The sequence below is a fragment of the Rhizobium sp. M10 genome, from assembly GCF_002531955.1.
Lineage (GTDB): Bacteria > Pseudomonadota > Alphaproteobacteria > Rhizobiales > Rhizobiaceae > Rhizobium > Rhizobium etli_C.
This window is the reverse complement of sequence record NZ_NWTA01000017.1, coordinates 57672-114541: the sequence shown is the minus strand read 5'-3', so window position 1 is coordinate 114541 and position 56870 is coordinate 57672. Positions and strand designations below refer to the sequence as shown.

General features: G+C 60.7%; 57 protein-coding genes (2 of these 57 cut by a window edge). 25 read left to right on the top strand and 32 right to left on the bottom strand.

The genetic code is table 11. From position 1 onward, the window contains the following. The 3 genes from repC to repA form a co-directional block, all read right to left on the bottom strand. Nucleotides 1–442 carry the 5' portion of a plasmid replication protein RepC gene (gene repC / locus CO671_RS23060; RefSeq protein ID WP_097607865.1) on the bottom strand. Its footprint begins 803 nt before the window's first position, so the window shows 442 of its 1245 coding nt (coding positions 1–442); its start codon is at nt 440–442; the stop codon falls past the left edge of the window. A 156-nt stretch (nt 443–598) separates the two neighbouring features. Further along, nucleotides 599–1594 carry a plasmid partitioning protein RepB gene (gene repB, locus CO671_RS23055; RefSeq protein WP_097607864.1) on the bottom strand — a complete coding sequence of 332 codons (996 nt, stop codon included), beginning with the start codon at nt 1592–1594 and terminating at the stop codon, nt 599–601. Nucleotides 1595–1678: 84 nt separating this feature from the next. Beyond that, nucleotides 1679–2869, bottom strand: coding sequence for a plasmid partitioning protein RepA (gene repA / locus CO671_RS23050; protein WP_097607863.1), 1191 nt, complete (start codon nt 2867–2869; stop codon nt 1679–1681). Between the two features lie 389 nt (nt 2870–3258). On the opposite strand from repA, the gene traI reads away from it, so the two are divergent. The 13 genes from traI (at nt 3259) to CO671_RS22985 (ending at nt 14426) form a co-directional block, all read left to right on the top strand. Beyond that, nucleotides 3259–3885 (top strand): acyl-homoserine-lactone synthase TraI, encoded by a 627-nt coding sequence (gene traI, locus CO671_RS23045; RefSeq protein WP_097607862.1) that lies wholly within the window; start codon nt 3259–3261, stop codon nt 3883–3885. Between the two features lie 10 nt (nt 3886–3895). Then, nucleotides 3896–4873: a P-type conjugative transfer ATPase TrbB gene (gene trbB / locus CO671_RS23040; protein ID WP_097607903.1), complete on the top strand. Its 978-nt coding sequence runs from the start codon at nt 3896–3898 to the stop codon at nt 4871–4873. After that, entirely contained in the window at nt 4863–5246 is a 384-nt protein-coding gene (locus CO671_RS23035) for a TrbC/VirB2 family protein (RefSeq protein WP_097607861.1), read from the top strand. The genes trbB and CO671_RS23035 overlap by 11 nt, the downstream gene beginning before the upstream one ends. Continuing rightward, nucleotides 5239–5538, top strand: a complete 300-nt coding sequence (locus CO671_RS23030) for a conjugal transfer protein TrbD (RefSeq protein WP_097607860.1) — start codon at nt 5239–5241, stop codon at nt 5536–5538. Before CO671_RS23035 ends, CO671_RS23030 begins: the two co-directional genes overlap by 8 nt. A 9-nt stretch (nt 5539–5547) precedes the next feature. Further along, entirely contained in the window at nt 5548–7998 is a 2451-nt protein-coding gene (locus tag CO671_RS23025) for a conjugal transfer protein TrbE (RefSeq protein ID WP_097607859.1), read from the top strand. After that, on the top strand, nt 7970–8773 hold the full coding sequence (gene trbJ / locus CO671_RS23020; RefSeq protein ID WP_097607858.1) for a P-type conjugative transfer protein TrbJ: 804 nt from the start codon (nt 7970–7972) through the stop codon (nt 8771–8773). Before CO671_RS23025 ends, trbJ begins: the two co-directional genes overlap by 29 nt. Then, a complete protein-coding gene (trbK, locus tag CO671_RS23015; RefSeq protein ID WP_028753546.1) occupies nt 8767–8943 on the top strand; it encodes an entry exclusion protein TrbK in 177 nt (58 codons plus the stop codon). The genes trbJ and trbK overlap by 7 nt, the downstream gene beginning before the upstream one ends. A gap of 4 nt (nt 8944–8947) precedes the next feature. Continuing rightward, nucleotides 8948–10126, top strand: coding sequence for a P-type conjugative transfer protein TrbL (gene trbL, locus CO671_RS23010; protein WP_097607857.1), 1179 nt, complete (start codon nt 8948–8950; stop codon nt 10124–10126). 24 nt (nt 10127–10150) lie between these two features. Then, complete coding sequence (locus tag CO671_RS23005; protein WP_097607856.1) at nt 10151–10813, top strand: conjugal transfer protein TrbF; 663 nt, start codon at nt 10151–10153, stop codon at nt 10811–10813. A 16-nt stretch (nt 10814–10829) separates the two neighbouring features. Further along, the gene (gene trbG, locus CO671_RS23000; protein ID WP_097607855.1) at nt 10830–11642 is read left to right on the top strand and encodes a P-type conjugative transfer protein TrbG; all 813 of its coding nucleotides are present in this window, start codon (nt 10830–10832) and stop codon (nt 11640–11642) included. A gap of 3 nt (nt 11643–11645) precedes the next feature. Continuing rightward, nucleotides 11646–12086, top strand: coding sequence for a conjugal transfer protein TrbH (gene trbH / locus CO671_RS22995; RefSeq protein WP_097607854.1), 441 nt, complete (start codon nt 11646–11648; stop codon nt 12084–12086). A 17-nt stretch (nt 12087–12103) separates the two neighbouring features. After that, nucleotides 12104–13399 carry an IncP-type conjugal transfer protein TrbI gene (trbI, locus tag CO671_RS22990; RefSeq protein WP_097607853.1) on the top strand — a complete coding sequence of 432 codons (1296 nt, stop codon included), beginning with the start codon at nt 12104–12106 and terminating at the stop codon, nt 13397–13399. Nucleotides 13400–13673: 274 nt separating this feature from the next. Beyond that, entirely contained in the window at nt 13674–14426 is a 753-nt protein-coding gene (locus tag CO671_RS22985) for an autoinducer binding domain-containing protein (RefSeq protein ID WP_097607852.1), read from the top strand. Here the strand turns inward: CO671_RS22985 and CO671_RS22980 are convergent. Continuing rightward, nucleotides 14423–14743: a transcriptional repressor TraM gene (locus tag CO671_RS22980; RefSeq protein ID WP_097607851.1), complete on the bottom strand. Its 321-nt coding sequence runs from the start codon at nt 14741–14743 to the stop codon at nt 14423–14425. The two genes, CO671_RS22985 and CO671_RS22980, sit on opposite strands and share 4 nt — an antisense overlap. Nucleotides 14744–14927: 184 nt before the next feature. On the opposite strand from CO671_RS22980, the gene CO671_RS22975 reads away from it, so the two are divergent. Next, nucleotides 14928–15146, top strand: a complete 219-nt coding sequence (locus CO671_RS22975; protein WP_097607850.1) for a helix-turn-helix transcriptional regulator — start codon at nt 14928–14930, stop codon at nt 15144–15146. Between the two features lie 16 nt (nt 15147–15162). Here the strand turns inward: CO671_RS22975 and CO671_RS22970 are convergent, their stop codons facing one another. The 6 genes from CO671_RS22970 to traA all read right to left on the bottom strand — a co-directional run bounded on the left by CO671_RS22970 (nt 15163) and on the right by traA (nt 22708). Then, complete coding sequence (locus CO671_RS22970; protein ID WP_097607849.1) at nt 15163–15657, bottom strand: DUF4411 family protein; 495 nt, start codon at nt 15655–15657, stop codon at nt 15163–15165. Between the two features lie 9 nt (nt 15658–15666). After that, nucleotides 15667–16860: an XRE family transcriptional regulator gene (locus CO671_RS22965; protein WP_097607848.1), complete on the bottom strand. Its 1194-nt coding sequence runs from the start codon at nt 16858–16860 to the stop codon at nt 15667–15669. Between the two features lie 185 nt (nt 16861–17045). Continuing rightward, nucleotides 17046–17663, bottom strand: coding sequence for a TraH family protein (locus CO671_RS22960; protein WP_097607847.1), 618 nt, complete (start codon nt 17661–17663; stop codon nt 17046–17048). A gap of 17 nt (nt 17664–17680) precedes the next feature. After that, nucleotides 17681–18844, bottom strand: coding sequence for a conjugal transfer protein TraB (locus CO671_RS22955; protein ID WP_097607846.1), 1164 nt, complete (start codon nt 18842–18844; stop codon nt 17681–17683). Beyond that, the gene (traF, locus tag CO671_RS22950) at nt 18834–19400 is read right to left on the bottom strand and encodes a conjugative transfer signal peptidase TraF (RefSeq protein WP_097607845.1); all 567 of its coding nucleotides are present in this window, start codon (nt 19398–19400) and stop codon (nt 18834–18836) included. The genes CO671_RS22955 and traF overlap by 11 nt, the downstream gene beginning before the upstream one ends. Continuing rightward, entirely contained in the window at nt 19397–22708 is a 3312-nt protein-coding gene (gene traA, locus CO671_RS22945; RefSeq protein ID WP_097607844.1) for a Ti-type conjugative transfer relaxase TraA, read from the bottom strand. The genes traF and traA overlap by 4 nt, the downstream gene beginning before the upstream one ends. A gap of 255 nt (nt 22709–22963) precedes the next feature. Between traA and traC the strand changes: the two genes are divergently transcribed. The 5 genes from traC to CO671_RS22920 all read left to right on the top strand — a co-directional run bounded on the left by traC (nt 22964) and on the right by CO671_RS22920 (nt 26727). Beyond that, nucleotides 22964–23260, top strand: a complete 297-nt coding sequence (gene traC, locus CO671_RS22940; protein ID WP_028753561.1) for a conjugal transfer protein TraC — start codon at nt 22964–22966, stop codon at nt 23258–23260. Between the two features lie 4 nt (nt 23261–23264). Continuing rightward, nucleotides 23265–23480: a type IV conjugative transfer system coupling protein TraD gene (locus CO671_RS22935; protein ID WP_170965038.1), complete on the top strand. Its 216-nt coding sequence runs from the start codon at nt 23265–23267 to the stop codon at nt 23478–23480. Then, entirely contained in the window at nt 23473–25446 is a 1974-nt protein-coding gene (gene traG, locus CO671_RS22930; RefSeq protein WP_097607843.1) for a Ti-type conjugative transfer system protein TraG, read from the top strand. The genes CO671_RS22935 and traG overlap by 8 nt, the downstream gene beginning before the upstream one ends. Before the next feature lie 365 nt (nt 25447–25811). Further along, on the top strand, nt 25812–26267 hold the full coding sequence (locus CO671_RS22925; RefSeq protein WP_245425020.1) for a thermonuclease family protein: 456 nt from the start codon (nt 25812–25814) through the stop codon (nt 26265–26267). A gap of 202 nt (nt 26268–26469) precedes the next feature. Beyond that, nucleotides 26470–26727: a WGR domain-containing protein gene (locus CO671_RS22920; RefSeq protein WP_097607841.1), complete on the top strand. Its 258-nt coding sequence runs from the start codon at nt 26470–26472 to the stop codon at nt 26725–26727. A gap of 33 nt (nt 26728–26760) precedes the next feature. Here CO671_RS22920 and CO671_RS33840 read toward each other — a convergent pair whose 3' ends face one another. The 4 genes from CO671_RS33840 to CO671_RS22905 all read right to left on the bottom strand — a co-directional run bounded on the left by CO671_RS33840 (nt 26761) and on the right by CO671_RS22905 (nt 28850). Beyond that, nucleotides 26761–26934, bottom strand: a complete 174-nt coding sequence (locus tag CO671_RS33840) for a hypothetical protein (protein WP_170965037.1) — start codon at nt 26932–26934, stop codon at nt 26761–26763. Between the two features lie 302 nt (nt 26935–27236). Continuing rightward, nucleotides 27237–27728: a hypothetical protein gene (locus tag CO671_RS22915; protein ID WP_097607840.1), complete on the bottom strand. Its 492-nt coding sequence runs from the start codon at nt 27726–27728 to the stop codon at nt 27237–27239. A gap of 324 nt (nt 27729–28052) precedes the next feature. Then, nucleotides 28053–28217: a hypothetical protein gene (locus CO671_RS33835; RefSeq protein ID WP_170965036.1), complete on the bottom strand. Its 165-nt coding sequence runs from the start codon at nt 28215–28217 to the stop codon at nt 28053–28055. Between the two features lie 324 nt (nt 28218–28541). Continuing rightward, nucleotides 28542–28850 (bottom strand): DUF736 domain-containing protein, encoded by a 309-nt coding sequence (locus CO671_RS22905; protein ID WP_015341939.1) that lies wholly within the window; start codon nt 28848–28850, stop codon nt 28542–28544. A 446-nt stretch (nt 28851–29296) separates the two neighbouring features. Here CO671_RS22905 and CO671_RS33830 point away from each other — a divergent pair, with 446 nt between their 5' ends. Then, nucleotides 29297–29473 carry a hypothetical protein gene (locus CO671_RS33830; protein ID WP_170965035.1) on the top strand — a complete coding sequence of 59 codons (177 nt, stop codon included), beginning with the start codon at nt 29297–29299 and terminating at the stop codon, nt 29471–29473. Between the two features lie 7 nt (nt 29474–29480). Here the strand turns inward: CO671_RS33830 and CO671_RS22895 are convergent, their stop codons facing one another. From CO671_RS22895 to CO671_RS22835, 14 genes are all read right to left on the bottom strand, one after another. Beyond that, entirely contained in the window at nt 29481–30404 is a 924-nt protein-coding gene (locus tag CO671_RS22895) for a zincin-like metallopeptidase domain-containing protein (protein WP_170965034.1), read from the bottom strand. Nucleotides 30405–30703: 299 nt separating this feature from the next. Continuing rightward, nucleotides 30704–31291, bottom strand: coding sequence for a hypothetical protein (locus tag CO671_RS22890; RefSeq protein ID WP_097607839.1), 588 nt, complete (start codon nt 31289–31291; stop codon nt 30704–30706). A 367-nt stretch (nt 31292–31658) separates the two neighbouring features. Then, nucleotides 31659–32066 carry a hypothetical protein gene (locus CO671_RS22885; protein ID WP_097607838.1) on the bottom strand — a complete coding sequence of 136 codons (408 nt, stop codon included), beginning with the start codon at nt 32064–32066 and terminating at the stop codon, nt 31659–31661. Next, the gene (locus CO671_RS22880) at nt 32063–32410 is read right to left on the bottom strand and encodes a hypothetical protein (protein ID WP_245425019.1); all 348 of its coding nucleotides are present in this window, start codon (nt 32408–32410) and stop codon (nt 32063–32065) included. Before CO671_RS22880 ends, CO671_RS22885 begins: the two co-directional genes overlap by 4 nt. After that, on the bottom strand, nt 32410–33294 hold the full coding sequence (locus tag CO671_RS22875) for a hypothetical protein (RefSeq protein WP_028753476.1): 885 nt from the start codon (nt 33292–33294) through the stop codon (nt 32410–32412). The genes CO671_RS22880 and CO671_RS22875 overlap by 1 nt, the downstream gene beginning before the upstream one ends. After that, nucleotides 33291–33767 (bottom strand): hypothetical protein, encoded by a 477-nt coding sequence (locus tag CO671_RS22870; RefSeq protein ID WP_015341932.1) that lies wholly within the window; start codon nt 33765–33767, stop codon nt 33291–33293. Before CO671_RS22870 ends, CO671_RS22875 begins: the two co-directional genes overlap by 4 nt. Nucleotides 33768–33859: 92 nt before the next feature. Next, nucleotides 33860–35644 (bottom strand): ParB/RepB/Spo0J family partition protein, encoded by a 1785-nt coding sequence (locus CO671_RS22865; RefSeq protein ID WP_097607837.1) that lies wholly within the window; start codon nt 35642–35644, stop codon nt 33860–33862. A 572-nt stretch (nt 35645–36216) separates the two neighbouring features. Continuing rightward, entirely contained in the window at nt 36217–41310 is a 5094-nt protein-coding gene (locus CO671_RS22860; RefSeq protein ID WP_097607899.1) for a DEAD/DEAH box helicase family protein, read from the bottom strand. A gap of 146 nt (nt 41311–41456) precedes the next feature. After that, nucleotides 41457–42029, bottom strand: a complete 573-nt coding sequence (locus tag CO671_RS22855) for a DUF1419 domain-containing protein (protein ID WP_097607836.1) — start codon at nt 42027–42029, stop codon at nt 41457–41459. 63 nt (nt 42030–42092) lie between these two features. Then, the gene (locus CO671_RS22850) at nt 42093–43073 is read right to left on the bottom strand and encodes a DUF3991 and toprim domain-containing protein (protein WP_245425018.1); all 981 of its coding nucleotides are present in this window, start codon (nt 43071–43073) and stop codon (nt 42093–42095) included. A gap of 250 nt (nt 43074–43323) precedes the next feature. Next, nucleotides 43324–43500, bottom strand: a complete 177-nt coding sequence (locus CO671_RS33825; protein ID WP_015341926.1) for a hypothetical protein — start codon at nt 43498–43500, stop codon at nt 43324–43326. A 655-nt stretch (nt 43501–44155) separates the two neighbouring features. Then, nucleotides 44156–44797: a dihydroxyacetone kinase subunit DhaL gene (dhaL, locus tag CO671_RS22845; RefSeq protein WP_013984746.1), complete on the bottom strand. Its 642-nt coding sequence runs from the start codon at nt 44795–44797 to the stop codon at nt 44156–44158. A gap of 10 nt (nt 44798–44807) precedes the next feature. Next, on the bottom strand, nt 44808–45800 hold the full coding sequence (locus tag CO671_RS22840) for a dihydroxyacetone kinase subunit DhaK (protein ID WP_015341924.1): 993 nt from the start codon (nt 45798–45800) through the stop codon (nt 44808–44810). A gap of 21 nt (nt 45801–45821) precedes the next feature. Further along, complete coding sequence (locus tag CO671_RS22835) at nt 45822–46673, bottom strand: TIM barrel protein (protein ID WP_097607835.1); 852 nt, start codon at nt 46671–46673, stop codon at nt 45822–45824. A 229-nt stretch (nt 46674–46902) separates the two neighbouring features. On the opposite strand from CO671_RS22835, the gene CO671_RS22830 reads away from it, so the two are divergent. Further along, complete coding sequence (locus CO671_RS22830; RefSeq protein WP_004130046.1) at nt 46903–47832, top strand: LysR substrate-binding domain-containing protein; 930 nt, start codon at nt 46903–46905, stop codon at nt 47830–47832. Between the two features lie 71 nt (nt 47833–47903). On the opposite strand, the gene CO671_RS22825 is transcribed toward CO671_RS22830, so the two are convergent. Together CO671_RS22825 and CO671_RS22820 are read right to left on the bottom strand one after the other, a co-directional pair. After that, the gene (locus CO671_RS22825; RefSeq protein ID WP_004130049.1) at nt 47904–48752 is read right to left on the bottom strand and encodes an alpha/beta fold hydrolase; all 849 of its coding nucleotides are present in this window, start codon (nt 48750–48752) and stop codon (nt 47904–47906) included. Then, complete coding sequence (locus CO671_RS22820) at nt 48749–49717, bottom strand: NAD(P)-dependent oxidoreductase (RefSeq protein WP_097527234.1); 969 nt, start codon at nt 49715–49717, stop codon at nt 48749–48751. Before CO671_RS22820 ends, CO671_RS22825 begins: the two co-directional genes overlap by 4 nt. A 394-nt stretch (nt 49718–50111) precedes the next feature. Between CO671_RS22820 and CO671_RS22815 the strand changes: the two genes are divergently transcribed. From CO671_RS22815 to CO671_RS22800, 3 genes are all read left to right on the top strand, one after another. Beyond that, complete coding sequence (locus tag CO671_RS22815) at nt 50112–51128, top strand: TRAP transporter substrate-binding protein (RefSeq protein ID WP_097527168.1); 1017 nt, start codon at nt 50112–50114, stop codon at nt 51126–51128. 9 nt (nt 51129–51137) lie between these two features. Further along, nucleotides 51138–53003 (top strand): TRAP transporter large permease subunit, encoded by a 1866-nt coding sequence (locus CO671_RS22810; RefSeq protein ID WP_004130056.1) that lies wholly within the window; start codon nt 51138–51140, stop codon nt 53001–53003. Nucleotides 53004–53613: 610 nt separating this feature from the next. Then, complete coding sequence (locus CO671_RS22800) at nt 53614–54612, top strand: MBL fold metallo-hydrolase (protein WP_097607833.1); 999 nt, start codon at nt 53614–53616, stop codon at nt 54610–54612. 177 nt (nt 54613–54789) lie between these two features. Here the strand turns inward: CO671_RS22800 and CO671_RS22795 are convergent, their stop codons facing one another. Beyond that, nucleotides 54790–55047: a hypothetical protein gene (locus CO671_RS22795; RefSeq protein WP_041678048.1), complete on the bottom strand. Its 258-nt coding sequence runs from the start codon at nt 55045–55047 to the stop codon at nt 54790–54792. Nucleotides 55048–55301: 254 nt separating this feature from the next. On the opposite strand from CO671_RS22795, the gene CO671_RS33425 reads away from it, so the two are divergent. Further along, nucleotides 55302–55655 carry a hypothetical protein gene (locus CO671_RS33425; RefSeq protein WP_132077731.1) on the top strand — a complete coding sequence of 118 codons (354 nt, stop codon included), beginning with the start codon at nt 55302–55304 and terminating at the stop codon, nt 55653–55655. On the opposite strand, the gene CO671_RS22790 is transcribed toward CO671_RS33425, so the two are convergent. Continuing rightward, a protein-coding gene (locus CO671_RS22790; RefSeq protein WP_097607898.1) for a glycoside hydrolase family 3 C-terminal domain-containing protein crosses the window boundary here: on the bottom strand, nt 55652–56870 show its 3' end. Its footprint extends 1226 nt past the window's final position; only the last 1219 of its 2445 coding nucleotides appear in the window; its start codon lies beyond the right edge, outside the window; the stop codon is at nt 55652–55654. The two genes, CO671_RS33425 and CO671_RS22790, sit on opposite strands and share 4 nt — an antisense overlap.

Here is a 56870-nt window from a genome sequence, read left to right as displayed (position 1 = left end):
CACGAGCTAGCAGCGGTCTCAGGTCAAACCCGTAAGCCTGCTCGACCTCGCCATCGCGGTTGCGGTGCGCATAACGTTTACCGTTCGGACTATCGCGCCGCAGAATTAGGCCGGCATCGACAAGTGCTGCGAGTTGTCGGCGCAGTGTCGTCTCGGTGATTCCGTGGGCCCGCACGGACAGCTGGGCGTTGGATGGGAAAACGACCAACCCCTGGCTCGGATCGAGCTCCGCGTGAGGGTGAAAGGTCAGGAGGGCATCAAGGACGGCAAGTGCCCGGTCCTGGATTCCTAGGCGTTCCCGTGCCTCGCACACGTCACGAAACACTTTCCACTTTTCGATACGCGTGTCTGGCTGCGGATTGTCGATCGCCATCTGGCCTCTGACCAGGGCAAGCGACATCGGCCGCCGCCCAAAGGGCGTCGTCACATGTCCCGTCTGCATTTTTCATTCACCTTGCTTCAGGCAAAGGAAATCCGCTCACCAAATCGGCGCCAAGACTCTTGACTGTGATTCCGGGAAATGCGATTCTCGATCCTGCTAGAGATGACGAGAGAGGCTTCCACGGTTCGCCGTTTGGGGGCCTTTTTCTTTTGCGGTTCAGTCTCCGTTTGTTTCAGTTTTCGATCCTTTGTACTCCTCGTACAAACGACCCATGTGGGAAGACAGCCATTCGCTGAAAGGCCTGGCTTCAACATTCGTAAGCTCGATGGCAACTTTCTTTGCCTTCGAATTCATCACCACGTTTAGTGCGCGATCGGTAGAGGTCCAGTCCCGGACGGGGACGTTTGCCTTCGGCTTTTTTGCAGCTGACTTGGCCTTGTATCGCTTCAGGTAGTCATGTAGCTCATCGAACCGCTCACCTTCAGGAAGCTTTTGAAAGTCAGCAGACCCCGTATGCTCTACTGCAACCTTGGACAGGGCAGGGGCAAGAACCAGTTGCCGAAGGCTGAGCCATTTGTCGCGCCCGATCTTCTTAGATGCACCCAGAGCCTGGACCACTGACGCGGGCACCGCCTCGACAACTGCAAGCATCTTGGAGAGCATCGCCTCATCGACGGCGAGTGACGAACGAACCGTTTCCTTTGTCATTCCTGACGCAATCAGGTTCTGAGCGAAGAACGCGCGCTCTATAAAAGACAGGTTTGAACGGGCCGCGTTCTCCTGTCCTTGCACAATGGCGGAGGTAATGTCGTCGAGCTTCTTAACGATTGCCTTGACCGGCACTCCAAGCTCGCGAGCGACTTTCAGGCGACGATGGCCGAACACGACCATATATCGTTTGGCATCTGTCGAGCTCGGGCGAACAAGAATAGGCGTTGTCTGACCCGACTCCTTGATAGCATGTAGCAGTTCCTGAAACTCCTCGCCGTCATCTGACAGTCGGTCGGCGACGAAGGACACGTCGATCAATCGCGGATCCAGGTCCACGATTACCTCACCCTCCATAAGCTTCTTGGTATTCTCCGCCATGTCCTCGATGGAGCGAACAACTGTCTTCGCAGCTCCGGTCATGCCGTAGCCTGGCTTTGTCGGCGTTTGGTTTGCCGAGATCGAAGCCATATCTAGTTTGGCGAACGGATTTTCACGGGACATGAGTTCCCTCCCAACCTGCAGTCAACACCGACAAGCCACTGATGACGTTGAGCAAAACGTTGAAAAAAACGGCTGACAATCCTCTCATTTTCTCCCCCAGACGCCGTGGATGAGCTCGACAATCTCCGCGTTGGCTGCGTTCAGGCTCTCCATTGCCCGGTCGTATGTCGCCCGGACGAATTCAACCCGCTCGACCTCGTACAAAGTCTGCTTCTTGATCGACGCATCGGAAATCGCGGTCGACTTCAACACGTGGTTTCTCAGCATCTGCTGTGCAAACATCGACTGCATGAACCCGACCATCTGAGCCTGCGGGATGTCCGTGGGTTCAAATCGCGTGATGAGGTACCGGAACCACTGAACACGCATTTCGGCGCCGGCCTCGGCGACGGGCCCCATGATCCCGCCCAGCATCATCAGAAACTGGCTCATCGACATGATGTCCAGCATCTGAGGATGAATGGTGATGAGGATCCCGGTCGACGCCATGAGCGCGGTAATGGTCAGATAACCGAGCTGAGGAGGGCAATCGATGACGACCACGTCGTACTTGTCATCGACCTGCTTCAGAGCGCTGGCGATCCGCATGTAGAACAGTCGGCCGTCCTCACCTTTCTTGGAAGAGATCGCCAGCGGCACGTCATACTCGTATTCCTGAAGAACCAGGTTTGCTGGCACGACATCCAGTCCGGGAATATTGGTCGGCTGGATGACGTCGGCGATCGACTTGCGCTCGTCGTCAAAGCGAAGAGCCTCATAAAGAGACGCCGTATCATCAAGCTCCGGCTGGATCCCGAAGAGGGAGGTCAGGGATGCCTGGGGATCGAGGTCGACCGCGAGCACCCGATGCCCGGTGAGGGCGAGATATTGTGCAAGATGTGCGGCCGTTGTGGTTTTGCCGCTTCCGCCCTTGAAGTTGACGACCGAAACAATCTGCATCGGCTCGCCCTCTCTGCGCTTAGGAACATAGTATCTCTTGTCGGATTTCTTGTTGGCCTCAAGATAATCACGAAGCTCGAGCATCTGATCGGCGGTATAATAGCGGCGTCCGCCAACCGACTCTATTTCAGGCCCCTTGCCATCGGCATGGATCTGCCGGAGATGAGTCTGGGTTACGCCCATGAAGTCGGCAACCTCCGCAAGCTGAAACTTGCGCAGTCCCTTGCGGGCGTCCGGCGGATACTGCTGGCTGCGCAACATGTGCAACGCACTTGAGATCTTCGCCCCTTGTTGGGCGATCTCAATATCAAATCTGTTGGGCAACATACTGGTCATTTCGCGAACTATTTCCCCGGAGGTCTTCACTTTCGAAAAAATGGCTGGAATGCCATCATTTGCGAAACTATCTCCCGATTCCCACCGAGCCGCAAGACATTTAAGGTTAACAAGAGGTTAACGCCATCGCGCGGGACAATTCGATCTCACCCGATTTTCTTTTAATAATCGTGAGTTAACAAGGCAGTGGTTCTACTGCGTTCTCTATCTGTTTATCTGTGAATCCTGCAAAACTTGCCCGACGGCTTTAGCGCGTCGGCGCATGATTTCCGCAAACAAGGCGATCATCACGGAGCGACTCACTCGCCAATCATTGCAGGATCCTCCAACTACCGCTCAATTCCGTTCCATGCTGACTTCTCCGCCGATTAACGACGACGGAGAAATTCATGCAGGTTTTCGCGCTCAACAAACCGCGGAATGTTCACGAAGCTCGGCTCATCCAGCAACATCACCAGCTACGCGCTCGCGTCTTCTCGGAGCGGCTGGGCTGGGAGGTCAACGTCGTAGATGGTGAGGAATCGGACGGCTTCGATTCTCTTGACCCCACCTACATCCTGGCCGTTTCCGACCTCGGCAAGGTTAGCGGTTGCGCCCGGCTCCTGCCGGCCACTGGCTCGACCATGGTGACCAACGTCTTTCCGTCGCTTCTACCGGAGGACGGGCTGCACGCACACCCCGCGATGGCAGAGAGCTCCCGCTTCTGCGTGGATACGACCCTTGAAGAGGGCAGGGGATCGGGATCGGTGCATGAGGCAACGCTGACCATGTTTGCGGGCATCATCGAGTGGTGCCTCGCAAACGCCATCACCGAGATCGTGACGGTGACCGACCTGCGGTTCGAACGCATTCTCGGTCGTGTCGGCTGGCCCCTTCAGCGCATCGGCGATCCGAGCCGTATCGGCGTGACTATAGCCGTCGCAGGGATGCTCCCGGCGAACGTGGAAACATTTCTGAGGCTCCGCCCGTCCAGCTATCGCTCGCAATTCAATGGTCCGCTGGGTCAGGCAGCATAAGGAGAAAACCGTGAACCAGCTTCGCTCTCATCCTCGACTCGTCCGCAAGCTTCAGGAGGCGCTCGGCGATCAGCTCTGCGTCGCGCTCGATGATTCGACCGTTGTCGAAATCATGCTCAATCCGGACGGCAAACTGTTCATCGAAAGGCTTGGCCATGGCGTTGCACCCGCCGGAGAAATGTCGTCCGCGGCGGCGGAAATGGTGATTGGAACGGTGGCGCATGCGCTCCAATCCGAGGTAGATACCGAGCAGCCGATCGTCTCCGGCGAACTGCCGATCGGCGGCCATCGCTTCGAAGGACTGTTGCCTCCGGTGGTCTCCAAGCCAGCGTTCACCATTCGCCGTCGCGCCTCGCGCTTGATCCCCCTTGAGGATTACGTGCGCACTGGCGTGATGAGCGAGCAGCAGGCGTTGACGATCCGCAGCGCGATTTCGTCCCGGCTCAACATCATCATCTCCGGCGGGACTGGCTCCGGCAAGACGACGCTTGCGAACGCCGTCATCAATGAAATCGTCAGGTCGGCGCCGGACGACCGTCTCGTCATCCTCGAGGATACCGCAGAGATCCAATGCACAGCCGACAACGCCGTCCTTCTCCACACAAGCGATACTGTCGATATGGCGCGGCTCTTAAAGAGCACGATGCGGCTGCGTCCCGACCGGATCGTCGTCGGCGAAGTCCGTGACGGCGCTGCGCTCACTTTGCTCAAGGCCTGGAACACCGGCCACCCTGGTGGCGTCGCGACCATCCATTCCAACACTGCAATGTCGGCGCTCCGCCGCCTTGAGCAACTGACCGCCGAAGCCAGCCAACAGTCGATGCAGGAGGTGATCGGCGAGGCGGTCGACCTCATCATCTCGATCGAACGGACGGCAAGGGGCCGGTGCGTTCGCGATGTCATTCAGGTCGAGCGCTACGCACACGGCCACTACGAAATCGAGTCCGATGAGCTCACGGAAGAACAGGAGGCGCGCTATGTCGCGTAAGAACGCTACTATCGCCGCCGCGCTCCTTGCAGCGCCCATCGTCCTGGCGTCGCTTGCCCCTGCACTGGCGAGTTCGGGCGGCAGCCTCCCATGGGAAGGACCACTGCAACAAATCCAGGAATCGATCACCGGCCCTGTTGCCGGTGCCATCGCGCTTGCAGCGGTGGCGATCGCCGGCGGCATGCTGATCTTCGGGGGCGAACTCAACGATTTCGCGCGGCGGCTCGTCTATGTGGTGCTTGTCGCCGGCATCCTTCTCGGCGCGACGAACATCGTCGGCCTTTTCGGCGCCACCGGCGCCTCGATCGGAGCGCCTGACGAGCGCGCCACGTCCATCGATCCAAGCTCAGCAGGGGAGGGGGGTCATGGCTGAGACCTTGTCCGGACTGCAACGCAACCGCATTCACCGCGCCCTGTCGCGCCCGAACCTGCTGATGGGCGCGGACCGGGAGCTGGTGCTGCTCACCGGGCTTGCTGCCGTCATTCTCATTTTCGTAGTGCTGACGGCATACTCCGCCCTTTTCGGCGTTGCCATTTGGATCGTCATCGTCGGCGTCTTGAGGATGATGGCAAAAGCAGACCCGCTCATGCGGCAAGTCTATGTCCGCCATATCTCCTACAAGCATTACTACAAGGCGACCTCCTCGCCGTGGCGTCGGTATTGAGGAGGAGACATGGTCGCGCTCAAACGCTTCCGGGCCACTGGCCCGTCCTTCGCGGATCTCGTTCCCTATGCCGGTCTGGTCGACAATGGTGTGCTCCTGTTGAAAGATGGGAGCCTAATGGCCGGCTGGTACTTTGCCGGCCCGGATTCCGAAAGCGCGACGGATCTGGAGCGCAACGAACTCTCGCGCCAGATCAATACAATACTGTCGAGGCTCGGAAGCGGCTGGATGATCCAAGTCGAAGCGGTCCGCATTCCGACGTTCGACTATCCGTCAGATGATCGTTGCCACTTTCCCGACACGGTCACGCGCGCGATCGACGCCGAACGGCGGGCGCATTTCGCGCGCGTGCAGGGACATTTCGAAAGCAAGCACGCGCTCGTCCTCACATATCGGCCGCTCGAGTCCAAAAAGACGGCGCTCAGCAAATACATCTACTCGGACGAGGAGAGCCGCAAGAAGAGCTATGCGGACACGGTGCTGTTCGTCTTCAAGAACGCCGTGCGCGAGATCGAGCAGTATCTTGCCAACACCCTGTCTATACGCCGGATGGAAACGCGCAAAGTCGTCGAGAGGGGAGGGGAGCGGGTCGCCCGCTATGACGAGCTGCTGCAATTCGTTCGCTTCTGCATCACCGGCGAAAACCATCCGATCCGACTGCCGGATGCGCCGATGTACCTCGACTGGATCGCCACCGCCGAGCTTGAGCATGGGCTGACACCAAAGGTCGAAGGCCGCTTTCTCGGCGTCGTGGCGATCGACGGTCTGCCGGCGGAGAGCTGGCCGGGGATTCTCAATAGCCTCGACCTGATGCCGCTTACCTATCGCTGGTCATCGCGCTTCATTTTTCTCGACGCACAAGAGGCGCGGCAGAAACTCGAACGCACCCGCAAGAAGTGGCAGCAGAAGGTAAGGCCGTTCTTCGATCAACTCTTCCAGACGCAAAGCCGCTCAGTCGATCAGGATGCCATGAGCATGGTGGCCGAGACCGAGGACGCCATTGCCCAGGCTTCCTCGCAATTGGTGGCATACGGCTACTATACCCCGGTCATTGTCCTCTTCGATCACGATCGCGAAGCCTTGCAGGAGAAGGCAGAGGCTGTCCGCCGGCTGATCCAGGCAGAGGGTTTCGGGGCGCGGATCGAAACGCTCAACGCGACCGACGCCTTTCTCGGCAGTCTGCCGGGCAACTGGTATTGCAATATCCGCGAACCGCTGATCAACACCAGCAACCTTGCCGATCTCATTCCACTCAACTCTGTCTGGTCGGGCAGCCCTGTCGCACCGTGCCCATTCTACCCGCCGAACTCTCCGCCGCTGATGCAGGTGGCCAGCGGCTCGACGCCGTTTCGCTTGAACCTCCATGTCGACGACGTCGGTCACACGCTGATCTTTGGGCCGACCGGTTCGGGCAAGTCGACGCTGCTGGCACTGATCGCAGCGCAGTTCCGGCGCTACGATCGCGCCCAGATGTTCGCCTTTGACAAGGGGAACTCGCTCCTGCCGTTGACACTCGCCGCAGGCGGCGATCACTACGAGATCGGCGGCGACGCTCACGAAGAGGCGCTGGCCTTCTGCCCACTCTCGGAGCTCGCGACCGATAGTGATCGCGCATGGGCGACGGAATGGATAGAAATGCTGGTTGCGCTGCAGGGCGTTGCCATCACTCCAGATCACCGCAACGCTATCTCGCGTCAGATTGGTTTGATGGCGAACGCAGCCGGCCGATCGCTTTCGGACTTTGTGAGCGGCGTTCAGATGCGCGAGATCAAGGACGCGCTCCATCATTACACGGTCGATGGACCGATGGGTCAGTTGCTCGACGCCGAACAGGACGGTTTGACCCTCCGCGCCTTCCAGACCTTCGAGATCGAACAGCTGATGAATATGGGCGAGCGCAATCTCGTGCCCGTTCTCACCTATCTGTTCCGCCGGATCGAAAAGCGTCTCGATGGCTCGCCTAGCCTGATTGTCCTCGACGAGGCCTGGTTGATGCTCGGTCATCCGGTGTTTCGCGACAAAATCCGCGAATGGCTTAAAGTGCTGCGCAAGGCCAACTGCGCCGTCGTGCTTGCCACGCAGTCCATCTCGGACGCTGAGCGCTCCGGAATCATCGATGTCCTGAAGGAATCCTGCCCGACGAAGATCTGCCTGCCGAACGGCGCCGCTCGTGAGCCTGGGACGCGCGAATTCTACCAGCGGATCGGCTTCAACGAGCGGCAGATCGAGATCGTCTCGAACGCTACTCCCAAGCGCGAATACTACGTGGTCACCCCCGAAGGCCGGCGGCTATTCGATATGGCGCTCGGCCCTGTGGCGCTCAGTTTTGTCGGGGCCTCCGGCAAGGAAGACCTGAAGCGCATCCGCGCGCTCCATTCCGAACATGGCCGCGATTGGCCGATCCACTGGCTTCAAACGAGAGGAGTTCACGATGCCGTATCGCTGCTCAACTTCGAATAGATTGCTCGCCGGTCTGGCGGCAGTCGCATTGATGGCCGGCACCGCCGTGCCCGCAGATGCCGGCACCGCCACTGGTGCCGCCACAGAATGGACGCAGGTCCTGAACAACGGCGAACTGGTCGCGCTGGTCGGGAAATCGGGCGAGCAAATTCAGAACCAGCTCACCCAGATCAGCCAGCTGGCGCAACAGATCGAAACCCAGCTCAATATCTACCAGAACCTGCTGCAAAACACCGCGACGCTTCCCTCGCATATGTGGGGACAGGTCGAAAGCGATCTCAATCAGCTTCGCAGCATCGTCGACCAGGGCCAGAGCATCTCATTTTCCATGGGCAATGCCGACGATGTGCTGCAGCAGCGCTTCCAGAGCTATTCCAGTCTCAAGACCAATCTGCCTAGCTCCGAAAACTTTTCGTCAAGCTATCAGACCTGGTCCGACACCAACCGGGACACGATCGCCAGCACGCTGAAGGCCGCGAGCCTGACGGCAGAGCAGTTCGAAACCGAAGAAGGCACGATGTCTTCGCTGCGGTCCATGTCCGAGACCGCCGACGGGCAGATGAAGGCTCTGCAGGTCGGACACGAGATCGCCGCGCAGCAGGTCGCACAGATGCAGAAGCTTCGCGGCCTGGTATCCCAGCAGATGACCATGATGGGCACCTGGCTCCAGACTGAACAGACCGACAAGGACCTCGCGCAGGCGCGTCGCGAGAAATTCTTCAGCGGAACGGCACCGTCCACCTCCGGCGGCGAAAAAATGAAGGTGGAATGGTGAGAACAAAATCGATCCTAGTCGCAATCGCGATTTTCCTGGCGGCCGGCAGCGCTGGCATCTGGCTGCTCATCTCCGAAAAGCAGGTTGCTCAGGAGCGTCGTGACCAGTTCTTCGGCTCGTCGAAGAAATATCCGACCTCTGGCGGCGAAAAAATGAAAGTCGAGTGGTGAGGAGATGACGGCAATATCTCTTCAACGGCTCAGGGCAGCGATCCTGCTCACGACCTTATGCGTGCTGGCGGCTCAGCCAGCCCTCGCCCAGGAAGGCTCGGTGCTAACCTCATTGCAAAGCCAGATTACAACGGCCGCGAAGGGTTGGGAAACAACCGTCATGGATGCGGCGAAGTCGCTTTTCTGGATCCTGGCAACGATCGAGATCGGCATAGCTGCCGTCTGGCTCGCGATACAAGCTGCATCGCTCGACAGCTGGTTCGCCGAGCTCGTCCGGCGGATCATGTTCGTCGGCTTCTTCGCTTTCGTGTTGGCACAAGGGCCGACCTTCGCCAAGGCAGTAGTTGATAGCCTGTTCCAGATCGGCGCCGGAGGCGGCACCGCTTCGCCGGCCGATGTCTTCAATGCCGGACTCGCCGTCGCCACCAAGATGTCGGAAAAGATCCAGTTTGGGCTTTTCGAGGACAATGCGCTGGCGATCTCTGCCGCTTTTGCGATGGTCGTCGTTGTCATCTCGTTCTCGCTCGTCGCCGCGATTTTCGTGTCTGTCATGGTCGAGATGTATATCGGACTGCTCGCCGGCATGATCATGCTCGGCCTGGGCGGTTCCTCCTATACCAAAGACTTCGCTGTCCGATATTTGATCTATGCTTTCTCGGTCGGAATGAAGCTCATGGCACTGGTCATGATCTCGCGGATCGGATCGGAGGTTCTGATCGGATTGGCAAACCAACCCGACATTGGCGAACAATTCCAGACCGCGCTTGCGATTGCCGGCATTGCCGTCGTCGTTTTCATTGTCGCGATTTATGTGCCGAACATCATGCAGGGCGTTGTCCAGGGCGCCTCGGTTTCGGGCGGAATGGAGGCGATCCGCCACGGCGGCCAAGCGGCATCCTTCGCCACGGGCGCCGGGTTCCTTGCAGCGGGTGCGGCGGGCGCAGGCTTTGCGGCTGCCCAGGCTGCTCGCGCTGCTGGGTCATCCGTTGCAGGTGCAGCTCTTCGTGGTTTCGGTGCAGGAATCGGGTCCGCTGGAAAAGCGGCGGGGTCCGCTGCTAAGGAAAAGGCCATCGGTTCTCCCGGAGCCTATGCCGGATCGATCCTCGGTCTCGCTAACGCCAAGCTCGACCAAGCGCGCAGCGGGCATAGCGGGCCGAAGCAACCTCCCGAACGCAAAGACTAACAGCAATCAGAAAGTGATCGATCGATGGCAGCGAACCGCGCCCCCGAAAACCCCTATCTTGCCGCGCGCCAGGAATGGAACGAGCGATACGGTTCCTATGTGCAGTCCGCCGCCGCTTGGCGCACCGTCGGCATACTCGGCCTGACCATGGCCGTGATCGGCTTCGCATATGCGATGTATCTGAGCACCCAGGTCAAGCTGGTTCCCTATATCGTCGAGGTCGACAAACTCGGGACCGCGGTGACATCAGGCTATCCTCAACAGATCGAATATGCCGATGTTCGGGTGGTCCGCGCGACGCTCGGAAACTTCGTCACCAGCTTCCGTTCGATCACGCCGGACGCCGTGGTGCAGAAGCAGTATATCGATCGAACCTACGCGCTCCTTCGAACATCGGATCCCTCGACCGAGAAGATCAACGCCTGGTTCCGCGGTAACTCGCCGTTCGAAAAGGCGAAGGCTTCGACGGTTGCTATCGAGGTCAACAATATCGTGGCGCTCTCGAACCAGACCTATCAGATCGACTGGACCGAATATGAACGGGACCGCAAGGGCAAGGAAATCGGCACGCGTCGGTTTCGCGGGATCGCAACGGTGACGCTGACGGCACCGCAGGACGAGGCGACCATCCGCCTCAATCCAATCGGCCTCTATGTCCGGGATTTCGACTGGACGGCACAGCTTTAAGGGCAGGGGATTTCACATGCACAGAACAGGATTGATCGCGGCCGCCGGCTGCCTGGCCGGACTCGTCTTTGCGATCAGCGCTCAAGCGCAGAGCATGTCGGCGAATGAGATGAAGGGTACGAACATTTCAAGAAAATGGCGCGGCACGCCCGGCCTGGTCACGACCGGTCCGGATGGCAAGGTCATCTTCCTCTTCGGCGAGACGCAGCCGTCGGTCGTCTGCTCGCCGCTGCAGGTCTGCGATATCGAATTACAAGGCGGCGAGATCGTTCGCGATGTTCTGGTTGGCGATACCGTGCGTTGGAAGGTGGAGCCCGCGACCTCCGGCGCCACCGGCGGCCAGGCGATCCACCTGATCGTCAAGCCATCGGAGGCGGGCCTCGTCACTTCCATGGTGGTCACGACCTCGCGACGCACCTATCACATCCAGCTCAAATCGCATCCGAGCCAGTACATGGCCCGCGTCGGCTTCGAATACCCCGAGGACGTCTCGACCAAGCTTGCCGACATCAACTCCCGGCTGGAGACCGGCGGCATTCCCGGAACCGCGCCCGACAAGTTGAACTTCTCCTACTCCATCAGCGGGAGAGCGCCCTGGAAGCCGAAGCGGGTCTATTCGGATGGCACCAAGACCTACATCCAGTTCGCGAAATCAGTTTCGAGCCAGGATGCGCCGGTTCTTTTCGTCGTCAGCGGTGGCCAGAACCGCATCGTCAATTATCGGATGAAGAACGAGATGATGATCGTCGACTACGCGGTCGACAAAGCAATCCTCGTCTCCGGGGTCGGCTGGCGCCAGCAGAAGATCACCATCCGGCGGGGCGGCTGAACCATGCGCAAGCCTCTCATCACTGTCTTCATCGCCGCCGCCGTTCTTTCCGGCTGCCAGACCGCCGAGGACGGACTGACCACCGGTACAACCCCAACCACTCTCACAGGTCCGGCCGCAAGTGCAATTGCCGGCGACATGGCAAGCCGGCTTGCCGAGCAGATCGCTCCCGCGGGCACGACGACCATCAAGATGGAGAAGGACTCATCAGACTTTGCAACAGCGCTCGAGGCTGCGCTGAAGGGTTGGGGTTATACGGTCGTAACCGATGGCAAGGTTGGCAAGGACATCAAACCCGTGGAACTCGCCTATTCGATCGACGGCGTCGACGGCCAGGTGCTTGCAAGGCTGTCAACGCCATCCATCGCGCTTGGCCGCGCCTATACGGCAACGGCAGCCGGGGCCACCGCGGCAAGCCCACTGTCGATCATGCAGCGCAATTGAGGGGAGGCGAGCATAGCATGGTCCAATCTCTGCAACTGGGCACCTCCAGCCAGGCCGACGATCAGAAGGGCATGCGCCGTCTGAACCGGCTGCCGATCATCCTGGCCATCATCATCGTCGCGCTGTTCGTCGGCGTCGTTGTCATCGGCTTGTCTTGGCGCGGGCTTCCTTTCAATCGGAACAACGATCTCGACAGCGCCTCGGACGCTCCCGCAACGAACTTCGGCGACCAGCTCAAGCGTGGTGTCACCGACGGCATCATCGGCGATCCGGAACAACGCGAAGTCTTCCAACCGACGCCCGCCGTCGAACAGAAGGTCACGAAGGAAACCGCCGTCGTCGACCGCACGCCCATCCAGCGAGAGGAGCGGCGCCCGAGACTGGAATCAGAAGCGGAATGGAAAGCGCGCCTGAAACGCGAGCAGGATGAACAGTATATCCGTGAAGCGCAACGACAGCGCATGGCCCGGCTGCAGGCACGGGCGACGGCCTTGGACTCACCGTTGAAGGTGGATATTTCGGACGTCGACAAGGCTGCCAACACCTCCAGAGAGACCGACCGGCAGGCGATGACTGCCAATAGCGCCTCGGACCTTTACGCCGCTGCCATGAAGTCCGGTCTGCTGGGGCAGAATGTCGATCCAAACGCTCAGACATCAAAGGAAGATTTCTTCAACCAGGACATCAAGGACCTTGGCTATTTGCCGAACCGGGTCGTGCCGCAGATGTCAGCCTATGAGCTCAAGCGCGGCTCAGTCATTCCCGCCACCTTGATCACGGGTCTCAACTCCGACCTGCCCGGACGGATCACCGCGCAGGTCAGTCAGAACGTCTATGACAGCGCCACCGGTTACCGGCTTCTGATCCCGCAGGGGGCAAAACTGTTCGGCCGCTATGATTCCAAGGTCTCTTTCGGCCAGGAACGTGTCCTTGTCGTATGGACCGACCTCATTTTCCCGAACGGGGCGACGCTGCAAATCGGCGGCATGGCCGGCACGGATGCCGAAGGCTATGGCGGCTTCAAGGACAAGGTCGATCGCCATCTTTGGCGCACATGGAGTTCTGCGGCACTCATCGCGCTGATCGGAACCGGGATCGACATGTCGATGCCGCAAAGCTCGACGCTCGCGACGCAGGAGACCGCATCGGATGCGACCCGCCGCAACTTCGCGGAATCGTTTGGCAGGGTCGCCGAGCAGACCATCTCGAAGAACCTGAATGTGCAGCCGACCATCCAGATCCGCCCCGGCTACAAGTTCAATGTGCTGGTCGACCAGGATATTATATTTCCGTCGACCTACAGCAGAAACTGACGAACATCGTCCGACGCTATTTCAGCCGCTGGCATGCCGCGCATGCCGGTGCAACATTGCAATCCCGCAATAACTTTCCTGTCTTTGTCATCTTTTTAGTTCAAGGGGACTTGAAACTTGTCTTATCGCAGGTAGTGCTAGACCTGCACGGCTAGAGGTATTGCTCCGCGCTACGCGGGCACCGTGGGTTGCGTCGAGATGCCTGTGGCTGATTATGGCTATGGCTTGGCCGCCGGGCGGCGAGGCTCGATCGAGTGTCTCGACGTGCCAGATCATGACCGACCTACAGGTCGATAAGACAGGAGAAACGCTGGTGGATGGAGAATTTCGCTCGCTCGTCGACATGTTGGAAGCTGCGCAGGACGAGCTTACGATCAAAGGTGCCATGAAGCGCTTCGCAGAGGCCTGCGGCTACGAGCGGTTTGCCTATCTTCAAAAGGAAGGCGCCCAGATCAAGACCTTCAACACCTACCCAAAGCCATGGGAACGCACCTATCTCTCGGCCGATTACTCCAATATCGATCCCGTGGTGACGCAGGCAAAACGAAAAGGCGATATCTTCTTCTGGACGGCGGACGATTGGAGACCGCGCGGCTCAACTGAGCTCAGAAAGTTTCGCAATGAATCGATCGAGCACGGAATCCGTTGTGGCATGACCATTCCCGTGGAAGGCAGCTACGGAACATCGATGATGCTGACCTTCGCATCCTCCGAAAGGAATGTGGAACTGCCGGTCGCTTTTGACCCGAAAAAGGCGGTGCAATTGGTGATGATGATCCATTATCGCTTGAAGATGATCGGCGGCAAGACCACGCTCAATCCAAAGCAGGCGCTGTCGCCGCGTGAAATGGACTGCTTGATCTGGGCGGCAAAAGGAAAGAGTACGCTTACAACCGCCAATTTGGTCGGCATCGCTTTCCGGACTGTGCAGCACCATCTCGATAAGGCGCGTGGCAAGCTCGGCGCCGAGTCGGTTCCGCATCTTGTGGCGATCGCCAAGGATCGGGGTTTGCTGCCTCCCAGCTAGCTGACATCGTCATCGACCGGTACTTCCGGCACGAAGCCGAGTGCGTCGAGCATATCGGAAAGCTCATCCTGCTGAGCTGCGGCCCTATTCTGACGCGCAAAATGCTCCTCCTGAAGGGACTCCAGAACCGAGCTCGCGATTGTAGGATCCTCGCTTGCGCGTATCCACTCTTCGTAGACAGCCTGGTCGGCGGCAAGGAGACGGCGATGTTCGCGAATGGCGGCCACTGTCAGCGTCTCCAATTCCGCCTTGTCCATCAAATCGTATCGAGGTTTCCTCTGGTCTCCTCCGGCTTGCGAGGAACCCACATCTTGCATTTCTTTTCCTTCCCAGATCGATGGATTGGCACGACTGCGCCGTATTCGCGCACGCCTCTTGGCTCCTATGTCAGACGATCCTCTTGGAAGAGTAAACATCCGACCACCGGCAATATCACAGGCTTTGTCGAATCGGAACTATAGTTCCTAGAACAATAGTTCCGATTCTGGTTCCGCTGATGTCATGGATCTCAACGAGGTCATGGCGAGGAATCTGCGTCGTATCCGCCATGGCCAGAAACTGACGCAGGAAGAATTGGCCCATCGCACAGGCCTGAGTGCGCGCCATATCGGTGCCATTGAGCGTGCAGAGATGTCTGCAACGCTCACGGTCCTTGGCCAGATTTCCAAAGCACTGGCTGTCGATCCAAGAGAATTCCTGACGGAGACAAATCCGGGCTGACATTACCACGCGAAAGTCAGATTTGGGATCGCCAAGCCGTCGTGAAGTTCAGGGCCGTCATCATTTCGAAGCTGTTGCACCACTTGACACCGAGATCCTTGCAGACATCGGGGATGCGGCGATTTGCGCGCTTTGCGCTTGGCTTCGAAGCCTCAACCGTCACCACGATTCGATTGGCGGGCAGCGCCATCGCATAGGCGATCAGGAACGGATCCCGCCCGATCTCGATGACTTCCGCGTCGTTCAGATCGGGAGCGTATTTCTCGATAACAGCTTGCACCAAGGCCGGGTCGACATCTTCGTCCAGCCGCAGAACACTGTAGTTGTCAGCTTCGCTCAGCCAGCGACCGATTTCCGAACCCTCGGTGATTTCTTCGAGGATCTCCACGGGAACTTTGATCTCGCCGGCCTCGCCCATATGGACCAACCAATCCCAGAATTCCGGAAACCGGCCGATCGGGTAGTACAGATTATGGGCGGTTATCAGAACGTTTGCGTCGAGGAGATGCACGGCTTCTCCTTACGCCGCGCTATCGGTAAGGGAATAGACGTTGCTGGCTTTAACACCGAGGATCGCGGCGGCCTTCGAAGGCGACAAGGCGCCCTCCGCCAGCATTCGCCTGGAGAGTTCGACGAGCCGATTGCCGAGCTTATGGCGTTTGACCGTATAGTAACTTGGACCGCCCTCGTTTTCCCTGGCACGATCGCGTTGCGTGGCTCGGTTCCTCAGCCACTGCTGGCGGAATAGCGTGGTGACCGCTGACCATGTTTCCTGGTCGATGATGCCTTCGCGATAGAGCTTGTAGGCCACCATGGAGTGGCTGACCTGCCGAGCATCCGCGATTGCGGAAATCCGCGCTATCACCTGTTCCTGCGACGCCCCAACGAGCGAAGGCTCCTGCGCGATTTCCGCCGTGGGCAGCAGGATGCGCCCGGCAACATCATTGCAGAACGTCTCGATCGCGCTTGCCGGCCGTCCCCCGCTGACACCGGTCCGACCGAGCCAGATATGGGCAAGCTCGTGCAGAAGCGTGAATGACCACGCCTGCTCGCTGTCCTGATCGTTGATCACGACGAAAGGCGCGACGGGATCGGCGAAGGCGAAGCCCCTGAAGAGTTCGACATTCAGGGTGCTGTGATGACTGCCAAGGTTGCCGATAAGGAGCACGAAAATGCCGGCCGCCTCGGCCCGCTCGCGAAGATAGGCGAAACCCTTGGGCGTTCCGCGGCCGCTTCCATGCCGGTACGTCTTTAATTCGAACACAAGGCGCGTCCGGATGGCCGTCGCCAATGCCTCGGCGCCCAGGCTTTGATCAAACGACCCGACGAAATCAAGCGGGGTTGCCTCGTCCTCGGCTTCGAGCGCGGCTCGAACCATTTCCTGCCGCGCGCGCACTTCACGCAGCAACGTGTCGACCAATGCCGCATCGCGCTTCGCGAACTCAGCCGGCAGGGTCCGAAAATCCTCGCCGCGCGCGGCCACACCCGGTGGCTCTGCCAAATAGAACGTCAAAAGGGGCCGGCGATATTGCGCGGCCATTTTCAAAAGCATCGGCCGTGTCGGCTCGCTTTCCCCCGCCTCGAGCATGGCCAGGCGATCGCTGCCCGCTACGCCGCGAGCCTCGCCAAGACCGACTTTTTCAGCGGCATCCTCGAGAGTAAGCCCCGCGGTTTCGCGAGCCCAACGCAGGATCGATGGATTGACCTTAGGCACCGTTTTCCTCTGTTCGAAGCAGGCGATACGCCCTTTGATATGATCATGCAATCGTTAGGAAAGATATAGGAAGGGCAGAGCCGTGCGCGAGCATGAAGCGTTTTTCCCGGTCGCCGGCTCGCCTTCGATAGATCTGCAACGCCAGGCATCGATCGCGCCTGATCATCCTGGACGAAGCCGGGCAGCTACTTTTGCCCACCAATACGCGAAAGATCAATCCGCATCCCCGCTGCGCCAACTTGTCTCTCATCTTGAGGTTCGGCGTCGGTCGGCGGGGAAGCGTCGTCTGCTGCGTCATCAGTTCCCCCGCTGTCGATCGGCTCACGCTGATTGACGACTGAGCCCCCTGGATCGGGCGCCTGGAAAACGCTCACGCCCTCGAATTCCCCCGTCTTCCAGGCATAGACAGCGTCCTCGAATATTTGCGGGAAAACCTCATCGCTCCTAGGATTGCCATACCATTTGGCGACGATGCGCAACACTTTCGCGAACATCGCCGTCCCCTTGCGAAGGTTTTCGCAACTGTCGAGCAGGTCGGGCTTCAGATCGGAGACATCCTTGATCCCGACGCCCGCCGGAAACTGCGTCAGGCCAACGCGAACCACCGCCTGTCCGACATACTGCCGGATGATCGCCATCGCCTCGTCAGGGGACGCCGCCTTTGGAACGAGAATCAATCGGCCGCCGGATTTGACGGTGACGGCCATTGGATCGTTCGAACCTGCAGCTGCCACAAACTGTTCGACGATCGCGGGCTTCAGCGAGGGGTCGGCGCATTTCTGAATGAGGGCCGCGTCGAGCATGACGTCTCCTTTGGCAATCAGGTGTTGAAGGAAAAAATAATTGGCTTGGCAAAGAGCCGCGCCCAGGCTTTGGCGCTGGCGCGCTGAATGGCGACGATGGATGTCCCTTGCGTCCACCAGCCGTTGCCGACTGCGACGATGAGATCAGGATCCTCAAGCATGGAGTGCAGGACCGGCCAGACGATCAGCTGCTCGTAGCAGATCAGCGGGGCGCCCCGACTGTCGGCAACGGTCACGACCGGGTTGGCGAAGAAGTGGGCCCGCGCGCCGCCGCTCTGATCTACGAAGGGACGCCAAGGTTGCCACATCGAGCCTGGGACCGGCATACGCTCGCGATAAAGCAGCCGAGACCCGTCGCCGGAGATGGCGATCAGAACGTTGTCGTATCCGCCCGCATCGACAACTGCCGCGCCGGCGATGACGATGGCGTCAGTGCCCTGCAGTGCTTTTACCCAGAGCCGTTCGACGGTCGGCGTCCAGAAGCCCAGAGAGCTTTCCGGAAGCACAATCGTGCGGGCGCCGCCCGATGCCCGAGCCGTCACCGTGGCAATCAGATCACGGTGACGCTGGATGCTGGTGTCCCGGCCTAGCGATGCGCCCATTTCGAGGTCGACCCCCTGCCAACCTTCGGGTAGCGTCGGGTCGTCCCAGGTTGCGGCGGACCAAATCCAAAAGCCTGCCAGGACGATCGCGACAGCTGGCCACATGCGGGTTACGAGGCCCATGAGGCTGGCTGTCGCTGCCGCCAGTCCCCACCATCCCCATCCTGGAAACAACACGCCCGCGGCCGTGATCGGATGAGCCCAGCCGGGGATGCCGAATGGCGGAATGGCCATGAGTAAGCCTGCCAGGAGATAGTGACACGGACGAATACCCTTCCTCTTCGTCCAGAGGACGGTGTGCACGATGACGAAGCCGGTGGACGCACAAAGCCAAAGCAGTAGTCCCGGCCAGAAGTCCGAGGAATAGAAGGTGGCAACACCCTGTGGCAGACCGCGTGACGCAGCGAGGAAATAGCCGGCAGAGACAAACGCGGCGGTCAGTCTCGTTCGCGCCAGCCCCCAGAGAACCGGAAACGTGAACGCGACCGGAAGAAGCAGGACGTGGCCACTCCATCCCACCGCACCGGTGACGATTGAAACGGCGATCAATGCGCCTGGCTGGAGGTGCTCACGGCGCATAGGTGAGCACCGGTTGCGCCAGGCCGAGGATCCCTGAGGCGGGCAGGGGGCCGAAATAGCGGGAGTCATACGAGCCCCTGAGCGGTGAATGGAGAAAGACGCTTTCGTCAGGCACGATCCCGCCGGGAAAGGGCTTCATCGGCCGACCCTTACCGTCTTGCGCGATCAGGTCGGAAGACGCGATCGGACGCCCATCGATCATCACGCCGGCGCCGATTTCCACATGCTGCCCGGCAACGGCGACGACCGTCTTGATGAGCGGCGCAACGCCGCCTGGGCAGGTTCCTGACCGGAGATAACCACGCTCTCTCGCCTGCACCATCGCCACCGTTTGCGGAGGGCAAATGAAAACGAGATCCCCACGAGCTGCCGGGCGATCGAGCGCCGCGATACGCCAGAGGCCGAGGGGTTCGCTCGGTGTCAGGTTAATGCGGAAACCGCCGACGATTGCGGCAGCAACTCCGCCGCCAATGACAGATATCGCCAGGGCCAAGAGCACGACAGCAAAGGTCCTTTGAGCGCTTCGCGTGCCGAACGCAAACACGGATGTTTTCATTTGAGCGAGAGCCCCTGGCTCTTCGTATGACGCATTGTCTCCGCATGTTTCAGCGCCTCGGTCGTGCGCTCATGCGCGGCGAGCTGCTGCACCGTCCGCATCATATTCCACGCCGATTGCACCTCGGCCTTCTGTCCAGCCGTCATTCCCGACGTGACGGCATTGAAGGTCTGTCCATTGGGGTCCTTTGCAGCAAGCGACAGGAACGTTCGCTCGCCGAACCGCTCCGATACCGCCTTGGCGAAACCCTCCAGTTCCGCCTTCACCATTTTGTCGGCGAGCGCATATTCGAGGCCGGCGGGCAGGTCGTTGCGGTCGATCGCATCGCGAACGCGCTCGAGGGTCTGCTTGGCACTTTGCGACAGCGCGGGAATATCGATCGAGACCTTCAGACGGACAGCGCGTTCTTCGACCTCGAACTTCCGTTCCGCCTCCGCCCGCTGGCGCAGATAGCGCTCAAGGTTGCGGGCCAGCGCCGGCGCATTCGTTTGCGCCTTTTCTCGCTCCTGTCTGTCGGCGTGGCTGGCGAGGATCCCGGTCTTGCCCTTCAGCGCGCCGAAGTGTTCGGGCTTCGATCCGATCGTCGCCAACGTGGATTTTGCGACGCTCTCGTCCTTCAGCATCGCATCGACATTGACTGCCTTGAACGCGCTTTCCGGCTGGGCATAGACGCGGTGGAAGCGGGTCGAGACCTCCTCCCATTGCTTCTTCAATCCTGGATCGGCGGCGACCTTGTCCTCGATCGCCTGGTCAACCGATTTGACGAAGGTTGTGATGCCCGATACCATCGGCTTTTCCTCCTTGGTGTTGTTTTGGGTTGGGGCCTGCGCGGCGCCGCGGACAAGCCCGAGCTTGCCGGCGATGGCCGCAAGGCGGAGACCGAGATTGGCAAGTTTTTGCTTCTGGCTGACGACCCATTCCAGCCGGTCGCGAACCAGGGTGCGGGCGACATTGACGAGATTGAGACCGCGGGCTTCTGAAAACCGAAGCGCTTGTCGGTAGAAGGCGCTCTTCTCGTAATCGAGCGTCGTTTCCTTCGCATTCCTTCGCGACAGGATCGGGATAAGCCCGCCGTTCCTCGCGAAGGATCTGCGGCCGTAGTAGACGGCCAGATCCTCGCGATGACGGGTCATGGCGACATAGGTGAGGTGGCGGTCGAGCGAAAGGGAGGCCAGCACCTTGACCTGGTCGACGGTCGCACCCTGGCTCTTGTGGATCGTCGTGGCATAGCCATGATCGAGGTTGTTGTAGAAGCGCTGTTCGACCAGCACCAGGCGGGCATTCTCCCCATCGCCGATCCGCGCGGTGATGCGTCCCGCTCCAACCTCCACGACCTTGGCCAGCATGCCGTTCTTGACGCCCAGTGATCCCTCGTTCCTTAGGAACACGATCTGGTCACCGACGGCGAAGTTGCGTTCGCCGTCGGCGGTCTTGAACATGGTTCCCTGATCGAGAACCCCGCGTTCGATGAGTTTGATGCGCGCCATCTGGTTGAGCATGTGCACGTCCCGGCGCAGATGAGCGAGGATGAGCGACGTCTTCGCCGGATCGTAATCGCGGTCCCAGGCAGCGATGAGGTTGTCGACCGCGTCGGCTTTGAGATCCGACCCGATGACCCTGCCATTGGCGCGATAGGCGTCGACCGCCTTGCCGACCTTGCCGCGTGCAAGATCAAGCGAGGCGTCACGCATCCATTGCTGGCGCTGGCGATAGATGGTTTCGAGTTCGGCATAGCCGATGCGATCGGCAATGGCGCGGAAGGCAGCACCGGCCTCGATCGGTTGAAGCTGCTCGGGATCGCCGACGAGAACGAGCTTGGCGCCGGCCTTCGTCACCGCTTCGACGAACAGCGCCATCTGCCGAGATGACACCATGCCGGCCTCGTCGAGAACGAAAACCGTCTTGCTATCGAGTTGATCCCGCCCTTGGTTCCAGCGCAGCTCCCACGAAGCATGCGTGCGCGAGATGATGCCCGCTTCCTTCTCCAGGCCCTCGGCCGCCTTGCCGGCAAGTGCGCCGCCGACGACCCGATAACCCGCAGCTTCCCAGGCCTCGCGTGCGGCCTTCATCATCGTCGTCTTGCCGGCGCCGGCTCGGCCGATCACGGCCGCGATCCGCTCAGGTCCCGCCACATGCTCGATCGCCGTTTTCTGCTCATCCGAAAGACGCTCATGGCGCTCGAATGTCGCCGCCAGCACTGCCTCGCGAACGCCATGCGACGATCGCTGAGACAGCCAGACGGCGCGATTGGCCATCTCGGCTTCGAGCCGGATCATGTCGCGCGTAGTGTATTTGGCCGGCACTCGGATGCCGCTGGCAAGGTCGATCCGCTCGCGCTCGATGCGGAAGGTTTCGGGGCAGAGCAAGATCCTCACCATCAGGCTTTGGAACAGCACCGCGTCGTCGACGTAACGGTGCAGGATTTTAGCCACGTCCCGTTCGTCAAAGACGCTCTTCTCCCGCATGATCAGGGCAAGCACGAGCTCAGGATTCCTGTCGATCCGCCTGACGTTTTCGCTCCGCCTCGCCTCCTGCAGTTCGAGACGCTCGAGCTCGACCGGCTCGGACGCACCATCGGATTTTCGTTCGATCGCCTTCGTGCCGACGCCGAGATGGATGGTCGGTTCCAGGTCAATTCCCTGCTTCTCGAAGGAGCGGCCATCGACGCGGATGTCGAGACCCGCAAGGGCCAGGTGCCGGTTCTGGCAGGCAAACCATCCGTCCCGAAACAGGTTGAAATCGTCGATGCTTCCGGCCCAGAGCTCATAGACGATCTTGCCGGCATCGTTGCGGATCGAATTGCCGTCTGGCCCCGTTACCGGGACCTTCTTAGCGCCAAACCCGTCCGCAGTCAGTGGCCGCAACGTCGTCATGAGATGGACATGCGGATTGCCCGGTGCGTCGTGATAGACCCAGTCCGCGACCATGCCCTTCGCCGTGATGTGCTGCTCGACGAAATCCCGCACCAGCGCAATGTTCTGCTCGGGCGTCAACTCGATCGGCAAGGCGATCGTCACATCCTTGGCGAGCTGGGCGTCGGAGCGTTTCTCGAAATCTTCGACCTTGTTCCAGAACGCTTCCGAGGCGCCGGCCACCGATCGATCCGCAATCATCGCGCGCAGCCATTCCGGCGCATCGGCGGGGATGACGAACTCTTCGTGGAGCAAACCCTGCTTGCGGGTGTAGTCGATCGTCCGCGCCTCGCGCTCATACTCCATCTTGGAGCAGTGCCGGTAGGCCGCCGACAGCACCGCGCTGCGGCCGGAGCCGCGGGCGACGACGCTGACGGAGAAATGGGGGACGGCCACGGCGGAGTTCTTTCCCGGTTGCGAACAATATCAACGGGTTCGTCGGGAGCGGCAGGCCCCGCCAGGGCCTAAAAGCAGGGCGTCGCGGCAGCGACGTATAATTGCGCCCTTCGGATCCGCTCCTTCGGAACGGCCGGGATCATTCACCAAAGCATCGCCGCTGGCGATTGCATGATCCGCCTAGTGCGTTCCGCGAGTCGATCGGGAAGACTGGCCTCGCAAGACAAAGCTTTCTCACCCAGGAGTCATCAGCACATGAAGAAGCCATCCTCGAAAATCCGCGACGAAATCGCCAAGCTCCAAGAGCAACTCAAGGCGGCCGAGACCCGGGAGGCTGAGCGCATCGGCCGGATCGCGCTCAAGGCAGGTCTCGGCGAGATCGAAGTCGATGAGACAACGCTGCAGGCAGCCTTCGAGGACCTGGCGAAGCGGTTTCGCGGAGGAAAGGTCGCTGCAACCGGAGGGAAGAAGGTGGGTAGCGCCGGCGAAAGCAGCGCATCGTCCACGCAGGACGCGGCTGGCGCGACTGCGGGCGGGACTGCTGAGGCTTGAGCGGATGGCGCGCACGGCGACTTCCGACGCCCGCAAGAAGGACACGCGGGAAAAGATCGAGCTTGGCGGCCTCATCGTCAAGGCCGGGTTTCGCTACGAGAAGCGGGCGCTGCTGCTCGGGCTTCTCATCGATGCCGCCGGCCGCCTGAAGCAAGACCAGCAGGAGCGCGTTCGCCTCACTGCGATTGGTGCTGCGGCGTTCGGAGAGAGCGATGAATAGAATCCTTCTATACGTTGCACCTTGCGCATTGATGATGCTGACGGCAGTCGGCATGGCGGGGGTCGAACACTGGTTGGCCGCCTTCGGCAAGAGCGATGCCGCAAAAAAGATGCTCGGCCGGGCGGGCATCGCTCTGCCCTATGTCGTCGCCGCCCTCGTCGGCATCGTCTGCCTGTTTGCGGTGGCCGGCTCAGCAAGGATCAGGTCAGTAGGTTGGGGTGTATTCACGGGCGCGATCGCCACGCTCGTCGTTGCGATCCTGCGTGAGGCGATACGGCTCTCGGCGTTCCGGGGCGAGGTGCTGGCCGGCAAGTCGATCCTGAACTATCTCGATCCCGCAACCACGATCGGCGCGGCCGCCGTGCTGATGTCGGGGCTGTTCGGTCTACGGGTTGCGGTCGCTGGCAATGCTGCCTTTGCCAAGTCGGAGCCGAAACGCATTTACGGTAAGCGGGCTCTACACGGCGAGGCCGACTGGATGAAGCTGTCGCAAGCCGAAAAGCTGTTTGCAGCGGATGGCGGCATCGTCATCGGCGAGCGCTACCGGGTCGATAGGGACAGCGTCGCGGCACACGCGTTTCGCGCCGACAGCGCCGAGACGTGGGGAGCAGGCGGGAAGTCACCGCTGCTTTGCTTCAACGGCTCGTTCGGCTCGTCGCACGGAATTGTCTTCGCCGGCTCAGGCGGCTTCAAGACGACATCGGTCACGATCCCAACCGCGCTAAAATGGGGCGGGGCGCTCGTCGTCCTCGATCCCTCGAACGAGGTCGCTCCGATGGTGTCGAAGCATCGTGGCGACGCCGACCGAGATGTCTTTGTCCTCGATCCGAAGCGCTCGGAGATTGGCTTCAACGCGCTCGACTGGATCGGCCAGTTCGGCGGGACGAAGGAGGAGGATATCGCCTCGGTCGCGTCATGGATCATGAGCGATAGCGGCGCTGCGCGCGGCGTCCGCGACGACTTCTTCCGCGCCTCGGCTTTGCAGCTGCTGACAGCGCTGATTGCCGATGTTTGTCTCTCCGGCCACACGCCGGAGAACGACCAGACGCTTCGGCAGGTGCGCAAGAACCTCTCCGAGCCGGAGCCGAAACTGCGTGAGCGGCTGCAGTCGATCTACGACAATTCGGATTCAGACTTCGTGAAGGAGAATGTCGCGGCGTTCGTCAACATGACGCCCGAGACCTTCTCCGGCGTCTACGCCAACGCGGTCAAGGAAACACATTGGCTGTCCTATCCGAACTACGCCGCCCTGGTCTCGGGCTCGACCTTTACGACGCAGGATCTCGGAGAGGGAAAGACCGACATCTTCATCAACGTCGACCTCAAGACACTGGAGACGCATTCGGGCCTGGCGCGCGTCATCATCGGCTCGTTCCTGAACGCGATTTATAACCGCAATGGGCAAATGGAGGGCAGGGCGCTCTTTCTCCTCGATGAGGTCGCGCGCCTCGGCTACATGCGCATCCTTGAGACAGCCCGCGACGCCGGGCGCAAATACGGCATCACGCTCCTCATGATCTACCAGTCGATCGGGCAGATGCGCGAGACCTATGGCGGCCGCGACGCGGCAAGCAAATGGTTCGAAAGCGCGAGCTGGATCTCCTTTGCCGCAATCAACGATCCCGAAACCGCCGAGTACATCTCGCGCCGTTGCGGCATGACGACGGTCGAGATCGACCAGGTCAGCCGCAGTTCCCAGGCGAAGGGATCCTCTCGTACCCGATCGAAGCAACTCGCCGCCAGACCTCTGATCCAACCGCATGAGGTGCTGCGCATGCGTGCCGATGAGCAGATCGTCTTCACGGCCGGGAACGCGCCGCTGAGATGCGGACGCGCCATCTGGTTCCGGCGTGAGGATATGAAGAGGTGCGTCGGGACGAACAAGTTTCAGCAGCTCAAAGACAGGCCCGAAGCAAATCCGATCGAGCCGGCGCGCAGTGCAACGAGCAAGGCCGATCGAGGATGATGAAGAGTATCGGAGAAATCAGCATAGCGGCCACCCACCGGGTGGGATTTCGGGAATTCTCGTCGTGCGGGGAGCGGGAAGCAGCGCAGCCGCAGGAGCCTCAACATAGTGGCCCAAAAGGGGGAGGCGGGACCGACTGCGCCCCGCTCCCGCACTCCGCTAACCGGCCCGACTTCAGCTCGGGCCGTAAAGGCAGATGAAACCAGGTCCGAGATAGCTTGAGGCAAACAGAAGAGGACGGGTAAGTGGCGAAATCGAATGTGGTACCGTTCAGAAGGCCGCGGAAGTCCGGCAGTAGGAATGATCGATATCGCCTGCGGGGAAAGTCACCCCGGTCCGGACAGAAAGGTCCGCGCACATCGCTGATGGCGTTGATCTCAGCCATCATGATTGCTGCTGGAGGCTGGTTTGCCATCGGCGGCGGCGATCTCTCTGGTGTGCTCGCTTTTGCCACAACACCGACGGATAGATTGGCGGCTGCGTTTGCGTATTGCGGCGAGAGCGCGCGCATGAACTGCGTCGTCGATGGGGACACGTTCTGGTTCGAGGGCGAGAAAATCCGCATCGCGGATATCGACACACCGGAACTCAGCCCGCCGCGCTGCGAAGCGGAACGCATGAAGGGCGAGGCCGCGAAAGCACGCCTGCTAGCGCTGCTCAATGCCGGCAACTTCTCACTGGCGGCCGGCTGGCGCGACGAGGACAAGTATGGCCGCAAGCTCCGGGCCGTCTTGCGGTCAGGACACTCGCTCGGAGACACTCTCGTCGACGAAGGCCTCGCCAGGCCCTGGGACGGCGCCAGACACGGATGGTGCGGCTGAGGACCCGCGAGAGGATCGTTACCGGATGGCCTAGACCGCCCGGCGGGTTCGGGGAGCGTGAGCGAGTAGAGCCGTACGCCGAAGGCGTCTCGCCCAAGCCTGTCTCGTCCCCTCGCTTATCATCACCGCCGTGAATCGATCAGAGCCGACCGATTCATAAGTGTCGTTGGACGTGATTCCCGGGATCGGCGATTCTACCCTCATGATCGCGCAGCCCTACCATCTTTATGTCGAACGCACCGATGTAGCGAAGAACATGGCGCGCTATTATGCCTTGTCAATCGAGCCGAACCTGTTCGGCGATGTCTGCCTGCTGAGGAAGTGGGGTCGAATTGGCGCCAAAGGCCAGATGATGGTTCATCATTTCGGACGGGAAGAGGAAGCCGTAGACCTGTTTCTCGACCTGCTCCGACAAAAGCGCAAGCGCGGATATCGTCCGCGCGCCTCCACGGCGAGATGAGAACGGCCCGCCGAAGCGGGCCGTGAGGGTGCCTCATCGGCGGCGGTTCCAATCGGTCTCGAACGACACCTCGATCTCAACGAAGAAGGGGATCTTGATCGCGAGCTTCAGTGCGAGCTTGCCCTTTCGGAAGAAGTGGCTGATCACCTTGCCGAGGGCGCGGAGCCGGCGGCCGGTGGCGGCGAGGAATCGAGCGAGCTGTTGCATGATGGATCTCCTTGTCGATTGCGTCATTGCGGGGATCGACAGCAGACCGGGAGGAGGGTTGCACCTCGCAAGGCCGAAACGAATGTGGAGGACCTGGCGGCGCCTGAATTTTGATGCGCGAGGAGCCGCAGAATGCGGTGGGGAAAATTCCGGCGGCGCCAGGTTGCGGCCGGACGGACGGGCTGCAATATCCCCGATGAGAGATGACAGCTTGTCGACCAGGAGACGTTGAACTGGTCACGCTCGCTGCGATCGAAAGCTCGCCAACGATCTCGCCGTCCTCGAAAATCGCAAGAGCCCCATCAGGAGCTATCGCATCTCGCGTAGGCGACACGCGCCGCATGAATGACGATGCCTGTTTCCTGGCGGATATCCCTGACGATCGCTGCCAAGGAACCCAGTTCGGTCTCGCTCAGCGCGACCAGTCTTGGATAATCGATTTCGACGCCGTCGCAATCCGCCGACAAAGCATTGGTCCAATCGCCACCGTTGATGCGGTATTCGTGCGTGTCGAAATCGATCTCGAGCTCATCCAGCAAGTTGGTGGTGAAACGCTCGAATATCTCGTACTCGCCTGCGAGCCGATAGGCGGCATAGTCGTCCTCGCCGGCAAGAACAGTCCGCTCCAATGCCATGATGGTTCGGACGCGAGCGTGAGCCGCATCGAGCTCTTCCATCAGGCGGTCATGAAGCGCTCGTGAAAACGCGGTATCGCAGCCGAAGCGGTTTGCAAGCACGACGAGCCGGAAACCGGAAAGCTTGGTGTGGAGCATAAGGTTCTGATCCGTGGTCATGATGTGATCTCCTTCATCTTGATGGCGGAGATCGGCCACTCCGTGGCAAAGAGGGGTCAAGGAGCGCGGAACGCGACTTGCAAGCGGGGGAGCCGATTTTTCGGGAAGCGCAGCGACGGAAAAATTGGGGGAGACCGCGCCGTTCTTGACGCCGGATTTGCTGGAGTAAAATGGGACGTCAGAGAGAGAAGAGACCCGCGGACCCGGAGGGGCCGCGACCGTATCCGGCGTGAGCCGGCGGGAGTGTCGAGGGGTGAAGCCCCTGACAGCCGGGAAGCCGGTCAATCCGGCGCACCGGCTCCACGTGCGGCAGAAAGAGCCGCCTCAAAAAGGCGGCTCGGCCCCAATCGCACCATCCTGTTCGGCAAGCGTCACGGCCAGATCAGCCTGGGCGAGTTCAAGCTCGGCCTCGATCTGGCGGCGCTCGGCGGCATCGCAGACGTTCTTCAGTTCGGCCCGCAGTTCTTCGATGTGCTGTTCGATTGTCATCGTCTCATCTCCTTGAGTTCGTGAAAGACGAGACCGCGCGGCGGGAGGAGATGACGGGGTCAAGGAGCGCGGCAGCGACCGGCGGAGCCGGCGCGTGGGGGAGCCGATTTTGTTAGAGCGGAGGGAACCGGAGCGGAGGCAAAATTGGGGGAACCGCGTGTCCTTTGACGCCGGCATTTTCTCCCGGCACGATAGCCCGATCTGAGCAGACAATAGTCCCTCTCCGTATCGCACCAAAAAAGCCTGCGGCAGGCTCCATGCCTGCCGCAGGCTTGTCTCTGTCGCGGGGTTCGGCCCCGCCTTCCGGCGGGGCCTGTCCGGACCTCAGTCCCGGTTGGGGCGGGACCAGATCAGCTGGTAGCCGTCCTCGCCTTCGACTTCGGTGAGCGTTGCGTAGATCGGGGCGGGGAAGCTCGGATCGTCGAGCTTGACCGAGAGGTAGTCGCGGTCCTGCTCGGAGCGCTTCTGCCAGGCCGCACCCAGCTCGACATTGCCTGCGTAGATGCGGAAGTGCGGGCCCTTGTCGGAGGGGTTTTCGATGCGGGCGATGCGGGCCTTGACGTTGAGGGCGAGTGTGCGGATCGAGCCGTTGAAGCCGGTTTCGGAGGTGGTGAAGGTGCCGATGGTTGCCATTGTCGTATTCCTTTGCTGTTTCGGGCCGCGCCCATCGCGGCCTCGATGGCTGTCGCAACGATCGGGGACGATCGGTCCGCACCCGGAGGGCCGAAATGAAATGGAGGGCGGCCTGGAGAAACTTTGTTGCTTCGCGAGGAATGAGCGCATCGCGCTCAGGGGAAGAAAGTTTCGCAAGGCCGTTGCGGGAAGACGATCGAGGCGAAGCCGGTCTTCGATCAGACATGCCTCATCGAGCCCGCGAAGGTCGTGGCCTGGTGCAGTGGTCGAAGGGATATGGCAATGGCAGCCGATCCACAACTGCCCGTACGACCGCTACAACGATCGCTCCGCTTTTCCTGTCCACTTGCCAGACCCAAACCTCGCTGAACCACCAAGCGTAGGGCGTTGCATTGCCCATCCTCCGCGCTATCGTCGCGCCTTGCGATTCGTCGCCTGGAGGATTTATGCGTCAGCAGACAAAGCCGTTTATCGTCGAAATCAAGCCGTCCCGGAAGCTCAAGCCGATCGACCGGAAAACCTCGATCTGGGGCAAACTGGACCTTGCGGCTGATCATGACACGCCCGCCGCGACCGACGGCCGAGAGTTGCCGGTCGCTGGCGAGACCAACGACCGGCGCTGACAGGTCTTCATGCAGCAAGGAGCTCGTCGGCTGCGTCGGGCTGCAGCGAATGCAGGAACGTCACAGCCCGTTGCGCATGCGCTGCCGCCTGGAAGATCGCCCGTCTGTCGTCGGTCAGGACCTTAAGCCAGGAGTCGAGGTAAGAGGCGTGATCGGGTCGGGGCTCGAGTTCGGGAACAATTCCAAGGTCGGCACAAAGGAAGCAACTGCCGAGCTCGGCAATCAATTCCTCGCGCGCACGCTCGCTCTTGTCTTTGGCGTAGCGGCTGAGGTCGCGACCGACACGGTGGTCCGGCGCAGTCCAATGGGTAACCTCGTGACTCAAGGTTGCATAGTAGCTAGCAGCGTCCTTGAAGCTCTCGAACAGCGGCATATGAATGAGATCGGCGGCCGGCGAGAAGAAGGCCTGGTTGCCGCCATGGCGAACAGAGGCACCGGTGTTGCGGAAGAACCGATCGACATGCTCGATGCGCTTGACCGGATCCGGAACCGGGCCTGGCCGGTGATGATACTGCTCGGGAAGTCCGTCGATCTGTTCGACGTTGAACACAGTGTACGCCTTCAGGAAGGGGATTTCCCGCTCGACCTCGCCGCCGTTTCCGTCTGCTTCGGATTTGGTGAACCGGCTGGCGAAGACGACGGCCGTGCCGGTCTCGCCTTTGCGGACCGCGGCGCCCAGTTCGAGGGACTGCTTGAACGTCATCCATGTGGATGACGTATAACCTCGCGCGATGCCCTCCGACCATAAAAGCAGCACGTTGACGCCAGTATAGGGTTGCCCATTGTAACGCAACGGCCGGGTAATGCGACCTGCCGGGTTCGCCGCATTCCATGGTTTCATCCAGGGCCGCACGCCCTTCGCAAGATCTCCGATGATCTTGTGGGTGATGCGGCTGTAGAGATCGCCCCGCTGATTTTCTGTCCTGTTCATATCCAAACCTCCGTTTCGAGGCCGCGCCTGTCGCGGCCCGTTGCGGAGGGGCAAGGGCAGGAGTAGGTCAGCCGGCGGATGCACCGGAACGGCCGCAACGAAGTGGAGGACGGCAAGGCCGTTGCGTCCGCCGGCGGCTCCTGCAGACCCGACGAGCGGAACGGGCCGCGGCGGGCGTGCCATCGGCTTCATTTCATTTTGCTCGTTTCCGCCTCCGCGCACGAAAAAGGCCGGTCCCGCCATGGAACCGGCCGTTCTTGTGTCGACTGAAAAGCGGGGCGGAGCCCCGCTCGAGCTATCTAGTCGAAGGCTGAGATTTGCGCTTCGGCGGCCTTGCGGCTGAGCGACGTGCCCGGCTGCTCGACCGGCCGGTCGAAAGGCTTCCAGGTCTCGCCGATGACTTGGGCATAGGCAGCGACGGCGCCTTCGGCTGCCATTCTGAGCGAATGGGCCTGTATGCCCATGTCGGCGGCAAACTCCCGCTTGCGCTGGGCGGCGCTGTCATAGCCGACGGGGCCGTCGAGGTCCTCGTCACGGGCATCGTTGGCGGCCTTGGCCGTGGCATCGCGCGCCTCGGTGACGGCGCGGCTGTAGAACTGGCCGGCGCCATGGGCAGAACCGACATAGGCGCCGACGATCCGCTGCAGGTGGATCTGCATGGCCTTGTCGCCAAGCCCATCCGCGAGCCCATCGGCGGTTTCGATGATCAGGCGCTCATGCAGGTCGCGGATGCCGTCGCTGTCGATGACGGCGGTCCCGAAACTCTCGGCGATCTTCAGCGCCTGGCTGGCGTCGGGGCAGGTAAGCCTGACCATTTCGATGGTAGCGCCCTTGCGCAGTTGCACGACGCGTGGGGATTGGCGAGGAGAGGATGCGGGCTTGGCCATGGTCGTTTCCTTTCGAGGTCGTCCGAAGCGGCTGCGGCCCCATGCCGGCTTGCCCTTCGGTGCGGTCAGCCCGAACCGGCGGAAAGACGGGCGCTTCAGGGTCCGGCCCCACCTGGACGAGCGGAGCCGGTTTGCGTGCGAAGAGGGGCAAGCTGCCCTCGACAGAGCACGCGAGCCTGTTCCGAGAAGGACGGCGGGGTCCGGCCGCACCGCGGCGCGACAGCGGCCTTGAAGCGCACGGCCGCCGGTTCAGACCGCAGCAAAACCGAAGGGCAATCCGGTGGAGAGGAAGACGACGTCCTCGAAAGGAAACGAGAGGCTCCCCCGCAAACTCCGTCTTCCCCACATGCCGGGCCTGAATGCTCGCCTACCGCTCGTGCGGCTTGGGCAACCGGTAGGATTGCAGCCAGGTCGGACCGTGCGAGTTGCGAAGACCGCGCAACACGCCGCCATCATCATGCGGCGGACCGCCCATCCAGGCGTTGCTGAGGATCGATTTCCAGCGGCGGCCATGCCTGACGGCGTAGGCCTGAAGCGCTGCTTGCTGCTCGGCCGTGAGCGGCGGCAATACTTCGCGGCGAAAACGGGCAACGCGCGTCTTTGGCGAGGCCTCGGACACTGCTTCCCTGGCCGCGATCAGGCGCCTGAGTTCCGCAACCCCCGCGTTGACGCAGGCTTCGCCCTCGAGGTGATGGAACTGGCGCCAGAATGCGGTTCTCTCGGCTGGCGATGTGCCGATACCGGCTTTTCGCTCCAGTTCTCCGATCGTGCTCATGGCGACGCTCTCCGGGCGGTTGCGACGGGTGGATCGGATTCTACTCGCACCCGAAATGCCGTGATTGCCGCGTCCTGCCGGGCAAGTTTTCGGGTAAGCGCGTCGAGCTCGGGCTGGCGCTCGGCCGTCAGAGCTGCCAGGTTCGCGCGGTAGCGTTCGAGGAAGGCGCCCGGCTCCGGCGGCTTGCCCCGGCGAAAGCCAGCCTGACGTCGGCCAAGCTGCGGAATGAGCGCTGTCATGCGGCGCGTAATCTGCCGCTCGATGAGAGCGAGCTGGTGCTGTGTCTTTCGCCGCGCCGCTTCCATTCTGGCAAGCGAGCCGGCCTGTCGTTCGGAACTGGCCATTACGACGCCCTCCCACGCCAACCGGCGAAGCTGGAGGGTCCGTCATAGACGGCATGCCTCGCCTCATCGATGACAAAGCCGAAGCGGCCGATTGCATACTCATCGCTCGGCACCAGGAAGCGACGCTCTTTCACGCGCTCGCCGCGCTTGCCGCCGATCGTGGCGATCACCTCGGTCATGCCGGCGTTATGGTCTGACCGTAGCGCCGAGATGACGATCCAGTCGCCAGCGTGCTGCCGCGCGAAGGCTCGGGCATCCTTCTCGTAGCACTCGCCGGGTGCAAGGGGGCGACCGGAGATCGCCTCCCAGACATCCGGCCAACTGTCGCGGATCGTCTTGTCCGAGCACTTGCGTTCGTAGGCCGTGAACAGGTCCGGAAAGGTCAGGGCGACGACCGCCCACGCGGCATCCTCCTCGTACCAGCCGCCGTCTGCCCTCAGCATCGGATGGACCCTGGCGTTGCGAGCAGAGGAGAGTTGGAAGCCGCCATGGCCAGCCGTTGTGTGGGAGACGATGCCGTCGGCGTAGACGGTGGCGCTCTGCGACGCACCCCAAGGCGTGCTGCAGGTCATTCGCACGCTCTGTCGGGAAAGCAACCCCAACTCGCGGCTGTGTTCCGCCTGTTCGATCATACGGTCGCGAAACGCCGCTTCGTCGGCGACCGCGCCATGGTGGGAATAGAAATCATCGCGCTTCAGCGCGGCAAGCGGCCGCGACACGCGCCATGCACTGGCGAGCAAATATTGCCCGCCACCGGCAGGAACCATTGCGAAGACGAGATCGCCGATCCGCGCGACAGCCATGTCGTCGGCGGCTCTGGCGAATTCCACCCCTAAATCTTCAGGGGTGGAGGCCTCTATTTGGGGCGTGTGTGCCGGGTTCATGCCGCAGCCCTCCCTTCCATGTGATCGGCAGCAATCTCATCCTCAGTCACCTCGTCGAGAACGGCATGAGGATAGCCGTGCTGGGTGAGCCATTCCTCGGCCGCGTGCCGATCAACGGCGAGATGCACGAGCTCGGCATTGGCGCCGGCGCGATCGAAAACGCGAACCGATCCGAGCGGCGGCCGCTCGATCACTTTGAATGTCAGCGTGCTCTCGAGCGAGAAGGTGCGGTGGATGCGGATGGCGATCACGCCACTTGCGCCGAGATCGCCCTCGTGAAGCGTAAAATTGGGCGACAGGCTCGTGGCGCCGAGGCTGCGCTCGCCCTCCTTGCGGACCAGCCGGCCCTGACTGTTCCGGGTCTTCCAGGCGGCGAGCTTCTTGCTGAAACGCTCGGGCGGTCGGGGAGTGCCATCCGACCAGGCGACGATGGAACCAACAGGGGCGAGGTCATAGATCAGAGACGCGGACATTTGCGCATCCTCCTTTGAGTTTTGATGGTGGTGGAAACGAAACCGCCGCCGGGGCGGCCGGCGGCGGAGGATCATGCGGAGAAGAGGGTCTGCTATTCCGCCGCGATCGCGTAGGCGGTTTCCTCGTCGCTGGAGGGGTCATCATTTGTCGTCACCGCATCAGCGTCAGGATCCCCGTGATCCAGATCCTGTGCGTCTGAAGCGTCGGCGTCGTTGCGAGCGTCCGGCTGCGCATCGCCGCCGATATCGCCGATCGCCTCTTCGACCGGGGCATTCTCCTCGTCGAAGCAATCGCGATGTTTCAGGAGATCGGCGATGTCCTTCGGGTCAGGCGCAAACAACGCCGCCGGATGGACGAAGGTTGCCTCAGTCGATGTGAAGTGGTCGACGAGGGCTGCGCGGGTTTCGCGGACCCGCGCCCGGGGCTGGAGGTTGGCCTCCTTTGCCGCAGTCTCCAGGGCCTGGCGCGACAGGCACAGAAGGAAGTCCTCTGTTCCCATATTCGGTAGGAAGCCTTCGGCGCCGATCGCCTCGCCGGCGATCCTCGAGACGACGCCGCTGTTCGACATACCACGGCGGCAAGAAAGCACGTCGATGAGGACCGAACGGGCGGCGACACGCACGCTGTCCATATCGACCGACAGCCTGCCATCGGCGGAATAGAGGCGCGCGGCATGACGTTGGAACCGCCTCAGTCCGAACATGGTGTCGTTGGCGCCGGAATCGACCCGGACATTGGTGCCGGCAAAGGCCATGACCAGGAGAGCCATCAACATGTCGTCCTCGATCGGCGCGCGGGCCAGCGCCTCATGCAGCGCATCGGTCCGGAAATCACCGATCATGTCGAAGCCCTTCTGCGTGACGTCGGGCCTTGTCTTTCCGGCGACCGCCGCCTCGTCGTTGGCCTCCTCCGTCCCATCGGCCGCGGTGCCGGTCTGGCCGGCGGACTTCCTGACCTCCGGCATCCGGTAGTGAACGCTCTTCACCTTGCCCTCGCGATCGAGGTACATTGCGGTGCAATCGCCTTTGCCTGGCTTGCCGTAGACGCGTTCGGCCTTCTTCGGCAGGTCCGGCTGGCCCCAATTGTTGACCTCGACGATCGCACCCTTCTTCGGCAGGTTGCTTGCCATCCACTCCTGCTGGGCGCCGAGGAACGCCTCGACATTTGTGGTGTAGCGATTGTCCTGATCGGCCGGGCCGAACAGGTCCTCGGACCACTCGATACCGTAGGCCAGGCGAAGATCATCGCCGAAGCTTGCATCGCGAGCGTACATACGGGTTTTCGACAGCCCGTTGGCGATCTGCCACCAGGCTGCCGTATCGCCCTTCTTCGGCTTGTGGGCTTTCCAGACCTCTTTCTGCTCCTCGGACGAGGCAGCGGCGATCGTCCTCAGCTGCTGCTCGTTCGGCATGTCTCCCTTCGCCATCTGGTCGAGCATCGAAGGCAGAACGTTGGCGAGCAGACGGAGCTTGCGGATCTGGCGGACGGGGAGGGCAAGCGCTACGGCGATCGCCTCCTCGGTCCAACCAAGCGCGACCAGCCGCTCGATGCCGCGCCATTGGTCGACGGGGTTCAACGGCTCACGCGCGATGTTCTCGATCATCGAGCGCATGGCGCCATTGTCGTTGGCCGCCTCGACGACGATCACGTCGATTTCCTCGAGACCGGCGGCGACCGCCATGCGTGTGCGCCGGTGACCCGCTTCAATGACGTAGCCGTTGCCACCGGCTTCCGGGAAAATGACGGGCGGCTGGATAACGCCTACAGCCTTGATGGTCGCCAGAAGCAGGGCGTCGGCCTGCGGCGTCGACTTCGACTGACGCGTGTTGTCGGGGTTGTCCTTCAGCGCACGCGGATCGACCTTCATGAGTTGCATGGGATGCTCCTTCTCGGGGATTTGGACACGGCCCTTCTGCCTGTCCTTCTCGCGTCTTCATTTTTCCGAAGACATCTCCCGGACCGCGGAGCGGGCGGCCGGGTGCAACTGCGGCCGAGCATTGCTGCCGCGAAGGACGAGCGGGGCTGACAGCCCTGCGAAGGCGAGTGGCCGGGATGCGGAGGCGGCGGTTGAGCGGAAGCGGCGACCGGCGAACTGCTCTGCGACGGTTCCTCTTCCTTCCTTCCTTCCTTCCTTCCTTCCTTCCTTCCTTTCTCCCTTGCTTCCTTCTCGTGTCGGCGGCAGAAGCGGCGGCTTGCACGCGACTGGACGTCGATTTTGATAAGATGGAAAATAAAAAAATGGGCCAGCGGAAACCGCGGCCCTTGAAGTGTGAAGGTCAATAAACCTCCAGAGGGGAACAGCTGCTGCAGCGGCACTGGGAGGAGAGGCCGCCATGTGCATCAGCTGCGTGCATTATGAACATTATTTGAGCAGACGGAAGTCATTTATTGTGCAATGCAGCTATGCACATGCTGCACCGCATCCAAAAGACCGCAATCGGCCGATGGTCAAGCTGCCTCTGGCCTGACGGCCGCTTCCTCGCGCGCCGTAGTCGCCAATTCCTCCTCAACGTCTCGAAGCTGCCGGCGCTTGTCGGTAAGCTCATCTGCAAATGCGAATACGCCGCCTTCGCGCGAGCGATAGGCGCCAAGACGCCGCTCGGCTTCATGCAGTCGATGCCGATACCGCGCCTGTTCATCATCAAAGCCTGCAAGCGCGTGCTCCAGCCGCGAGATCGCGCCGATCGGCGTCACGGTGACGGCAAGATCGACCTCCTGGGTGGCGCCGGTACGCTGGAGGAGGGTGGCGTAGTGATAGCCGTCACCCTTACCGAACCGCTCGCCGGAATAGATCACATCGAAGCCGCCGATCGAAGCAATGGCGACATCACCCTCCTGTTGAAGCTGGACGAGGGTCAGGATTTCCTTCATCAGCGCCCGGCCGGCAAGCTTACGCTCCTCATAGGTCTCGCCCTTGACCACCATCACGAAGGCATCGCCAGCAGTCGGAATGAGCTGTTCGATGTCCCTGGCAATCTCGCCGATACGCCGGATCGAAACCTCGATGTCGCGCTCGGCATCACGGATCTGCCGGCGCACGGCATACTGATCGTCATCATGAGCGGCGCGCAACCGTTCGAGCCGGGCAATGTCGGCCTCGAGCCCCGCCTTCTGCATTAGCCGTTCGTCACCGCTCGCGATCGCCTTGGCCATGGCGAACTGGTTGGCGGCTCCTTCGCCGAGGTCTTCCAAGCGGCGAATCGAAGTATCGCCTGAAAGTGCCGCGGCAATGAAGCGGGCCTTGCGCTCGTTGTTCTGCCACATAGCAGCGTCGAGCGAGCCCTGGGTGGCATAGGCGAAGATATCGACCTCGTCATGCTGATTGCCCTGGCGGACGATCCGGCCCTCGCGCTGTTCGATCTGCGAGGGCAGCCAGGGAACGTCCAGATGATGCAGCGCCTTGAGGCGAAGCTGGGCGTTGACGCCGGTCCCCATGGTTTCGGAAGAGCCGATGAGGAAGCGGACCTTGCCAGCGCGCACGTCGGCGAACAGACGCTGTTTCGCCTCGCTCTTCTTGTAATCCTGCATGAAGGCGATTTCGGAGGGCGGAACGCCCATCCGGACGAGTTCGTCGCGGATCCATCGATAGGCGGAAAAGCCTCTCGTCTTCTCGACATTGATGGTGCCGAGATCGGAAAAGATCATCTGCGCCGCCCCGGGCAGATCGAACTGCTTGCCGTCCGGCCGCAAATAGGTCCGTTGTGACGTCTCCTGCCAAATACGGAAGGCGTTCTGGACCAGCAGGTTGAGCTTGTTTTCCGGCTCGTTCTCGCTGTCGGGATCGACCAGGCGGAGGTCAATGGCGGCATGGCGCCCATCGGTGATGACGGAGAGCAGAATGTCATCGCCGGGCTGCGCCGGCCCTTCGCGCATCTCGATCGCCTTGATACGGGCCTCGAGGATGGTCTGGTAGTTCTTGAAAGCCTGCGTCGGCTTGGCGGTGAGAATTTGCCGCCGGCCGGTGGAGATAATAGGCACCTTGACGTAATCGCGCAGATCCTCGGGCATCACCACGTCAGCGAAAGACCGGAACATGGCGATCAGTTCCGGCACGTTGACGAAGGAGGCAAAGCGGCTGACGGGCTTGTATTTGCCGGACGGCTGGATTTCCAATTCCGTCGTGGTGTCACCGAAGGTCGAGGCCCAGGCGTCGAATTCGTGCAGGCCGCGTTCGGCCAGTGCGGCGTGACCGAGCAGCCGTTGCACCGAGAACATTTCGCCAAGCGTATTGGTGATCGGCGTGCCGGAGGCGAGAACCAAGGCCCGGCCGGGGTTCTTCGTCTCGATGAAACGGGACTTGACGTAGAGGTCCCAGGCACGCTGCGAGCCGTTCGGATCGATGCCTTTCAACGTCGACATGTTGGTGGCGAAGGAAAGCTTGCGGAATTCCTGCGCCTCATCGACGATGATCTGGTCCACGCCGATTTCAGAGATCGTCAGCAGATCGTCCTTGCGGGTCGACAACGCCTCCAGCCGTTCCTTCAGACCTTCCTTGAGCCGCTCCAGCCGCTTGCGCGAAACCCGATCCTCGCTGTCGACCTTGGTCAGCAGATCCTCATAGAGCTCCAGCTCGTCCTGAATCATCTGTTGCTCGAAGGCCGATGGCACGGCGATGAACCGAAATGCCGAGTGCGTGATGATGATTGCATCCCAGGTCGCGGTTGCGGCGCGGGAGAGGAAGCGAACGCGCTTGTCCTTGGTGAAGTTGGTCTCATCAGCGACGAGAATGCGGGCGTTGGGATAGAGCGCCAGGAATTCGCGCGCCGCCTGCGCCAGGCAATGGCCGGGCACCACCAGCATCGCCTTGGCGATCAGTCCGAGGCGGCGCTGTTCCATGATAGCAGCCGCCATGGTCATCGTCTTACCGGCGCCGACGGCGTGCGCGAGATAGGTCGTTCCCGACGAGATGATGCGCCAGATGCCACGCTTCTGGTGCCCATAAAGAATAAAGGCGCCAGAGGCGCCGGGGAGTTGGAGGTGGGAGCCGTCGAAGCGCCTGGGCGCGATGTTGTTGAAGCGGTCGTTATAGACCCGCGCCAGCCGGTCGGTACGATCGGGATCGGTCCAGACCCAGTTCTGGAAGGCTTGCTTGATTTTCTGCAGCTTGTCGCGGGCGGCTTCGGTATCGACGACGTTCAGCACCCGGCGCTCACCATCCGCATCCTTGAAGATGTCGAAGATCTGCGGCACCCGGCTGTTCAGCGCATCGGCAAGCAGCTCGCCGGCGTGGCGGCGATCGGTGCCCCATTCCGATGTGCCGGCCGCTGTCCATCCGAGCTGCCGCGCCTCAACCGTCCAAGAGCCGAGCTCCGGCATGTGGTGGATCCTGATCTCGGCGCCCATAGTCTGCTGCACGAAGTCGACGATATCGGCCGCCGGAATCCAGGGAGCACCCAGTCGAGCGGTGATGTCCGAGGGGCGTAGATCGGCGGGCTGTTCTGCCTCAAGCCCCCGGACATTGCGCTCATAGGCGGGGTCCAACTCGGCCGCGGCTTTTGCGACGGCGAGTTTCGTGCGCACGGCGCCGGAGAGATAGGCGTCCGCGGTCTGCCAGGAGCCGTCGGCGGGGTCGCGAAAGATCGTATCGCCGAGCTCGTCGCGAACGGCGTCGATGTCGCGATGCAGGAGTTCGGCGATGTGGTCGAGGTCGACACGACCGCGCTCGTTGAGGACGACGGCCAAGGCATCGGCGGCCGAGGTGATGACCGGTGGGGCAGGGGGCGCAATGACGCGTTCGGAAAAAATCGCTCCAGGCCTCGCCGTGTCGGTTTCGAGATCGTAGTCCTCGATGGAGGCAACCAGCCAGCAGTCAGGATCGTCGCGGAACGGCTGCAGGTTGGGCTGGCGATGGGTTTCACGAGCCTCGCCCGTCGTCTCATCCTCGACGATCGTAACCGTGGTGTGGTTGATCGGGCCGAAATCACGCACGAAGCTCGACCAGGCGATGCGCAGCCGCACCTGCAGATCGCGCCACGGACGGTCCAGTTCCTGGGCTTTCAGAACCTCGCGCACGGCATCGCGGATCGGGATCAGTTTGCGAATGATCCGGACGTGCTTTTCCGAGATTCCCTCGCCGCTGCGGGCCTTGCGCACGTGAACCGGAACCGGCTCGCCGTCGACGACCTGCATGAGGCCATGTCTGATGTCGACAAAATAGCTGCCTTCGCGCACCTTGGCATTGTCCGGACGCAGATCGACGATCTCGGCAAGCTCATCCTCCAGATCGATGTCGATGGCGGTCGGCTCGCCGTTATAAAGGCCTTCGGGAAGAAGCGCGACGGCTGCCGTCAGCGCCGCGTCGAGCTCCTCACCGGCGCGTGGCCGGCACGTATAGGTCTCCCCGAACGGGCCGGAAGTCAGGGCATGATCGCCGAGCACGAACGCCTGATGTTGGGCGAACCATCGGTTCACGCGGATCACCCCCTCGTCCTCGACAGCCGGCCGGACGTCCTCCAGGTCGAGCCACGAAACGTCGCCTTCCGGCTCGCCTGCTTTGCGCTTGCGGAAGAAAAGAATGTCGACCACGACGTCGGTACCGGCGTCGCGCCGAAAACTGCCTTCGGGCAATCGGATCGCGGCGATCAGGTCTGCGGACTTGGCAATGTGTTCGCGGGCAGTACGATCGGCCTTGTCCATGGTGCCGGCGCTGGTGACGAAAGCGGCCAGGGCGCCCGGTTTCAGGAGATCGATCGATCGGGCGATGAAGTAATCGTGCAGCCGAAGGCCTAGCGAACGATATTGCCGGTCGGAACGAACCGTGCGATCGGAGAAGGGCGGGTTGCCGATGGCAAGATCGTAGATCGCATTAAGGTCCGTGCGCGCGAAATCGCCGTTGATGATACGCGCCTTCGGCTGCAGCAGTTTCGCGATGCGGGCCGTGACGGGATCGAGCTCGATGCCGGTGACGTAGCTCAGTTCGCGATACTGTTTCGGCATCAGCGCCGGAAACAGGCCTGTTCCGATCCCCGGCTCCAACACTCGGCCGCCGCGCCAGCCGAGACGATGAATGCCCATCCAGATTGCCCGAATGACGAATTCAGGGGTGAAGTGTGCATATTGGGTGCAACGGGCGAGCGACGCGTATTCGCCCTCGCTGACCACTGTTTCCAGCGAGTTGCCGAGATCATCCCAACCTGTGCGGAAGTCGGTTTCCCCAGGCCGCCGGAACATGCCGTTTGCCAGCTCGCCGGCGCCGAAACCGGTGAAGCGGATCAGCCTCGCCTGGGCGGCCGGAGTCGCCGGCAGATTTTGCCTCTCGATTTCGTTTGCGGTGAGGATGGCCGCGACATTGATGCGTGCTCGCTCCTTCCAGGTCGCGGCGAGATCGCGGTCGCCATCGTCGAGATAGAAGTTGGCGCGCTGCCCCTGCTTTCGCTGGACCGGCCGGTTGGTCGCCGGCAGAGCCCGCGCAGGAGAGGGTGGGGTCGGGTCGGGCTCGTCGTCGTTGGCGGCAAAACCGCCGAACGCCGTGACGCCAAGACCAAGTCCTGATGACAAAGCGCTGCTACCAAACATATCAAGGGTGAATGGATCGGTGCTCATCGAAAGCTCCTTGTGAGCGAGCGTCATCGATCCGCCGCAAGCGACAGTCGAGGAACGCGAAGGGGTGGAAGGGGCCGCCTGCATGGGCTGCGCGGCTATCGTGGGCCGGGCGCGATTGCTTCGCGCACGGATGCAATCGGAAACTCTCAAGCCGCGATCGGCGAGGGGAGGTGGCGCAGTTGTACCGGCAGCTTGGCGGCGATCTCGTCGTCGCTGAGGCCTTCCAGCAGCTTCAGAACAGTGCCGTCTTTACCGCCGTAGATCATCACAGTGCGCTTGCCGCGCGAGGCCTCCGGCCAGCGCTCGCCCGCATAGCCGCGAAAGTCGTCCGCCGTGCTGCTCCAGATGTGCTCAAGGCGTTCCGCGCGCGTTAAAACCCGGACCGGGCGGCTCTCGCGCTCGATAATCGCAAGGCGCATGGTCTCGACTGACGCTTTGTGGGAAAGGTCGCAATAGCCGTGAAAATAGCGGATCGCCTCATCGATCCGGAGTGCGAAGAACACTGATGTCACCGAACCGGTCAGGAACTCGCGCATCGCAAACATCGAACCGCAGATCCAGAGCGGCGGCAGGATTTCGAACCATTCGCCGTTATAGAGCGGTGTTGCGTCGTCTTCCCAACGGTTGGGCCGCTGGAGATGACGGTCGAACATGCGGAACATCTGCGGTCGGCTTGCGACGCCCTGGAAGACTTTTCGGATTGCGGGGTAGGGGTTCATCTGCACTCCTTCGGAGGTTTCGGGCCGAAGCGCGGCACTGTCCTATCGACCTTGCCTTCCTCTTCAGTCCTTCATGACCCCTTGGCTGCCGCCGCCATCGCGGCCGTCAGGGTCAAGGGCCGGCTCCGCCGGGCGAAGCCTCCCTTGACGCGGACGGCGCGCATGCGGCACGCCTCGTCCTTCCATCGTTTCCCTCTTTTCCTTTTCCCTGATCTTCAGGGTTTCGTTCCAATCCTCTTGCGGTGGCCGAAGTCGAAGCCAGTCGCAGCCTGCATCGTCGGCAAGCGTCCGCAGCCGTTCGGCAAACATCTCGCCCTGCGGATTGGCGTCCGTCGCCGCTACCATCTGGACGGCGGGCTTCGCCGCTAACTTCCGCAACGCTGCCTCCGTGGTCGGCGACCATCCGCCGCCAGTGCTGAGATAAAGCGTCCCCTCCCGCAAATCTTCGATCGCCGCGAGGCTCATGGCGTCGATCGCCGCTTCCGTGACGGCCAGGCGCGAAGCGCTGTCCGAACCGAGACGGAAGAGAACCTTGGTTCCTCCGGATGCAAAACCCCGGTATTGCGGACCCCGCGCTTCCCAGCCGGTCAAGACCCCGGCCTGGTCCCGGTGCGCCGCCCACATGCTGCCTTGCGGGCCTTCGCGCAGAAGGTCGCCTTTGACGGTCGCTCGCAGCACGGTCGCTGGCAGATAGCGCTCGCCGTTGAGGTACCGCCACGACGAGGAACCAGGCCAGGGTCGCCTGCGGGACTGCCAACGATCGGGAAGAGAGAGGTCGGATCTCTGACCATCTTTCGCGGGCTGCCACTCCGGCCCCGTGATCTGAAACCCGACCAGAGCCGCGACCCGTTCTGCACCTTCGGGAAAACCGACCCGATCGAGATGCTCGACGAGCCGGAACACATCGCCTTTCGCGTCGGACAGGGGATCGAACCACCCACGCCCTTCATAGGTGACGATAATGATCTCGCCGCCGCGGCGGAACTTGGCTGCCCGTCGCGTGCTTTCCTTCGCGTCTATTGCAAAACCGGCATGCTCAAGCACTGCCGCACAACTGACCTGATCGCGCAGCGCTTCAATCTCTCTTCTCTTCATTTTTCATTCCGATCGCCCAGCGATCGGCCTCCATAATCCTTCCTTGCCCGTCGGTTCACCGACGCCTTTCGGCAGGCCCCGAAGAGCAAAGACCGCAAGGGCGCGGCTGGCAATTGTCGGATCATGCAAGCTGACGTCGGACGCGGCGAAGCCCCCCTTGCGGCCTGCCGCTCGCAAGGGGCACCCACGCGGCGCCGGCTCAATGAGCCGGCCATGGCGTATACTCGTGCACGATCGCCAGATCGTCGTCGGCGTCGATCTCGTCAGAAGGAAGGACGCCGTATTCTCCGTCGACCTCGAAGAGGGTGACCGGGACCATCAGGTCACGGGAAAGCTGGAGGGCGTGGGACTGTGCGAGAGAGAGATCGTGCGACATTTGAGAGGCTCCTACGGGAGCGGGCCAATTCCCGCTCGATGGCTCCTCAAAAGGCACGGGGTCCGGGCGCGATCACCGCGAGGCGAAGCCGACGCGGCCGCAGCTTGCTAGCGGACCCTTTATGGGTTGATCATGGAAGATCCGGAACCGGGCCAGGACGCCATCACAGACAAGCGGGATTGGCTTGCTTCCGTTTGGGCCACCGTTCGACGCACGATTTTCGAGCTTCGTGCCAGGTCGTCGCTGCCCGCAGGCCGATTACTCGTGTCTTCGATTTAGCGGGTCAGGTGTTGGCTGAGCGAAGGACTCTGCGTCGCCGCGTGACCGAATGTCGCGTCAGCTTCAGTCGTGGCACCGCCTAAGTTGCGATGAGTCGTGCCTTTCGCGGTTTGCGGAACCCGACCCTGCAAGCGAGAGCGATGGTGCCCGGAGACCGAATGCATAGTTCGCCGCCGACCCAATCTGTCCGCCAAATTTGATTCCCGGATGGCCGCGAAAGCGGGTGTCCACCCTCGGGCGGCACACGGAGGACTGTTGCCGGATTTCTATCGCGGCGCGTTTCACATCAATAACCGAGCGGCACTCTGGATTGGCTTCCCCTTAAGCTCGGCATCACTTCGGTTCTCACTATGATCACGCTCAAGAAGCGATGACACTATTGAAGCCTATTGCGGGTTCCCTCAGACAACTCCTTGAGGATCAGCGCGCAAGACGTCGCACCAGCATCCAGCACGCCGAGCGATCGTTCGCCCAGCCTGCTGGCTCGGCCGATCCGCGCGATCAAGTTCACCGTCGAATCGCGGCCACTTTCGGCTGCCGCAACGAGGAGTTCCAATGCCTCGTCGAAGGATTTTCCTTCTGATGTCGCATTGTCAAAAGCTTCAACAGCAGGCACCAACGTGTCAAGCAATGTCTTGTCGCCGACTTTGGCCGAACCAATTTGTTGAATACCCGTCAAGCCAGCATGCAGCATTCGGCTGAACGTCTTGTTGTCGATCTGGTCGACCTGATCGATCTGCTGGGCAAACTCGGTGAACATCACACCGTAAAGCGGACCCATAGATCCGCCGATCTCGGTCATCAGGACTGTTCCGAGGGTCTCAAGCGCTTTTGCGAGCGATAGCTCCTTGCCGCGTATCCGGTCGGCCACTAAACCGAAACCTTTCGCCATATTTATTCCGTGATCGCCGTCGCCAATCTTGCCGTCGATCTCGCTGAGGTAGGCGCGGTTATCGATGATCGCTCTTGCCATGGAGACTACGATTTCTCCGGCTGCCGCGTTATTCATTTTTTGCATTGTTCTCTCCTTAAAGCGTCGCCGCGCAGCGAACCTCGACCTCCAGTAGCGACTTTAGCTCTTCATCGAGCGCCATGACCGTCAAAGTCGCTCCAACCATCTCAAGAGACGTGAAGTAGTTACCAACATACGCTTTGTGGATCCTGAGGCCGCGGCCGGAGATTTCCTCCTCGACGGTGTCGAAGAGAATGTAAAGTTCGTTCAGCGGTGTCGCGCCAAGGCCAGATACCAGTACGGCCACTTCTGTCCCCGAGCCGAGATCATGATCATCCAGCACGATCTGGCACATATCCTTGGCGACCTCTGATGCGCTCTTGAGCGCTTCTACTCGCACGCCCGGCTCGCCGTGATGGCCGATACCGACTTCAATGGTGCCAAGCTCGATCTGGAAGTTCGGATGTCCGACCGCTGGAAGAGTGCACGGCCCCAATCCGACACCGACCGAGCGGCAATTGTCGATGGCCTTCTGTGCTGCGTCACGAACCTCGGATAGGCTGGCGCCCATCGACGCTTTCGCTCCGCCGACCTTCCACATGAAGATCTCTCCGGCAACGCCTCGGCGCTTCTCCCGCTCCTCGGCGGAGGCGGAGCACACGTCATCGTTCGCAACCACCGTGGCAACCTCGATGCCGTCCTTCGCGGCGAGTTTCATCGCCATTTTCACGTTCATGTTGTCTCCGGCATAATTTCCGTAGAGGACAACGACGCCGTTTCCACCATTCGCTTCGCGTATGGCATCATGAAAGCTCTTTGCCGTTGGCGACGAAAACAGCTCGCCGACCGCGACCGCGTCGAGCATGTTGCGGCCTATATAGCCACTGAAGGCAGGCTCGTGTCCGGAGCCACCTCCAGTTACGACACCCACTTTTCCTTGCGTGGGCCGGTCAATCGCCGTCACCACGCGTTGGTTTTCGGCGAGGCGCACGATGTCTCGGTGTGCCTTCACAAAGCCCTTGATGGTATCTTCCACGACCTCATCGCGGTTGTTTACAAAACGTTGCACTGCGTCCTCCTCCAGACACGGTCATTGATTGTGGTTGAGCGCTCGCCGGACGACCTTGAGCGACCGAGCCAGCGAGTCCTCGATCGTTGACAGCGGCACGGGAACTTGGCGGCGAACGGGCTGCGCCTGCCGATTGCGATGCAGTCTCAAGGGAAGTTCAATACTGACCGGGAGGCTGTCGAGCTTTGCGATTGCGGCCAGGAGGCGCTCGCACCCGACCTTGCCGTCGCCGATATCGCAGAAAAACCAACCTTCGTCGGTTTCACGGACATCCTTGATATGGGCGTGCGCCGATTCCGGCAGCGCCAGGATTCCATCACCTGCGAGATCGTCCATGTCCGGTCGATGTGACGCCGTGTTTGCAGCGTCGTAATTTAGCTTTAGAAAGGGCGATCCGAATTCCTCAACAAGAGAAATACCGTCCCGCGCGGTGTTGATCAGGCTATCGCTGCCGTCTCCTGGGTTTTCCAGGCCAACGATGATATCAAAGGCTTCCGCTCTTCTCAGTATGGTTTCGACGTTGCGACGGAATGTTGCCTCTCTTTGTCGGGCGGCCGCGTTGGTCGCAATAACCTTGGCTCCAATCGCCGCGGCGAATGCCATGCGGCCCGTGAACACTTCGACCGAATCTTCCAAACCGAGGTCGATGTGCGACGACATTGCATGACACAAGAGCCCCGAAGACCTAAGCGCGCTGCGCCAACTGGTCATCTCGGAAGGTGTGAAGGCGGTCTCATCGAAGGGTTCTGTATATCCAACGATAAAGGCCGGCTCGAAATGCGTGAACCCGAGGGCTGCCGCGCTCTCCAGTGCGGCCTCTCTGCTATGCCCGTCGTACGGCGCGCCGGACACGGAGATCACCCGTTCAGCCATGCATTCCTCCCTTAGCAAAGAACGGCGCAAAGGCCGTTCCGAAGGGCAAAGTGTTAAAAACGCTTCATCCGGACAAGCGAATTCCATCGGTCAATGCATGAATCCATCTCAACAAATGCATCATTTGCGTTAAATTTCCTCATGGAATATAGAGGAAGGGCGTCCTCCAGCGTACTGAATGTCTCAAGTAGGAACGGTGGCGAGGCACGCATAAACGGGAGGAGGGGTGATGAGCGCGTTGGAGTTTCCTTCGCTGCGATCGCTACAGGTGTTGGAAGCTGTCGCACGTCTTGGATCTTTTGGAAAAGCCGCCGAGGAACTGAGCATCAGCCCCTCGGCCGTGAGCCATCAAATGGCCGCGCTGGATTCGGAGCTCGGAATTGCTTTATTTCATCGCTCCGGGCGTTCAATCATGCTGACTGACGCGGGAAGGGCTTACGCTGAAGAGATCAGCGCCTCCTTTCGAAGGATCGAGAGCGCCACGCGAAATTTCACGAAGAAGGGCAAAAGTGACATTCTGAATATCCATTCGGTTGTCAGTCTCGCTTCGCAGTGGCTCATGCCTCGCCTCGCCCGGTTTAGCGCCCGCTATCCGGAGATCGATCTTCGACTGCACGCTTCTGGTGACCCGGCCGAGCTCAGGACCGGCAACGTCGATATAGACATCCGCTACGGAACGCAGCCCGTGGAGGTTGGCATCGCCGTCGAGCCCTTCCCGCCCGAGCCAATAGTGGTCCTGTGCGCCCCATCGTTGGTCGAGGGCGCAAACGGAATACGCTCACCGCAGGATCTCGCCAGATTTCCGCTCATCCACTCCGAAGTGAACCTCTATCGCTGGCAGGATTGGGCCGACGACCACGGTGTGAGGCTCAACATGGATCGGGGGCTGCGTTTCGATAGATCTTTCATGTCCATCAATGCGGCCGCGGATGGACTTGGCGTTTGCCTGGAAAGCCTCATACTCGTCCGGCAAGATCTGAAAAGCGGGAGGCTCGTTGCGCCGTTTGGCCTGGAAGGCCCCAGCATCAATTGCCATAGTCTCGTGTACTTACGGTCCAGGGCAAGAACGCCAAAGATCGCTCTGTTCAAACGTTGGATCGAAGAGACCCTGGCTGGCGACGCGGTTTCTGCGAGTGAGATCGACGTCGGCGGGAGGTGAGTTATGCGCAATCAGGGTCGGTGATGCGCGACTGGTGGATCAGACGCGCATCCCCGACGTCAGGCAGTGGTTTAGCCGAAGAATTTCCCGAGTTCGTTCGCTATGAATTCGGGAGCTTCTTCCGCAACCCAGTGACCCGAGCCCGGGATCAATCCGCCTCGAACGTCACTTGCCACCCGCTGCAGTGATTCCATCGTCTCCATGCCGCGGCCAAAACCACTGTCTCCGCCCAGGGCGAGGACCGGCATTTCGAGCTTGCCATCCCTCTCGAGGAATAACTCGTTGTCTTTGACGTCGGTTGGAAAGCCCCGATAATAGGCGAGAAGTGTGCGCAGGCCACCCGGTTTCAGGTAGGTACGGAAATACTCATTCTTGTCTTCCTGAGATAGCACGTTTGCCCGGCTGCCGTAATTGTCAAACAACCATTCCAGATAGATATGCTCGCGACCGCCGAACATCGCTTCCGGCAAATCCGGCGTCCTGAAGAAAGGGTGGTGCCAACGGCGGCCGCCTTGCGACATGTCCGCTCCATCGCCAGGAATGGTAACGTCCAGGATCGCGAGCTTGCTAACAGCCCCCCGGTGCTGCGCGGCCAGGGCAAACGCCACCGGGCCGCCCCAGTCGTGTCCCACAAGATTGAAGCGATCGATCTTCAGATGTTCAGAAAGAAGCTCCCACACGTCCTCGGCAATCGTTTTCTTGTCGTACCCATCGGCGGGCCGGGAAGTGTCGCCGAGGCCCCGCAGGTCCGGCGCGATGATCGCGTACTTGTCCGCGAGGAAGGGGATCACGTGCCGCCATTCGTGCGAACTCTGCGGTACCCCGTGAAGGAGAACCAGCGGCTCACCGGATCCTGCGGTCAGGTAGTGCATGGTGATGCCGGACAGTCGCGCGTAATTGCTTTTGATCTCGGCACTCACTTCTTTGCCTCCTTCTGGCCCGCGGTCATTCCCCGATACGCACGAATGACCTGACTGTCATCTGCCGAGCCTGACCCCTGCCCAGACGCGGCAAGGAAGAACTGATGCGCAACGGAGGCGAGCGGCAGGGCGGCCCTGGCAGAGGAGCCAGCGGCAAGCACGATACCGAGATCTTTCACAAAGATGTCTACCGCGCTCGTTACCTCAGGGTCTTCCAGAAGCATCCGCTGGCCACGATCGTTGAGCATCCAGCTGGCGGCCGCCGAGCCGGACACGATCTCGAGTACCGTTGAGGTGTCGAGGCCAGCCCTTTCGGCGAGCGACAGCGCCTCAGCCGCTGCCGCCAAGTGTACGCCGCACAGCAACTGGTTGACTGCTTTGGCAACCGATGCCTGGCCAGGCCGCTCTCCGAGATAATAGATCTTGGAGCCGAGCACGTCGAAAAGATTGCGGCTCATCTCATAGGTTTGCCTGTCGCCAGCCACCATGATGGAGAGCGACGCGTCGCGCGCTCCGGCGACGCCGCCGGAAACAGGCGCATCCAGAAACCGGTGACCGCGAGCAATAACGGCCTCGGCGAGCTGTTCAACCTCGCCGGGAGGGCATGTTGACATCAAGATGACCACGCTGGCCTTGGCTGAATTTGCCAGGGCGCCCCGTTCGAAGAGGGCTTGGTGCGCCTGGTCGATGTTGACTACCATCAACATCAAGACGTCGGTCTCGCTGGCCGCTTCTGTAGCGTCTGGATAGGCAGTCCCGCCACTGTCAGCGAAGCTTCTTAGAGCATTCTCCGAGATGTCAAACCCCTTGACCCTGAAGCCGCTTTTTAGGAGATGCGACGCCATCGGCAATCCCATCGAGCCGAGACCGATAAAACCGATTGTCGGTTTTCCCGGTCCTCGTGCCGGGCTCGGCTTTGTTTCTAAAGCTTGGTGCAATTCCGGTCTCCTCCGCGATACTGGCACGTCATAGGCCGGCACATCCCACCGGAGTGCCATGCTCGCATGCAAAGCGGTTAGCATGGCGGCTTCCTCCACATCAAAAGAGTTTGCGCAAAAAACATGTGACCTGGATTCATGTTGCCTGGCGCGTGCTCCCAGAAAAACTTTGTCTCCATCGCGGGTCACGCCGAACTCGCCTGAGTTCAACTCACCATTGGCCGGAGGCAATTCATTTGCGGACGTTTGGCGCAAGCGCCTAATTTACGTCCAGCCGCACAGTGGGAGGCTTCCGGCTTCAGCGACATCAGTCCAAGGTCTAAGCAACCTGCAAGAAACTGAGGACGCTTACGAGGAGAGCGCCTGCGCTGGAGGCTCCTAAAAACATCGACATAGATCAACACGGTTAGAGGAGGAACCAATGATCACAATGAATCGCCGTACCCTTATTATGAGTTCCGTGGCGATGACCGCCGCGCTTGCGGCACCGCGCATCATGCGTGCGAGTTCGCCTGAATTCTCGTTTAAATTCGCCAACATCATGCCGGTTGATCATCCGCTCAACACGCGGATGACCGAGGCTTCCGACAAGATCAGCCAGCAGACAGACGGCCGCGTGAGCATTCAAGTGTTCCCCGCGAGCCAGCTCGGCACCGATGCTGATATGCTCAGCCAGCTTCGATCAGGTGGCCTGGACCTTCTTGCGCAGACAGGCCTCATCGCAGCGACACTCGTCCCGCCGGCGGCCATCACCGGTGTAGGATTTGCCTACCCCGACTACGCGCAGGTGTGGAAGTCGGTGGATGGTGAGCTCGGCCGGAGCATCCGGACGGCTTTTGAGAAGGTCAACCTGATCGCCTTCGAGAAGATGTGGGACAACGGCTTTCGGCAGACGACCTCGATCGGGAAACCGATCAAGTCGCCCGAGGACCTCAAGGGCTTCAAGATCCGCGTCCCTCCTGCGCCGCTCTGGACATCGCTTTTCAAGTCTCTCGGCGCCGCGCCGACGTCGATTCCATGGGGCGAAACTTATTCCGCACTCCAGACCCACGTCGCCGACGGTCTCGAAAACCCGCTCGCTGGCATTTACTTTGCCAAGATGTACGAGGTTCAAAAGTATCTCTCCCGGACCAACCATATGTGGGACGGCTTCTGGATTCTCGCCAATCGGGACAACTTCGAGATGCTGCCTGAGGACTTGCGTGACATTGTCGTCACCGAGATCAATCGCTCGGCTCTCGTGCAACGCGCTGATGTCGAAAAGCTGAATTCCGAACTCCAGGCAGAGCTGACGAGCAAGGGTCTTGAATTTATCGACGTCGATGTTTCCAAGTTCCGCGCGACGCTGCAAGCTTCGTCGTTCTACTCCGATTGGAAGGGGCGTTTTGGCGAGGAAGCATGGGCGTTGCTGGAGTCTACCTCGGGCAAATTGATCTGAGGCGTTGACATGGCTACTTCTGAAAATGTCAGCCCCCCGGTGATCGGCGCGTGGCCAGTCCTGGCGAAAGCTGAAGCGGGCGTGGTGCGCCTGATTGAATTGATCGCCGCAGCACTTGTTGTCGTCGAGGTACTCGTGCTGTCGGCGGGCGTCTTCGCCCGCTATGCATGGGGCGAGCCGCTCATCTGGTCGGACGAGCTCGCCTCCATGTTGTTCCTCTGGCTTTCGATCGTGGGCGCGGTCCTCGCTTTTCACCGCGGACAGCACATGAGGATGGGCGTTATCGCGGACGCGATGCCGCCCGTCGTAAGGGCAAGACTGGAGGTGGCTGCACTTGTCTTTTGCCTTTCGGTCTGCGTGCTTCTTCTGCCCAAAGCCACGGTCTACGCTCTTCATGAAGTTCCGGTCGTCACTCCCGCGATGGAGGTTTCGGTCGCATGGCGTTCATTTGGTCTTCCGATCGGACTTGGCCTGATGCTTATCCTTGGCGTGACCAATGCCCTTCAGCGCATCAGGCTGAGCGATTTCCTGATCGGAGTCCTTGTAGCCGCATGCTTGATAGGGTTGGCGATTGCGGCGAAACCGTTGATCATGGCGATGGGCAACTGGAACCTCGTGCTTTTCTTCGTAGTCTTCATCGCACTAGGTGTGCTGAGCGGCGTACCAATCGCGTTCGTGTTCGCTCTCGCTGCCATCAGTTATGTGGCTCTGGGTACGAGCCGTCCGATAAGCGTGATCGCGGGTCGGCTTGATGAGGGAATGTCGCATCTTCTCCTGCTGGCGGTCCCGCTGTTCGTGCTGCTGGGTATGCTGATGGAGGTTACGGGCATGGCAAAAGCGATGCTGAACTTCCTGGCGTCCTTGCTCGGACATGTCAGAGGCGGCCTGTGTTACGTCCTCGTCGCGGCAATGTATCTGGTGTCTGGGATATCGGGTTCGAAGACCGCCGACATGGCTGCTGTCGCCCCGGCACTGTTCCCGGAGATGAAAGCGAGAGGATCAAAGCCCGGTGATCTCGTGGCCCTGCTTGCGGCTACGGGTGCGCAGACGGAGACGATCCCGCCGAGCCTCGTATTGATCACCATCGGATCGGTTACGAGCGTATCGATTTCGGCCCTGTTCATAGGCGGTCTTTTGCCGGCGTTCGTCTGCGGTTTGATGCTTTGCGTTGTCGTCTGGTGGCGCTATCGCAACGAGGACATGTCGGGTTTTCGCAAGCCGCCGGCCAGGGAGATCTTCCGCACATTCCTGATTGCGCTTCCGGCTTTGGCCCTGCCTTTTATCATCCGTACAGCGGTTGTCGAAGGCGTTGCTACCGCCACGGAAGTCTCGACAATCGGCATTGCCTACTCGCTGCTGGCAGGCCTCCTCATTTACCGCCGGTTCGACTGGAAGCGGGTGGGTCCGATGCTGGTGGAAACGGCGGTCTTGTCCGGAGCCATCCTTTTCATTATCGCGGCGGCAACGGCTGTGGCCTGGTGCCTGACGCAATCGGGTTTTTCGCGTGGGCTGGTTCAGACGATGGCAGGTCTACCCGGAGGAGCGCCGATCTTTATGATCGTGTCGATCGTCGCGTTCATTGTGCTCGGTAGCGTGCTGGAAGGCATTCCCGCGGTGGTTCTGTTCGCACCTCTGGTATTTCCGATCGCCAAGGGATTAGGGATCCACGACGTGCACTATTCGATCGTGGTCATTCTCGCCATGGGGGTGGGCCTGTTCCTGCCGCCGTTCGGCGTCGGTTATTATGCCGCCTGTGCAATCGGCCGTGTTAACCCGGTGGAAGGGATAAAGCCGCTGTGGGGGTACATGATCGCCCTGCTTCTCGGGCTTGCGATCGTCGCAGCGGTGCCCTGGATCTCGATCGGCTTCCTATGACGTGCGACCGTAGGCGGCCGGTAGAGAAGTCGGCCATTCTACAGTCGTAACCATGTCGGATAAGGCGGAATGCCGGGCTGGCAACGTGCTTCAGAAGCATGCTGCTGGCTCCGCAATATGCCCGGGAAGGAATGTAGCGCCCACCGGAAGATCGTTACGTCCTCGCGGTTTTCCGTGGCTTCTTCCTCAAGGAGCGGTGCTTCGAGGGAAGAGGTAACATCTATCCTCCTACCGCTTAATGAACACCGTTGGCGACCTGACGCAGGGCCACTCACATGACAAAGAGGCAGCCAAGGCGATCCACGATAATCTTGCCGATATTCGGATGCGAGCCGCGTCCCGCAGTCAGGGAGCCAAGAGTTCTTTCGAACTCACCGTAAGCCAACGAGATCTGATGGCCGGAGCAACGCGGTACCCCGAAACCGGTTGTTTCGATTGATGAATCGCAGGTCCGAGCGAGATCATTTGTTGAGCGATGCTCATTGAAATGGACTTGCAATTCAATTGTCGTAGACCTGCCACTTGATACCTTTCCGATGCAGACAAAGCCGAAATCCGTCGCAAGACAAGCGCGGTCTGCAGACGCATTTTACAAATGGGGAGGAGTGAAATGGGAAATGAACGTTTCGAGATCGACCGCCGCAACTTACTATTGGCAGGGGGAGCTGCTTTGAGTGGAGCCGTTTTGGGTGCGAACAGTATAGCGGCTCACGCTAGGGCGAGCCCCGTTTCCGGGGCACAAGCTCCGGACTTTTATCGATTTGCCATTGGGGACGCCAAGGTAACCATCGTATCAGACGGCCCACTTCCGCTCGGCGACCCGACACAAAGCTTTCTCGGCGTCCCGGCCGACGAGATAAGATCCATGCTAAACCACAGCTTCCTGCCCACGGATGAGGTCGTTCTCGCTCAGAACGCACCTGTCGTAAACATCGGTGGCAAGCTGATTTTGTTCGACACGGGGATGGGATCGCTTAAGCAATTTGGCCCGACGACTGGCCGTCTCAAGTCTTGCTTGGCCGCCGCGAATATTGCGCTGGAAGATATTGACGCTGTCGTCTGTTCGCATGCTCATTGGGACCACGTCGGCGGAATCTGGGGCGACGACGGGAAACCAACGTTTCCAAACGCCCAGGTGTACATCAGCCAAACCGACTACGATTTCTGGACCGACGAGAAAAAACTTGGAGGCGATCTCAACGGTCTTGTTAAAGCCGCGATCCACAACCTCAAACCCGTGCGGGACCGCATGGTTTTTTTCCAGGACGAACAAGAGTTTCTTCCTGGTATTCATGCCATTAGCGCTCCTGGACACACACTCGGCCATAGCTGCTTTATGATTGAGTCAGCAGGAAAGACAATGTGCTATGGCGGCGACCTCACTCATCATCCTGTGCTTCTGTTCGAAAAGCCTTTGATGGAATTTGCGTTCGATACCGATCCCAAACTGTCGGCTCAATCGCGTGTGCGCATTCTGAAAATGCTGGCCTCCAATAGAATACCCTTCATGTCCTACCACTTCCCATGGCCGGGCTACGGGCACGTTGGCATAGCGGGAGAGGGCTTCGAGTATTTTCCTGAGCCACTACATCTTAGCCTGTTGGACTGAGTGGTAGAGAAGGGCGCGAGGGCAATGCCTTCGCGTCAATCCTATCCGGAGGGCAGTCGAACGAAATCATCACATGGCGGAAGTTACGCAACAAGCAATGTGCGCCTTCATCGCGTTGCTAGACATCAAGTCACGCGGGAACGCCAACTGAAATCAAGAGCGATCGGCGGACCGCACCTAAAGGCCATTCCTGATCGGAAACATATCCTCGCCGTAGTGGTGAAGCCTTGTGTGATGCCGTCGGCATAACCAGCGCACCTTTAAAGGGTCGTCGTATTGATCATGATGGGCGTCGACCGTTTCAATCCCGCAGACCTCACATGTTTGCTTTTCCAGCTCGCCTGCCTTTACGGCTCGCTGTACAGCAAGATGAGCATCATATTTCGCTGGATTAGCACGGCGCCAATTTGCTTGGCGGGTGTCGGTTTTCAGCATCGCCGCATCCTGTGCCTGTAATTTTGCGCTCTCGACCGATAGATACCTGGAAAGGGCTGCGGGCTCAAGTTTCCGCACAGAGCGACGGCGTCTGTCCGTGGCTCCGCGTCCGAAAACAAGATTTCTCATTGCCAGAAATGATCAGGGTTGGGCGATCGAGATCCACCTTTGCTGCCCGCAATCTTTGCACCGGTGGATACGATATCGCTCGGGTCGATCGGTGCTCCCGATCTTAGCGCGCTGGATGACTAAGCTTGAAATTTCTGCTCGATACATATGTCCTGAAGGAGATCGGTCGAGCCGAACTGCACGAGAATGTGGCAGCCCTCGATACGATTGACGATTCCGATCTCGCGGCTAGCGTGAGCTCAGTTCGAGAGACTGCGAAAGGCATCAAAAAAAGCATAGGACCGACGCTGTCGCGAACGTGTCCGCCAACGCTTCCGACGCCATCTTCGCCGCCTATGAAGGTCGGTATCCTTCCTGTCGATGACAATATCGCCCGTTTTGAGCCATTCTTTCACTCATTCACCGAACTTCACCGCCACTGCGCTCTCTTTTGGGACTCAACCACCGCCAACGTAGTCTTTGCTTCTCTGCACGATTAGAGCGCTAAGACAGCGCCCTTTTGCGTGACAGTTCCACTCAAACGGATGTCGGTGGCCGAGAACCCAACCATAACTGCAAATTCCCCCGTCTCTATCCGCCAGCACCGCTCGGTCGTGTCGAAGAAGGCAAATGTTCGGGCGTCAAGAATGAAACTGAGCCTTCGTTTCTCACCGGGTTCCAGGGCGATTTTCGAGAAGGCTTTCAATTCTTTAACCGGTCTGGGTACAGATGCTTCAACATCGCCGACATAGATTTGCACCACTGCCGAACCTGGCCGCTCGCTGACGTTGGTCAATCCCAGTGTCACTGTCACCGCGCCGGCAGGATCCGGCAGCCCTACCGTCAGGTCTGACATCGCAAAGCTTGAATAACCGAGACCATGACCGAAGGGGAACAGTGGCTTAACGTCCTGGCGATCGTAGTGCCGATATCCAACGAACACACCTTCGTCATATCGCACATGGCCATTCTTGCCTGGATAGACCGCGTCATCCTCGGTATGTGTGGGATTGTCAGCCCAGCGCACGGGGAAGGTCTGTGCCAGTCGGCCCGAGGGCTCGGCCTTGCCGAGGAGCACATCGGCGATCGCGTTGCCAGCTTCCTGGCCGGGATACCAGCATTGCAGTACTGCACGAGCACCGGAAAGCCAAGGCATTTCCACCGGTCCACCGGTTTGTAGGACGACAATCGTGTTCGGATTGGCCGCAATTACCGCCTCAACAAGCTGGTCCTGCAGACCGGGAAGTGCAATGCCGCGGAGATCGGAGCCCTCGGTATCCCAGTCGCCCGTTCTGCCCACGAAGACTACCGCATGATCAGCCTTCGCGGCGACGGCTGCTGCCTCGGCAATCTCCGCTTCGGCCGAAAACCTGCCTATTCCTACCCGAATTGCGGCGATATAGAGGTTGACGTGATCGTGCCGGGCGTACTCGGCGACGACCTCGTATTTACGGCCGGCTTCGAGCGTGATTTCACCCACGACCTCCTCGCAGCCTTCTTCAAAGAATGTGGTACCACGTGTCCAGGAAGCCCAGGCGTCCACCACAAGCCTGCCGTCCACATAGACCCGACCAAGCCCGGCCGAGGTCAGGCCGACGCGATAGACGCCGGCTTCTAAGGCTGTGAAGACGGTGCGCATTCGGGCGGAAAAGCGATGCGGATCGACTAGGCCCCCGGCCACGGGGGGCAACCATACACCGAGGCTCGACGGTTCC

Bases quoted from the DNA above. Each gene is read 5' to 3' on its own strand.
- trbI (WP_097607853.1), top strand. From the start codon at position 12,104: ATGGTCCAATCTCTGCAACTGGGCACCTCCAGCCAGGCCGACGATCAG.
- traG (WP_097607843.1), top strand. From the start codon at position 23,473: ATGAATAGAATCCTTCTATACGTTGCACCTTGCGCATTGATGATGCTG.
- CO671_RS23035 (WP_097607861.1), top strand. From the start codon at position 4,863: ATGTCGCGTAAGAACGCTACTATCGCCGCCGCGCTCCTTGCAGCGCCC.
- CO671_RS22915 (WP_097607840.1), bottom strand. From the start codon at position 27,728: ATGACCACGGATCAGAACCTTATGCTCCACACCAAGCTTTCCGGTTTC.
- CO671_RS22855 (WP_097607836.1), bottom strand. From the start codon at position 42,029: ATGAACCCCTACCCCGCAATCCGAAAAGTCTTCCAGGGCGTCGCAAGC.
- trbG (WP_097607855.1), top strand. From the start codon at position 10,830: ATGCACAGAACAGGATTGATCGCGGCCGCCGGCTGCCTGGCCGGACTC.
- dhaL (WP_013984746.1), bottom strand. From the start codon at position 44,797: ATGCAAAAAATGAATAACGCGGCAGCCGGAGAAATCGTAGTCTCCATG.
- traC (WP_028753561.1), top strand. From the start codon at position 22,964: ATGAAGAAGCCATCCTCGAAAATCCGCGACGAAATCGCCAAGCTCCAA.
- repA (WP_097607863.1), bottom strand. From the start codon at position 2,869: ATGACCAGTATGTTGCCCAACAGATTTGATATTGAGATCGCCCAACAA.
- CO671_RS22800 (WP_097607833.1), top strand. From the start codon at position 53,614: ATGGGAAATGAACGTTTCGAGATCGACCGCCGCAACTTACTATTGGCA.
- CO671_RS22920 (WP_097607841.1), top strand. From the start codon at position 26,470: ATGATCGCGCAGCCCTACCATCTTTATGTCGAACGCACCGATGTAGCG.
- CO671_RS22860 (WP_097607899.1), bottom strand. From the start codon at position 41,310: ATGAGCACCGATCCATTCACCCTTGATATGTTTGGTAGCAGCGCTTTG.
- trbH (WP_097607854.1), top strand. From the start codon at position 11,646: ATGCGCAAGCCTCTCATCACTGTCTTCATCGCCGCCGCCGTTCTTTCC.
- CO671_RS33830 (WP_170965035.1), top strand. From the start codon at position 29,297: ATGCGTCAGCAGACAAAGCCGTTTATCGTCGAAATCAAGCCGTCCCGG.
- CO671_RS22905 (WP_015341939.1), bottom strand. From the start codon at position 28,850: ATGGCAACCATCGGCACCTTCACCACCTCCGAAACCGGCTTCAACGGC.
- CO671_RS33835 (WP_170965036.1), bottom strand. From the start codon at position 28,217: ATGACAATCGAACAGCACATCGAAGAACTGCGGGCCGAACTGAAGAAC.
- CO671_RS22895 (WP_170965034.1), bottom strand. From the start codon at position 30,404: ATGAACAGGACAGAAAATCAGCGGGGCGATCTCTACAGCCGCATCACC.
- CO671_RS22980 (WP_097607851.1), bottom strand. From the start codon at position 14,743: ATGCAAGATGTGGGTTCCTCGCAAGCCGGAGGAGACCAGAGGAAACCT.
- CO671_RS22960 (WP_097607847.1), bottom strand. From the start codon at position 17,663: ATGCTCGACGCGGCCCTCATTCAGAAATGCGCCGACCCCTCGCTGAAG.
- traI (WP_097607862.1), top strand. From the start codon at position 3,259: ATGCAGGTTTTCGCGCTCAACAAACCGCGGAATGTTCACGAAGCTCGG.
- CO671_RS33825 (WP_015341926.1), bottom strand. From the start codon at position 43,500: ATGTCGCACGATCTCTCTCTCGCACAGTCCCACGCCCTCCAGCTTTCC.
- CO671_RS22890 (WP_097607839.1), bottom strand. From the start codon at position 31,291: ATGGCCAAGCCCGCATCCTCTCCTCGCCAATCCCCACGCGTCGTGCAA.
- CO671_RS22815 (WP_097527168.1), top strand. From the start codon at position 50,112: ATGATCACAATGAATCGCCGTACCCTTATTATGAGTTCCGTGGCGATG.
- traF (WP_097607845.1), bottom strand. From the start codon at position 19,400: ATGAAAACATCCGTGTTTGCGTTCGGCACGCGAAGCGCTCAAAGGACC.
- CO671_RS23030 (WP_097607860.1), top strand. From the start codon at position 5,239: ATGGCTGAGACCTTGTCCGGACTGCAACGCAACCGCATTCACCGCGCC.
- trbK (WP_028753546.1), top strand. From the start codon at position 8,767: ATGGTGAGAACAAAATCGATCCTAGTCGCAATCGCGATTTTCCTGGCG.
- CO671_RS33840 (WP_170965037.1), bottom strand. From the start codon at position 26,934: ATGCAACAGCTCGCTCGATTCCTCGCCGCCACCGGCCGCCGGCTCCGC.
- CO671_RS22865 (WP_097607837.1), bottom strand. From the start codon at position 35,644: ATGCAACTCATGAAGGTCGATCCGCGTGCGCTGAAGGACAACCCCGAC.
- CO671_RS22870 (WP_015341932.1), bottom strand. From the start codon at position 33,767: ATGTCCGCGTCTCTGATCTATGACCTCGCCCCTGTTGGTTCCATCGTC.
- CO671_RS22935 (WP_170965038.1), top strand. From the start codon at position 23,265: ATGGCGCGCACGGCGACTTCCGACGCCCGCAAGAAGGACACGCGGGAA.
- CO671_RS22835 (WP_097607835.1), bottom strand. From the start codon at position 46,673: ATGGCTGAACGGGTGATCTCCGTGTCCGGCGCGCCGTACGACGGGCAT.
- trbL (WP_097607857.1), top strand. From the start codon at position 8,948: ATGACGGCAATATCTCTTCAACGGCTCAGGGCAGCGATCCTGCTCACG.
- CO671_RS22985 (WP_097607852.1), top strand. From the start codon at position 13,674: ATGACCGACCTACAGGTCGATAAGACAGGAGAAACGCTGGTGGATGGA.
- CO671_RS22925 (WP_245425020.1), top strand. From the start codon at position 25,812: ATGGCGTTGATCTCAGCCATCATGATTGCTGCTGGAGGCTGGTTTGCC.
- CO671_RS22830 (WP_004130046.1), top strand. From the start codon at position 46,903: ATGAGCGCGTTGGAGTTTCCTTCGCTGCGATCGCTACAGGTGTTGGAA.
- CO671_RS23025 (WP_097607859.1), top strand. From the start codon at position 5,548: ATGGTCGCGCTCAAACGCTTCCGGGCCACTGGCCCGTCCTTCGCGGAT.
- CO671_RS22810 (WP_004130056.1), top strand. From the start codon at position 51,138: ATGGCTACTTCTGAAAATGTCAGCCCCCCGGTGATCGGCGCGTGGCCA.
- CO671_RS22975 (WP_097607850.1), top strand. From the start codon at position 14,928: ATGGATCTCAACGAGGTCATGGCGAGGAATCTGCGTCGTATCCGCCAT.
- CO671_RS22875 (WP_028753476.1), bottom strand. From the start codon at position 33,294: ATGAACCCGGCACACACGCCCCAAATAGAGGCCTCCACCCCTGAAGAT.
- CO671_RS22795 (WP_041678048.1), bottom strand. From the start codon at position 55,047: ATGCTGAAAACCGACACCCGCCAAGCAAATTGGCGCCGTGCTAATCCA.
- trbJ (WP_097607858.1), top strand. From the start codon at position 7,970: ATGCCGTATCGCTGCTCAACTTCGAATAGATTGCTCGCCGGTCTGGCG.
- CO671_RS22955 (WP_097607846.1), bottom strand. From the start codon at position 18,844: ATGCGCCGTGAGCACCTCCAGCCAGGCGCATTGATCGCCGTTTCAATC.
- CO671_RS22880 (WP_245425019.1), bottom strand. From the start codon at position 32,410: ATGGCCAGTTCCGAACGACAGGCCGGCTCGCTTGCCAGAATGGAAGCG.
- CO671_RS22885 (WP_097607838.1), bottom strand. From the start codon at position 32,066: ATGAGCACGATCGGAGAACTGGAGCGAAAAGCCGGTATCGGCACATCG.
- CO671_RS23005 (WP_097607856.1), top strand. From the start codon at position 10,151: ATGGCAGCGAACCGCGCCCCCGAAAACCCCTATCTTGCCGCGCGCCAG.
- repB (WP_097607864.1), bottom strand. From the start codon at position 1,594: ATGTCCCGTGAAAATCCGTTCGCCAAACTAGATATGGCTTCGATCTCG.